The organism is Streptomyces sp. bgisy100, from assembly GCF_057709105.1.
This window is the reverse complement of sequence record NZ_JBYITE010000042.1, coordinates 1-57,671: the sequence shown is the minus strand read 5'-3', so window position 1 is coordinate 57,671 and position 57,671 is coordinate 1. Positions and strand designations below refer to the sequence as shown.

At 71.7% G+C, this 57,671-nt stretch carries 45 protein-coding genes and 8 tRNA genes; 29 read left to right on the top strand and 24 right to left on the bottom strand.

Annotated features, from left to right (window positions below):
- The first annotated feature begins 285 nt into the window (after positions 1-285).
- The 3 genes from AC3EQ1_RS24260 to AC3EQ1_RS24250 all read left to right on the top strand — a co-directional run bounded on the left by AC3EQ1_RS24260 (position 286) and on the right by AC3EQ1_RS24250 (position 4,237).
- Positions 286-1,245 carry a dolichyl-phosphate beta-glucosyltransferase gene (locus tag AC3EQ1_RS24260; protein ID WP_432096444.1) on the top strand — a complete coding sequence of 320 codons (960 nt, stop codon included), beginning with the start codon at positions 286-288 and terminating at the stop codon, positions 1,243-1,245.
- Positions 1,242-3,485 (top strand): glycosyltransferase family 2 protein, encoded by a 2,244-nt coding sequence (locus AC3EQ1_RS24255; RefSeq protein ID WP_488187173.1) that lies wholly within the window; start codon positions 1,242-1,244, stop codon positions 3,483-3,485. Before AC3EQ1_RS24260 ends, AC3EQ1_RS24255 begins: the two co-directional genes overlap by 4 nt.
- Positions 3,486-3,586: 101 nt before the next feature.
- Positions 3,587-4,237 (top strand): hypothetical protein, encoded by a 651-nt coding sequence (locus AC3EQ1_RS24250; RefSeq protein WP_432096442.1) that lies wholly within the window; start codon positions 3,587-3,589, stop codon positions 4,235-4,237.
- Between the two features lie 236 nt (positions 4,238-4,473).
- Here AC3EQ1_RS24250 and AC3EQ1_RS24245 read toward each other — a convergent pair whose 3' ends face one another.
- The gene (locus AC3EQ1_RS24245) at positions 4,474-5,229 is read right to left on the bottom strand and encodes an SLATT domain-containing protein (protein WP_432096441.1); all 756 of its coding nucleotides are present in this window, start codon (positions 5,227-5,229) and stop codon (positions 4,474-4,476) included.
- 783 nt (positions 5,230-6,012) lie between these two features.
- Here AC3EQ1_RS24245 and purD point away from each other — a divergent pair.
- The 4 genes from purD to AC3EQ1_RS24225 all read left to right on the top strand — a co-directional run bounded on the left by purD (position 6,013) and on the right by AC3EQ1_RS24225 (position 13,335).
- Positions 6,013-7,302 carry a phosphoribosylamine--glycine ligase gene (gene purD / locus AC3EQ1_RS24240; protein WP_432096440.1) on the top strand — a complete coding sequence of 430 codons (1,290 nt, stop codon included), beginning with the start codon at positions 6,013-6,015 and terminating at the stop codon, positions 7,300-7,302.
- Between the two features lie 907 nt (positions 7,303-8,209).
- Positions 8,210-9,976: a hypothetical protein gene (locus AC3EQ1_RS24235; protein ID WP_432096439.1), complete on the top strand. Its 1,767-nt coding sequence runs from the start codon at positions 8,210-8,212 to the stop codon at positions 9,974-9,976.
- 522 nt (positions 9,977-10,498) lie between these two features.
- A complete protein-coding gene (locus AC3EQ1_RS24230) occupies positions 10,499-11,992 on the top strand; it encodes a N,N-dimethylformamidase beta subunit family domain-containing protein (protein ID WP_432096438.1) in 1,494 nt (497 codons plus the stop codon).
- A gap of 440 nt (positions 11,993-12,432) precedes the next feature.
- Positions 12,433-13,335, top strand: coding sequence for a phosphoribosylaminoimidazolesuccinocarboxamide synthase (locus tag AC3EQ1_RS24225; protein WP_432096437.1), 903 nt, complete (start codon positions 12,433-12,435; stop codon positions 13,333-13,335).
- A gap of 313 nt (positions 13,336-13,648) precedes the next feature.
- Here AC3EQ1_RS24225 and AC3EQ1_RS24220 read toward each other — a convergent pair.
- From AC3EQ1_RS24220 to AC3EQ1_RS24195, 6 genes are all read right to left on the bottom strand, one after another.
- Positions 13,649-13,721, bottom strand: a tRNA-Gly gene (locus AC3EQ1_RS24220).
- Positions 13,722-13,762: 41 nt separating this feature from the next.
- Positions 13,763-14,446, bottom strand: a complete 684-nt coding sequence (locus AC3EQ1_RS24215) for a response regulator (RefSeq protein ID WP_432096436.1) — start codon at positions 14,444-14,446, stop codon at positions 13,763-13,765.
- A 98-nt stretch (positions 14,447-14,544) separates the two neighbouring features.
- On the bottom strand, positions 14,545-16,143 hold the full coding sequence (locus AC3EQ1_RS24210; RefSeq protein WP_432096435.1) for a sensor histidine kinase: 1,599 nt from the start codon (positions 16,141-16,143) through the stop codon (positions 14,545-14,547).
- Positions 16,144-16,453: 310 nt separating this feature from the next.
- Positions 16,454-16,526 (bottom strand) — tRNA-Gly (locus AC3EQ1_RS24205).
- Between the two features lie 92 nt (positions 16,527-16,618).
- Positions 16,619-16,690, bottom strand: a tRNA-Gly gene (locus AC3EQ1_RS24200).
- Between the two features lie 87 nt (positions 16,691-16,777).
- Entirely contained in the window at positions 16,778-17,095 is a 318-nt protein-coding gene (locus tag AC3EQ1_RS24195; protein ID WP_351514235.1) for a histone-like nucleoid-structuring protein Lsr2, read from the bottom strand.
- Between the two features lie 298 nt (positions 17,096-17,393).
- Between AC3EQ1_RS24195 and purS the strand changes: the two genes are divergently transcribed.
- The 3 genes from purS to purL all read left to right on the top strand — a co-directional run bounded on the left by purS (position 17,394) and on the right by purL (position 20,651).
- Complete coding sequence (purS, locus tag AC3EQ1_RS24190) at positions 17,394-17,639, top strand: phosphoribosylformylglycinamidine synthase subunit PurS (RefSeq protein WP_351514237.1); 246 nt, start codon at positions 17,394-17,396, stop codon at positions 17,637-17,639.
- A complete protein-coding gene (gene purQ / locus AC3EQ1_RS24185) occupies positions 17,636-18,316 on the top strand; it encodes a phosphoribosylformylglycinamidine synthase subunit PurQ (RefSeq protein WP_432096434.1) in 681 nt (226 codons plus the stop codon). Before purS ends, purQ begins: the two co-directional genes overlap by 4 nt.
- Before the next feature lie 85 nt (positions 18,317-18,401).
- Positions 18,402-20,651 carry a phosphoribosylformylglycinamidine synthase subunit PurL gene (gene purL / locus AC3EQ1_RS24180; protein ID WP_432096433.1) on the top strand — a complete coding sequence of 750 codons (2,250 nt, stop codon included), beginning with the start codon at positions 18,402-18,404 and terminating at the stop codon, positions 20,649-20,651.
- Between the two features lie 183 nt (positions 20,652-20,834).
- On the opposite strand, the gene AC3EQ1_RS24175 is transcribed toward purL, so the two are convergent.
- Positions 20,835-21,230 carry a nuclear transport factor 2 family protein gene (locus tag AC3EQ1_RS24175; protein WP_432096432.1) on the bottom strand — a complete coding sequence of 132 codons (396 nt, stop codon included), beginning with the start codon at positions 21,228-21,230 and terminating at the stop codon, positions 20,835-20,837.
- A 118-nt stretch (positions 21,231-21,348) separates the two neighbouring features.
- Here AC3EQ1_RS24175 and AC3EQ1_RS24170 point away from each other — a divergent pair, with 118 nt between their 5' ends.
- The 3 genes from AC3EQ1_RS24170 (at position 21,349) to purM (ending at position 25,289) form a co-directional block, all read left to right on the top strand.
- Positions 21,349-22,146: a maleylpyruvate isomerase family mycothiol-dependent enzyme gene (locus AC3EQ1_RS24170; protein WP_432096431.1), complete on the top strand. Its 798-nt coding sequence runs from the start codon at positions 21,349-21,351 to the stop codon at positions 22,144-22,146.
- A gap of 465 nt (positions 22,147-22,611) precedes the next feature.
- Positions 22,612-24,186, top strand: coding sequence for an amidophosphoribosyltransferase (gene purF, locus AC3EQ1_RS24165; protein WP_432096430.1), 1,575 nt, complete (start codon positions 22,612-22,614; stop codon positions 24,184-24,186).
- Between the two features lie 35 nt (positions 24,187-24,221).
- Positions 24,222-25,289, top strand: coding sequence for a phosphoribosylformylglycinamidine cyclo-ligase (gene purM / locus AC3EQ1_RS24160; protein WP_432096429.1), 1,068 nt, complete (start codon positions 24,222-24,224; stop codon positions 25,287-25,289).
- A 255-nt stretch (positions 25,290-25,544) separates the two neighbouring features.
- Here purM and AC3EQ1_RS24155 read toward each other — a convergent pair whose 3' ends face one another.
- Together AC3EQ1_RS24155 and AC3EQ1_RS24150 are read right to left on the bottom strand one after the other, a co-directional pair.
- Positions 25,545-25,799 carry a DUF3073 domain-containing protein gene (locus AC3EQ1_RS24155; RefSeq protein ID WP_351514250.1) on the bottom strand — a complete coding sequence of 85 codons (255 nt, stop codon included), beginning with the start codon at positions 25,797-25,799 and terminating at the stop codon, positions 25,545-25,547.
- 400 nt (positions 25,800-26,199) lie between these two features.
- A complete protein-coding gene (locus AC3EQ1_RS24150; protein ID WP_432096428.1) occupies positions 26,200-27,303 on the bottom strand; it encodes a Leu/Phe/Val dehydrogenase in 1,104 nt (367 codons plus the stop codon).
- Between the two features lie 242 nt (positions 27,304-27,545).
- Between AC3EQ1_RS24150 and AC3EQ1_RS24145 the strand changes: the two genes are divergently transcribed.
- Both AC3EQ1_RS24145 and bldC read left to right on the top strand, forming a co-directional pair.
- Entirely contained in the window at positions 27,546-28,382 is an 837-nt protein-coding gene (locus AC3EQ1_RS24145) for a DUF8083 family protein (RefSeq protein ID WP_432096427.1), read from the top strand.
- A gap of 489 nt (positions 28,383-28,871) precedes the next feature.
- Entirely contained in the window at positions 28,872-29,078 is a 207-nt protein-coding gene (bldC, locus tag AC3EQ1_RS24140; protein ID WP_003949541.1) for a developmental transcriptional regulator BldC, read from the top strand.
- Positions 29,079-29,571: 493 nt separating this feature from the next.
- Here the strand turns inward: bldC and AC3EQ1_RS24135 are convergent, their stop codons facing one another.
- The 3 genes from AC3EQ1_RS24135 to hrpA all read right to left on the bottom strand — a co-directional run bounded on the left by AC3EQ1_RS24135 (position 29,572) and on the right by hrpA (position 34,417).
- Positions 29,572-30,126, bottom strand: coding sequence for a DUF6274 family protein (locus AC3EQ1_RS24135; protein WP_432096426.1), 555 nt, complete (start codon positions 30,124-30,126; stop codon positions 29,572-29,574).
- Between the two features lie 127 nt (positions 30,127-30,253).
- Positions 30,254-30,328, bottom strand: a tRNA-Asp gene (locus tag AC3EQ1_RS24130).
- A gap of 135 nt (positions 30,329-30,463) precedes the next feature.
- Entirely contained in the window at positions 30,464-34,417 is a 3,954-nt protein-coding gene (hrpA, locus tag AC3EQ1_RS24125) for an ATP-dependent RNA helicase HrpA (protein ID WP_432096425.1), read from the bottom strand.
- Between the two features lie 208 nt (positions 34,418-34,625).
- On the opposite strand from hrpA, the gene AC3EQ1_RS24120 reads away from it, so the two are divergent.
- Positions 34,626-34,880, top strand: coding sequence for a hypothetical protein (locus AC3EQ1_RS24120; protein ID WP_432096424.1), 255 nt, complete (start codon positions 34,626-34,628; stop codon positions 34,878-34,880).
- A gap of 226 nt (positions 34,881-35,106) precedes the next feature.
- On the opposite strand, the gene AC3EQ1_RS24115 is transcribed toward AC3EQ1_RS24120, so the two are convergent.
- Positions 35,107-36,705, bottom strand: a complete 1,599-nt coding sequence (locus AC3EQ1_RS24115; protein ID WP_432096423.1) for a hypothetical protein — start codon at positions 36,703-36,705, stop codon at positions 35,107-35,109.
- A gap of 414 nt (positions 36,706-37,119) precedes the next feature.
- Positions 37,120-38,097, bottom strand: a complete 978-nt coding sequence (bla, locus tag AC3EQ1_RS24110) for a class A beta-lactamase (RefSeq protein WP_432096422.1) — start codon at positions 38,095-38,097, stop codon at positions 37,120-37,122.
- 513 nt (positions 38,098-38,610) lie between these two features.
- On the opposite strand from bla, the gene AC3EQ1_RS24105 reads away from it, so the two are divergent.
- On the top strand, positions 38,611-39,003 hold the full coding sequence (locus tag AC3EQ1_RS24105; RefSeq protein WP_432096421.1) for a hypothetical protein: 393 nt from the start codon (positions 38,611-38,613) through the stop codon (positions 39,001-39,003).
- Positions 39,004-39,258: 255 nt separating this feature from the next.
- Here AC3EQ1_RS24105 and AC3EQ1_RS24100 read toward each other — a convergent pair whose 3' ends face one another.
- The 6 genes from AC3EQ1_RS24100 to AC3EQ1_RS24075 form a co-directional block, all read right to left on the bottom strand.
- The gene (locus AC3EQ1_RS24100; protein WP_432096420.1) at positions 39,259-39,474 is read right to left on the bottom strand and encodes a hypothetical protein; all 216 of its coding nucleotides are present in this window, start codon (positions 39,472-39,474) and stop codon (positions 39,259-39,261) included.
- Positions 39,453-39,911: a hypothetical protein gene (locus AC3EQ1_RS24095; protein WP_432096419.1), complete on the bottom strand. Its 459-nt coding sequence runs from the start codon at positions 39,909-39,911 to the stop codon at positions 39,453-39,455. Before AC3EQ1_RS24095 ends, AC3EQ1_RS24100 begins: the two co-directional genes overlap by 22 nt.
- A 352-nt stretch (positions 39,912-40,263) precedes the next feature.
- Positions 40,264-40,337 (bottom strand) — tRNA-Phe (locus tag AC3EQ1_RS24090).
- Positions 40,338-40,341: 4 nt separating this feature from the next.
- Positions 40,342-40,416 (bottom strand) — tRNA-Asp (locus tag AC3EQ1_RS24085).
- A 38-nt stretch (positions 40,417-40,454) separates the two neighbouring features.
- A tRNA-Glu gene (locus AC3EQ1_RS24080) sits at positions 40,455-40,527 on the bottom strand.
- An 80-nt stretch (positions 40,528-40,607) separates the two neighbouring features.
- Entirely contained in the window at positions 40,608-42,158 is a 1,551-nt protein-coding gene (locus AC3EQ1_RS24075; protein WP_432096418.1) for a metallophosphoesterase family protein, read from the bottom strand.
- 341 nt (positions 42,159-42,499) lie between these two features.
- Between AC3EQ1_RS24075 and AC3EQ1_RS24070 the strand changes: the two genes are divergently transcribed.
- From AC3EQ1_RS24070 to AC3EQ1_RS24040, 7 genes are all read left to right on the top strand, one after another.
- Complete coding sequence (locus tag AC3EQ1_RS24070) at positions 42,500-42,850, top strand: metallopeptidase family protein (protein ID WP_351515456.1); 351 nt, start codon at positions 42,500-42,502, stop codon at positions 42,848-42,850.
- A gap of 332 nt (positions 42,851-43,182) precedes the next feature.
- Positions 43,183-43,671 (top strand): fluoride efflux transporter CrcB, encoded by a 489-nt coding sequence (crcB, locus tag AC3EQ1_RS24065; RefSeq protein WP_432096451.1) that lies wholly within the window; start codon positions 43,183-43,185, stop codon positions 43,669-43,671.
- Positions 43,668-44,042 carry a fluoride efflux transporter CrcB gene (crcB, locus tag AC3EQ1_RS24060; protein WP_432096417.1) on the top strand — a complete coding sequence of 125 codons (375 nt, stop codon included), beginning with the start codon at positions 43,668-43,670 and terminating at the stop codon, positions 44,040-44,042. The genes crcB (AC3EQ1_RS24065) and crcB (AC3EQ1_RS24060) overlap by 4 nt, the downstream gene beginning before the upstream one ends.
- A gap of 83 nt (positions 44,043-44,125) precedes the next feature.
- Positions 44,126-44,779 (top strand): hypothetical protein, encoded by a 654-nt coding sequence (locus AC3EQ1_RS24055; RefSeq protein ID WP_432096416.1) that lies wholly within the window; start codon positions 44,126-44,128, stop codon positions 44,777-44,779.
- Positions 44,780-45,391: 612 nt separating this feature from the next.
- Complete coding sequence (locus AC3EQ1_RS24050; RefSeq protein WP_432096415.1) at positions 45,392-47,632, top strand: DEAD/DEAH box helicase; 2,241 nt, start codon at positions 45,392-45,394, stop codon at positions 47,630-47,632.
- Positions 47,633-48,082: 450 nt separating this feature from the next.
- Positions 48,083-48,155, top strand: a tRNA-Lys gene (locus tag AC3EQ1_RS24045).
- Between the two features lie 309 nt (positions 48,156-48,464).
- On the top strand, positions 48,465-50,399 hold the full coding sequence (locus AC3EQ1_RS24040) for an ATP-dependent nuclease (RefSeq protein WP_488187172.1): 1,935 nt from the start codon (positions 48,465-48,467) through the stop codon (positions 50,397-50,399).
- 227 nt (positions 50,400-50,626) lie between these two features.
- Here the strand turns inward: AC3EQ1_RS24040 and AC3EQ1_RS24035 are convergent, their stop codons facing one another.
- The 3 genes from AC3EQ1_RS24035 to AC3EQ1_RS24025 form a co-directional block, all read right to left on the bottom strand.
- Entirely contained in the window at positions 50,627-51,121 is a 495-nt protein-coding gene (locus tag AC3EQ1_RS24035; protein ID WP_432096413.1) for a hypothetical protein, read from the bottom strand.
- 100 nt (positions 51,122-51,221) lie between these two features.
- Positions 51,222-52,745, bottom strand: a complete 1,524-nt coding sequence (locus tag AC3EQ1_RS24030; protein ID WP_432096412.1) for a site-specific integrase — start codon at positions 52,743-52,745, stop codon at positions 51,222-51,224.
- Positions 52,742-53,422 (bottom strand): helix-turn-helix domain-containing protein, encoded by a 681-nt coding sequence (locus tag AC3EQ1_RS24025; RefSeq protein ID WP_432096411.1) that lies wholly within the window; start codon positions 53,420-53,422, stop codon positions 52,742-52,744. Before AC3EQ1_RS24025 ends, AC3EQ1_RS24030 begins: the two co-directional genes overlap by 4 nt.
- Positions 53,423-53,518: 96 nt before the next feature.
- Here AC3EQ1_RS24025 and AC3EQ1_RS24020 point away from each other — a divergent pair, with 96 nt between their 5' ends.
- The 5 genes from AC3EQ1_RS24020 to AC3EQ1_RS24000 form a co-directional block, all read left to right on the top strand.
- Positions 53,519-53,749: a hypothetical protein gene (locus tag AC3EQ1_RS24020; RefSeq protein ID WP_432096410.1), complete on the top strand. Its 231-nt coding sequence runs from the start codon at positions 53,519-53,521 to the stop codon at positions 53,747-53,749.
- A 357-nt stretch (positions 53,750-54,106) separates the two neighbouring features.
- Positions 54,107-55,273, top strand: coding sequence for a DUF3631 domain-containing protein (locus AC3EQ1_RS24015; RefSeq protein WP_432096409.1), 1,167 nt, complete (start codon positions 54,107-54,109; stop codon positions 55,271-55,273).
- 264 nt (positions 55,274-55,537) lie between these two features.
- Positions 55,538-56,266 (top strand): DUF2637 domain-containing protein, encoded by a 729-nt coding sequence (locus tag AC3EQ1_RS24010; protein WP_432096450.1) that lies wholly within the window; start codon positions 55,538-55,540, stop codon positions 56,264-56,266.
- 227 nt (positions 56,267-56,493) lie between these two features.
- Positions 56,494-57,009: a plasmid mobilization relaxosome protein MobC gene (mobC, locus tag AC3EQ1_RS24005; RefSeq protein ID WP_432096408.1), complete on the top strand. Its 516-nt coding sequence runs from the start codon at positions 56,494-56,496 to the stop codon at positions 57,007-57,009.
- On the top strand, positions 57,006-57,671 hold a 666-nt coding region (locus AC3EQ1_RS24000; RefSeq protein ID WP_432096407.1), incomplete at its 3' end, for a relaxase/mobilization nuclease domain-containing protein. The genes mobC and AC3EQ1_RS24000, both read left to right, overlap by 4 nt.

The following is a 57,671-nucleotide window of genomic DNA, read 5'->3' as shown; positions in this document are numbered from 1 at the left end:
CGGCCGACGCCAGGAGCCGGGTGATTCGCGGAGACCCGTCGGACCCTGCCGGTGGGTGTGCGGCCACCCGGTCACGGAGGCCGACGGTCAGGCGGACGGGTGGAACGGCTGTCACGCGGACGGGTGGGCCCGCGGGTGCGCGGGCAGGCGTGCGGAGACCGGCGGCGTGACGGGTGTGACGGACGTGACGGCCCCCGCACGTACGCCCCTTGACCCGCCCGGCGGGTTACGGGCCGGTACCGTACACACGGTCGACCACGGCACGGGGAGCAGGGGGGAACAGCTATGGACGCCGTACACCGGGCCGCGCTGCCCGGACCCCGGTCCCGGCACCCCGCCGAAGCGGTCCCCGTCCTCGACATCTCGGTGGTCATCCCGGCCTACAACGAGGAACACCGGCTGCTCCCCGGCGTCGACGAGGTCTGCCGCTATCTGCGGGCGGCCGGCGTCCGCTGGGAGGTCATCGTCGTCGACGACGGCTCCGCGGACGCCACCGCGGCCGTCGCCGCCGCGGCGGCCGCCGAGGAGCCCCGCATCCGGCTGCTGCGCGCCCCCGTCAACCGCGGCAAGGGCCACGCGGTACGGATCGGGATCGCCGCCTCCCGCGGCCGCCGCGTCCTGTTCTGCGACGCGGACGCCGCGACCCCCATCGGCGAACTCGCCCTGCTGCACGAGCAGCTGGACCAGGGCTACGCCGCCGCGATCGGCTCCCGCGCCCGCCCCGGAGCGCGCATCGGGACCCGTCAGCACCCGCTGCGCGAACTGCTGGGCAAGGCGGGGAACCGGCTGATCCAGGCGATGGCGGTGCCCGGCATCCGGGACACCCAGTGCGGATTCAAGCTCTTCGACGGCGACAAGGCGCGCACGGCCTTCGCCCGCGCCCGTACGGACGGCTGGGGCTTCGACGTCGAGATCCTGCGGATCTTCCACGCCAACGGCTGGCCGATAGCCGAGGTGCCGGTGCGCTGGTCGCACCGGCCCGGCTCCAAGGTCGGCCCGCTGGACTACGCCAAGGTGCTGGCCGAGGTCGTACGGGTCCGGCTCCAGGGGGCCGGGCCGCGCGTCGTCGACGAGCGCGGTGACGGCGACCCCGGCAGCGACGGGCCGGCCAACGGGCCGGCCGGCGAGCGCAACGGTCGCGAGTACGGCGACGGGGAGCCGGGCGCGGAAGGCCCCGACGCCGGTCCGCGCGGCAGCGACGGGCACGACGCCGGCCGGCGCGACAGCGAATCGAGGACGCGGTGACGGACAACCGGTCGACGACGGCCCCGGAACCGGACGGCGTCGGCACCTGGCACGGCACCGATATCCGGGAGGGCCGGCTGATGAATCCGGGCCCAGTCGTGAATCCGGGTCAGGATGTGAATCCGGGTCAGGATGTGGATCCGGAGCGGGACGTGGAGCCGGAGCGGGACGTGGAGCCGGGCGAGAGGCCATCGGACGGCGAGCCTCCGCGGCTCCCGTGGCCGCGGATTCGCTCCACCGAGCGGATACGCCCCTCCGCGCGGCTGCGCTCCGCCCTGCGGTTGCGCCCCGCCGCGCTCGCCGTGCCGGTCGGATATCTGCTGGCGTCGCTCCTGCTCTACGTCCACCTCTGGGCCGACCTCGACCGGCGTTACCTGGCCGACAGCATGCGCGACCAGAACCAGTGGGAGTGGTTCTTCGCCGTCACGGCACACAACGTACTGAACCTGGACAACCCGCTCTTCACGGTTCAGCAGAACTTCCCGCTCGGTGTGAACCTCATGGCCAACACTGTGATGCTCGGGCTGTCCGTGCCCCTGGCCCCCGTCACCGCGCTGTTCGGCCCGACCGTGACCTGGGCACTCGTCCTGACGGGCGGAATCGCGGGCACGGCCACCGCCTGGTACTGGCTCATCCGCAAGTACCTCACCCGCGACCGCGCGGCGGCGGTCCTCGGCGGTGCGTTCAGCGCCTTCGCGCCGCCGATGATCTCGCACGCCAACGCGCACCCCAACCTGGTGGTGCTGTTCGCGATTCCGCTGATCATCGACCGGCTGCTACGGCTCTGCGGCACTCCGCCCATCACCGCCTCGCCCCCCTCCGTTTCGCCCATCGAGGCTTTGCCCATCGAGGCTTCGGCCACCGGGCGCGGAACGCAGAAGGCCGAGCCGGAGAAGGCGGAGTCGGAGAAGGCGGGGTCGGAGAAGGCCGAGCCGGAGGAGGCCGAACCCGAGAAGGGCTCCCCCAAGAGCCCCGAAAGGAGCGAGGCGCACAGAAGCGAGCCCCGGCTCCGCCCCCGCCCGCTGCGCGACGGGATCGTGCTCGGGCTGCTGCTCGCCTGGCAGATCTTCCTCGGCGAGGAATCGCTGCTGCTCGCCGCCACCGGCATGCTGGTCTTCGCGGTCGCGCACGCCTGCATGCGCCGCACGTTCGCCCGCGAGGCCGTGGGACCGCTGCTGCGCGGTGTCGGCATCGCCACCGTCGTCTGCCTGCCCCTCGTCGCATACCCGCTGTACTGGCAGTTCTCCGGCGACCAGAGCTACAGCAGCATCCTCCACGGCCCCACCGGCAACCCGCCGCTCGCGCTCTTCGAGTTCTCCGCCCGCGCGCTCGCCGGCGACGTGCAGCGCGCCGCCGCCCTGTCCATGAACCCGACCGAGCAGAACGCCTTCTACGGCTGGCCGCTGGCCTCCCTGCTGCTCGGCATCGTCCTGCTGCTCTGGGACCGGGTGGCGGTGCGCGCCCTGACCTGGACGGTGGTCGTGGCCGCCGTGCTGTCCCTCGGGGTGAGCATCCCGCTGGCGTTCACCGACACGGCGACTCCCGGCCCCTGGTGGGTCCTCGACAAGCTGCCGCTCTTCGAGTCGGTCATCGAGTCCCGCTACGCGATGGTGTGCGCCCCGGCCATCGGCATGCTGCTGGCCGTGGCGTGGACGGCGGTCGCGGAGTCCGCGCGGGCCGCCGCGGCCGGGGAGGGGACGGAGCGGGAACGCCGCAACCGGGCGCGCGTCATGCGCCTCGCCGCGGGCGTCGCCCTCACCGCCGGTCTGCTGCCGATCGTCCCCCGGCCCCTGGAGACCGTCGACCGGCCGGCCGTCCCGCAGGTCGTCGCGGACGGAACCTGGCGCGGTTACGTCCGGCCCGGGCAGTCCCTCGTTCCCGTGCCGCTCCCGTCGCCGGGCGAGGCGAGCGCGCTGAAGTGGCAGATCGACGCCGACTTCGGCTTCCCACTGCCCGGCGGCTACTTCAACGGCCCGTCCGGCCCCGACCGCGTCGGGATCTACGGCGCCGTGCCGCGTCCCACCAACGACCTGCTGCGTGATGTCCGCTACACCGGCCGCATCCCGCGGATCGGCCCCGACCAGCAGCGAGCCGCCCGCGAGGACCTGCGGTTCTGGCGCGCGGGTGCGCTCGTCCTCACCTCGCAGCCGAACGACGAGGCGCTGCGCATCACCGTGCAGCGGCTGCTGGGCGCGGAAGGGCGCCGCGTCGGGGACGCCTGGGTGTGGGACGTGGGCTGACGCAGGGTGCCCGGGGCACTACGCTGTCCCGACCGACCAACGAGCAGCTGTGCCGACCGACCAACGAGTAGAAGTCCGCCCCCGGAAGAGAGCGAGCCCCCGTGGCGTGTGACCTGTGGCTGGTCCCCCTCGTCGACGTACTGTGCCAGAGCCCCGACAATCCGTTCGCCGAAGAGCTCGCGACCTTCGACAAGGCCCTGAACGACGCCGGCCTGCCGCCCGTCCCCGTCTTCGGCTACATGCCGGGCCTGTCCGGGGCCGTCGCCCCGGTCGCCGGCTTCGACTACGACGCGCTCCACTTCCTGCGCCGCGCCTACCTGTTGCAGGTCTGCCGGCTGCCGGTGACACCGGTGGACGAACTGGGCGGCGACTACGAGCAGCTGCTGGAGATGTTCGAGTCCACGGCCCAGCAGTCGCACCTGGTCTGGCACTACGACCACGCGGGTGCCTATGTGCCGGTGGACTTCCCGCAGCCGCTGACCAACGAGGAACTCCTCGCCGGCGGCGGCCCCCTGGGGTCGAGCAACGGTCTGCTCCGCGAACTGGAGGCGGTGGCACCGGCGATCGGCATCGACCCGGCCAACCCGCCCGCCGCACCGGCCGCGCCGGGCCGCCCCACCGAACTCGAGGAGCCGGCCGCGACGGCCCCCTACGACGACAGTCCGTACGCCCGCGAGCGGCACGTCTGGCTGGGCCTGCACGCGGCGGCGACCCGGAGCCTGGGCCAGGGCTCCATGATCGTCTTCAGCTGACCTGCTGACCTGCTGTCCTGCTGACCTGCTGTCCCGCTGACCTGCCTGCCCGCTGACCTACTGTCCCTGCTGACTTTGCCGGCCCGCCGACTCCCCTGCCCGGTTGCCCGGCTGCCCGGCCGGCCCGCTGTTCCCGCTGTCCTGCGGGTGAGCGGCATCCGTCCCCGGGGCACGGTGCGCCCGGCCCGTCGGCGGCCCCGGAGACATCCGGCCAGGCGGGACTTTCGAAACACGCCCTAGGGCCGCGGGCCCTCCGGCGGCCGCTGGCGCGGCATGTTCGGGCGGGCGCCGGGCGGCAGCGAGAAGCGGCCGGCCGGCTGCCCGAGCTGTTCCGGCCGCGGCCTCCACGGCACCAGCGACTGGGTGCGCAGTGGGGCGGCGCCGGCCCGGAACTCCACCATCCAGTCCGCCGTCTCGGACCGCACGAGGTCGGCGACCCCCTCGGAGAAGCGGCGCAGCACCGTCAGACAGCGCTCCGCGGCCTCGCTCGCGGTGCCCTCGGTCGGCCCCAGCACCTCGCGCACACTCTCCGACGCCCAGTCGAACTGCAGCGCCTCCAGCCGGCGTTGCACGGCCTGGGCCGTGGCGACATCGCGCATCCAGCCGGACGTCAGCCCGAAGAACCGGTCCGCGCCCAGGCACACCACGGCCGTCGCCAGAGCGAGACAGCCCCACCCCGCCCCGTCGCCCAGCACCTCCGTCAGGTCCAGCAGCGGCAGCGTGACCCCGACGGTGGCCGTGACGGCCGCGGCCAGCCGCAGGGCCCTGGCGCCCTGCCGCTTCCAGAGCCGCCCCGCGAGATACCAGTCGACGGTGTCCAGCGCCCGGCCCTCCACCCACCGGTACAGGTCCTCCAGCCGGTCCGCGGGCTCGCCCCAGTCGCCGGAGGGGAGGGGGCGGCCGTGCAGATCGCCGGGGCTCCGCCCGCCCTCCTCGCGCGCCTTGCCGCCCTCGCGCGGAAGCTTCTCGGGCTGCATCTCCGGCTTGCTCACCGTGCGCTCCCTCTGCGATGGCGATGCGGTGCTGTGCGCTGCGCGGCAGGGGTGCCGTGCCGTGCGTACGGACGTGCGGTCGGCGCGGCGCTGTTCGCCGCGGGTGCGGTGCCGCGGTTCCCCGCGGTGCGCGCGGACCGCGTCAACGGCCCTCGCGCGGCCCCCTTCCTACCGCCGAAAGGCTGGCCGCGCGGGCACGAACGCGGGAATTCCGCTCGGAAGGGGTGCGTGATCAGGTAGAGGGCCCGGTACCGCTCACTCGAAAGAGTGGGGCGCCGTGGCCCGCGGAGCGAGGGCCACCGATCCACGCTGCTTCGCGCACCACCGCGCTTCCCCTGCCGGCCGTGGGCACGCCCTGCCGCACCGCCCTGCCGCACCGCCCTGCCGCACCGCCCTGCCGCGCCGCCCCGTCCACCTGCCGCACCGCGTCCCCTGCCCCCCGGCCGTCCCCTGCGCCCGGGCCCTCTCCCGCCTCCCGGCCCGTTCTCCGGGTCCCGACCGGGCTCCCGCCTCCCGACCGGGCACCCGCCTCCCGGCCCGTTCTCCGGGTCCCGACCGGGCTCCCGCCTCCCGACCGGGCACCCGCCTCCCGACCGGGCACCCGCCTCCCCGCCGGGCATCTGCTTCCCGCCGGACACCCGGTCCACCGGCCGTGGCAGCCCCACAAGGAGAGCCCGCCCCGCCCCCTCCCCCGTACCCACCACGACCCCACCGCGCCCCCTCACGACCCCGCCGGAGGGGCGGCACGCCGCCCCCGGGGTGCGGCCGACTACTCTGAAGCGCGTGAAGGTCCTCGTCATCGGCGGCGGCGCCCGCGAACACGCCCTGTGCCGCTCTCTCTCCCTCGACCCCGACGTCACCGCGCTGCACTGCGCCCCCGGCAATGCAGGGATCGCCGAGGTCGCCGAGCTGCACCGGGTCGACGCCCTGGACGGCCCGGCCGTGGCCGACCTGGCCCAGCGGCTCGCGGCGGACCTGGTGGTCGTCGGCCCCGAGGCCCCGCTGGTCGCCGGGGTGGCGGACGCCGTCCGCGACCGGGGCATCCCGGTCTTCGGCCCGTCCGCCGAGGCGGCGCGGCTGGAGGGCTCCAAGGCCTTCGCCAAGGACGTCATGGCCGCCGCGAACGTCCCCACCGCCCGCGCCTACCTCTGCACCGACGAGCGCGAGGTCGACGAGGCGCTGGACGCCTTCGGCCCGCCGTACGTCGTCAAGGACGACGGCCTGGCCGCCGGCAAGGGCGTCGTGGTCACCGAGGACCTGCCGACCGCCCGCGCCCACGCGCTGGCCTGTGTCGGCACCCCCGGCGGCCCCGCGGGCGCCACCGGCCGCGTGGTCATCGAGGAGTTCCTGGACGGCCCCGAGGTCTCCCTCTTCGCCGTCACCGACGGCGAGACGGTCCTGCCGCTCCAGCCCGCCCAGGACTTCAAGCGCGCCCTCGACGCCGACGAGGGGCCCAACACCGGCGGCATGGGGGCCTACTCCCCGCTGCCCTGGGCGGACCCGAAGCTGGTCGACGAGGTCCTGGCGACCGTCCTCCAGCCCACCGTGGACGAGCTCCACCGCCGGGGCACCCCGTTCTCCGGCCTGCTCTACGCGGGGCTGGCGATCACCTCCCGCGGCGTGCGGGTCATCGAGTTCAACGCCCGTTTCGGCGACCCGGAGACCCAGGTCGTGCTGGCCCGGCTGAAGACGCCGCTGGCCGGGCTGCTGCACGCTTCGGCGACCGGTACGCTCGCCGCCTTCCCGCCGCTGCGATGGAGCGACGGCGCGGCGGTCACCGTCGTCATCGCCTCGCACAACTACCCGGGAACGCCCCGCACGGGCGACCCGATCGAGGGCCTGGCGGACGTCGCGGAAGGGGACGAGCACGCCTACGTGCTGCACGCGGGGACCAAGCTCGGCGAGTCCGGCGAGGTGCTGAGCGCCGGCGGCCGGGTGCTGTCGGTCACGGCGACCGGCCCGGACCTCTCCGCCGCCCGGGACCGTGCGTACCGGGGAGTGGCGCGGATCCGGCTGGACGGGGCGCACCACCGCACCGACATCGCGGCCAAGGCGGCATCGGCCGAGAGCTGAGCCGCCCGCCGCTCCGCGCGGTTCCGGGCGGCCTCGCACCGTCGGCACGACGGCGTACCGCGTTTCGGCGTCGGCACGGTGCCGGGTCCGCCGGCGCGGGCTCCGTCGGCGTGGGCTCCTCCGGCACGGGCTCCGCCGGCCGCACCGGAAATCCGCGTCCCCACCTCCGGTTCATGGTCCCCGCCCGCGCGCCCGCCTCAGGGCTCACGCGGCGCCCGCATCCGCATCCTTGCGCGCTGCCGCCGGCCCGGCGCCTGCGCCCGGCCCGGGTCCGGCTGCCGTACGCGCGGCCGCCGGCCCCGCTCGCGGCGGCGCTGCCCGGCCGTACGATGCCCGCCTCATCCTGCTTCGGGGTGATCCCGTGCGGCCTGCGGGTGTCAGCCGTTCCGCATCCCCCGGCGAACCGCTCCCGTTCACGCCGGAGCCCGCCGGGGGCACGGACAACCATGGTCATCGGAGCCTGCCGGGGGGCCATGGGCAGCCACGGACGCCATCGGAGCCCGCCGGAGGCATCGGCGCCCGCCCCGGAACTCGCCGCACGGCCGACGGCGCCCGCAGGAAGGCCGTCGTAGGCCACCGCAGGCCACCGCAGGCCACCGAAGGCCACCGAAGGCCACCGCAGGCCACCGAAGGCCACCGAACGCCGTCCGAACGCCGTCCGAACCCAACCCCAAGGCCGAGCGCAGCGGAACCGGCTTTGCCCAAAGCCATTCCATCGAGTGACCGGTTCGTCATACCGCTGACGCATGCGCACCCCCCAACTAGGGTTCCGCGCAGGCGCGCCCCGGGGCATCCGAGGGGCGTCCGGCAAGTGGCTCACCGGCATTGCGGTGCCGGGGCCCGGTGCCACAGTGGGGGAGTGGGCAAGCCGCAACAGGCAGCAGCCAGCAGGGGGTGACCTTCGACCGTGTCCGAACCGTCCGGTGCGGAGCCAGGCTCGCACTTCGCGCGCTCCAGGGCGCTGGCGGTGCTGCGGGTCCGCAGCACGGCGCTGGCCGTCGCCCTGCTGCCCGCCGCCGTCGCGGTCGTGCTGTCCGTCGCAGCCGCCACGGACCGGATCGGCGGCCCGGGCTGGGACGCGGTCCGCTGGGCCTGCACCGCCCTCGGCGTGCTCACCCTGCTGCTCGCGGCCGCCGTGGCCGCCGTCGTCGCACGGGCCAGGCCCGCGGTCAGCCCCACCGTGCCGATCGCCGAGGAGACGGCCCCGGACCTCTACCGCCTCGTCCGTGACCTCGCGGACCGGCTCGACGTACCGGCCCCGTCGGCCATGGCGCTCACCCCCGACTGCGACAGCTGGCTGGAGGACCGTGCGCACCTCGCGGGCCGGGCCGGCCGCCGCGGCTCCACACCGCCGGTGCTGGTCATCGGCTCACCGTTCCTGTGGTGGATGCGGGTGGCCGAACTGCGGGCGCTGCTCGCGCCGGTGGTCGCCGGGACGGGCCCCTCGGCGCATCCCGACATAGCGGCCGCCCGCCGGTTCGTCCGCGGACTGGACGCGGCCGTGGCCGTCTCCGCACGCCGTCCGGCCCTGTGCTTCGTCGGCCCGCCCGCGCGCCTGCTGCTGCGCCGCTGCCGCGACCGGGCGGCCGAGATGGAGCGGGGCGTGGCCGCCGCCGCGTCCGCCCGGGCGCAGGCCGTGGACTACGGGCTGCGGATCGTCGCCCAGGAGCAGGTCGGACTCGCCTACGCGGGCTGGGACCGGCTGCTGACCAGGGTGGCGCTGCCGGCCTGGCGGATGGGCCGCTGGCCGTCCCGGCTCGACGCGGGGGTGGTCTCGGCGCTCACCGAACTCTCCCGCCGCGACCGGCTCGCCGAAGGGTTCGCCGCCCGTCTCGGGGAGCGGCCCGCCTGCGACCTCCTGGAGGAGCCGGGCGCGGTCGACGAGGCCGCGTCGCTGCTGGCCGCCCGGCTGTTCCACGGCGGCCCCCCGGTGCCGGGCCCCGACTGGTCCCCCATCGACTGGTCCGCCTATCCGGAGGAAGTCGTCGACCGCAAGTGGCGGGCGGAGGCCGCCCGGCTGCACCGCGTCCTGGACGAACTCACCCCGCCCGGCACAGGAACACCGTCCCGCCCCGGCGCCGGCGCGAGGTCCGGCACGGGCCTCCGCACCCCGGGCGGCGAGCCGCGCCACTCCGCGGCCCTGACGTCCACCGACACCGCCGGCCCGACCCTCGCCCGGGTGGTGGACCGGCTCGCCGCCCCGGGCGGGATCGAGCTGGGGGAGCGGCTGGCCGAGCGGCTCGCCGCGGAGGTGGCCCGTGAGGAGGAAGCCGGCCGGCAGGCGGCCCGCGCGGCCGCCCGGCAGGCGGGCGCTGCGGGTGGTGCGGACGGCGCGGGCCCGGGGGCCGGCGCCGGGGCACCTCCCGGGCCGGAGCTGCCCGCGCTGTGGGGAGACGGGGTCACTCCGCTCTTCCCGATACAGAGTCCTCGTACGGGGCGGGAGTTGCTCGCCGACCACATCGTCGCGATGGTCTGCTGTGCCGCGGTGGACACCGCGGGCGCCGCTCCCGGCCTCGACTGGCTGGACGGCCCGGTCCTGCTGCACGCCGGAAAACGCGGACCGGATCTGGGAGTTCCGGTGTTGACCCTCGTCGAGGATGGCGATCCGGAGCCGCTCCGTGGTTGGCTGATCGCCGCGGGAGTCCGACCGGAAAAGCCCGTGCGTCTGGTCTAAGGTCTGTTCCTCGGGTCGGGCCCGGGTGGGATGCGGGCCTGTTGGGGGCACCTGCCGGCCGGCGGCAGGACGGTCGGACAGGGCGGGGAACTCCCCGCCGGGGCGGTGGAGGAACCTTCCGGCCGAAGGCCGGAGCGGAAGCGTCTCCCCGGCGAGGGGCCGGGGCGGAGCACTCTCCCGGCGCCGGCCGTGGGGGGACCTCCCGGCGGAACGCCGGGAGGACGGAGAAGGCGGAGGAGGGGGAGTCCATGCGGACCGTCGGCGACCGACGCCTGTGCCGCGGGGCATATGTGCCCGGCACGAACCGGAGCCGACCCCTGGGCTCAGCCCCGTTACAGGCCCGAGAATGGACGTCTCATCGGAGTCGTCCTTCTCATCCGAAGAGTCATCCCATTTGCACCACTTGAACACCTGTCGACACGAGTCGGCACACACTGAATAGCCACGAACAGTTACGAACAAAGTGCTGAGTGTGATCTGCTGGAGCCGATCAGGGGACAGCAGCTCCGGGAGGGATCGTTCGTGAGCACGGACAAGATCCGCCGCTGGGAGTCGGGGGCGCTCGCGCACGCCGTCTCCGACCCCTTCGGCCAGGGCCCGCTGCCCTGGCTGCGCGGCAGCGAGAACTATTTCGACGACACCGGTCACGTCGTGCCCTGGTATGTCGACCCCGCCGTCGCCGCCACCGAGCCCGGCATCCCCGCCCCGCGGCGCGCCGACTCCCGCCCGGGCCCCCGCACGGCCGACGACGTCCGCCGCCAGATCAAAGGATTCGCCTCCAGCTCGGCGGTCGCGCCCGGCGAGGCCATCGACTTCCGCATCACGGTCGATCCGCCCCAGCAGTTCTCCGTGGACATCTACCGCATCGGCCACTACGGGGGCGACGGCGCCTCGAAGATCACCACCAGCCCCCGGCTGTCCGGGATCGTCCAGCCCGCCCCGCTCACCGCCGACCGGACCGTCTCCTGCCACCACTGGTGGCTGTCCTGGCGCCTCCAGGTCCCGACGTACTGGAACACCGGCGCCTATGTCGCCGTGCTCACCACCGCCGACGGCTACCGCAGCCACATCCCGTTCACCGTCCGCGACTTCCACCCCGCCGACCTGCTGCTCCTGCTGCCCGACGTGACCTGGCAGGCGTACAACCTCTACCCGGAGGACGGTCACACCGGCGCCAGCCTCTACCACGCGTGGGACGAGGAGGGCAGGCTGCTCGGCGAGGAGGACGCCGCCGTCACGGTGTCGTTCGACCGGCCGTACGCGGGCGCGGGCCTGCCCCTGCACGTCGGCCACGCCTACGACTTCATCCGCTGGGCCGAGCGCTACGGCTACGACGTGGCCTACGCCGACACGCGGGACCTGCACTCCGGCCGGATCGACCCGACGCGCTACCGGGGGCTCGTCTTCCCCGGCCACGACGAGTACTGGTCGGTCCCGATGCGCCGCACCGCCGAACGCGCCCGTGACGGCGGCACCTCCCTGGTCTTCCTCTCCGCCAACACCATGTACTGGCAGGTGGAGCTGGCCCCGTCCGCCTCCGGCACCCCCGACCGCCTGCTCAGCTGCCGCAAGCGCCGGGGCCCGGGCCGGCCCGCCCTTTGGCGCGACCTCTCCCAGCCCGAGCAGCAGTTGCTGGGCATCCAGTACGCCGGGCGGGTGCCCGAGCCGTACCCGCTGGTGGTCCGCAACGCCGACCACTGGCTGTGGGACGCGACCGGCGCCGGCGAGGGCGAGGAACTGTCCGGCATGGTCGCCGGCGAGGCCGACCGCTACTTCCCGCGCACCTCCCTGCCCGAGCACAGCCACCGGATCCTGCTCGCCCACTCGCCCTACGAGGACGCCGAGGGCGCCGGGCGGCACCAGGAGACCTCGCTCTACCGCGCCCCCAGCGGCGCCCTGGTCTTCGCCTCCGGCACCTTCGCCTGGTCCCCTGCCCTGGACCGGCCGGGCCATGTCGACACCCGGATCCAGCGCGCCACGGCCAACCTCCTCGACCGCATCTGCAAGCGGGACTGACGACCGGGGCGCCGACGGGGCGGAGCGGTAGGGGCCGGAACCTTGCGACGGTTCCGGCCCGTCGGCGCCGTCCCGTCTGCCTCGTCCCACTGGCGCCGTCCCGTCGGCGCCGCACCGGCCCGGCCCGGCCCGGCCCATCCCGTCCTGTTCTGTCGTTGATCCTGTCCCGTTGATCCGGCCCTGTTGACCCCGTCTGCCGCCTTCGGCGAGCCGCTTCCTCCCACCCCCGGCACGCCCGTCTCCCCGCGGGCGTGCCTCTGCCTGCGCGTACGTGCTCATTCCCCGTGGAAGGGCCTCGGACCCCACCCTCCGGGACGCGGCGCGCCCCGAGGTGGAACGGAACGGAGCCATCCACCCGGGAGGGCATCCACCCCTGAAGGGACGCCGCCGAGCGGATGCGGGAGAATCGGGACTCCTGGATCAACCTACGCGGAGGCAGCGTGTCCGGTTTCGTCGAAAAGCCCGAGCCCGCACAGGTGCCGGGTCTGGAGCATCTGCACACCGGCAAGGTGCGCGACCTCTACCGGAACGCCGCGGGCGACCTCGTGATGGTCGCGAGCGACCGCCAGTCCGCGTACGACTGGGTGCTGCCCACCGAGATCCCGGACAAGGGCCGGATCCTCACCCAGCTGTCGCTGTGGTGGTTCGACCAGCTCGCCGACCTCGTCCCGCACCATGTGCTCAGCACCGACCTGCCCGAGGGCGCGCCCGAGGACTGGGCCGGCCGCACCCTGGTCTGCAAGTCCCTGCGGATGGTGCCCGTCGAGTGCGTGGCCCGCGGCTATCTCACCGGTTCGGGCCTCGCCGAGTACCGGCAGACCCGCACGGTGTGCGGGCTCGCCCTCCCCGAGGGCCTGGTCGACGGCTCCGAACTCCCCGCGCCGATCTTCACCCCGGCCACCAAGGCGGCCGTCGGCGATCACGACGAGAACGTGGCGTACGAGGAGGTCGCCCGACAGGTCGGTCCGGAGACCGCCGCCGAGCTGCGCCAGCTCACCCTCGCCGTCTACAGCCGGGGCCGGGACATCGCCCGTGAACGCGGCATCATCCTGGCGGACACCAAGTTCGAGTTCGGCTTCGACGGCGACGAACTGGTGCTCGCGGACGAGGTGCTCACACCGGACTCCTCGCGCTTCTGGCCCGCCGACGAGTGGGAACCCGGTCACGCCCAGCCGTCCTTCGACAAGCAGTTCGTCCGCGACTGGCTGACCTCGCCCGCCGCGGGCTGGGACCGCCACGGCGAGCAGCCGCCGCCGGAACTGCCCACCGAGGTGGTCGACCGCACCCGGTCCAAGTACGTGGAGGCGTACGAGCGCCTCACCGGGGTCCCCTGGGCCTCCTAAGCGTACCGACTCGGAGCGTCGTCCCTGTCCCCACGGATTGCCCCGAGGGCGGTCTGCGCGGCCCGAGAACCCGGGCGGCGGCGTTACGGAAGTCGGCCCGGTGACCCCGCACCCGCGGGGTCACCGGCCACCTCCTCGATCCGGTAGGCCCCCGCACGGGGAACCTTCGGAACCCGGCCGCCGGACACAGAAGTCCGGACGAAGAAGCGCCCGGCCCGGGTGGAGAAGCTGCCCGGCCCGGACGAAGAAACCAACCCGACGAAGACCGCACGAAGAAGGCCCCGGTCGTGATGACCGGGGCCTTCTTCTTCTGAGCGGACGACGAGATTCGAACTCGCGACCCTCACCTTGGCAAGGTGATGCTCTACCAACTGAGCCACGTCCGCAGGTGTCGCTCCGGTGCCTTTCGGCGCCGCAGCGAGACCCACTATAGCCAACCTCGCTCGCGTGCGATGCGCACGGCCGTATGACGGTTCTCCGCGGACAGCTTCGCCGCTGCCGAGGAGAGGTAGTTCCGGACGGTCCCCGGGGAGAGCGCGGCCCGCCGCGCGACCTCCGCGACGGGCGCCCCGTCGGCCGCCAGCTCCAGAACCTCGGCCTCCCTGGAGGTGAGCGGCGAGTCCCCGGCGCTGATCGCTGCCGCCGCCAACTCGGGGTCCACATAGCGGTTTCCGCCGTGCACGGTGCGGATGATCTCGGCGAGCCGCTGTGCCGACACCGTCTTCGGCACGAAACCCCGCACCCCCGCCGCCAGAGCCCGCTTCAACGGTCCCGGCCCGCCATGACTCGTCACGATCATGGTCCGGCAGCCGGGCAGTTCGGTCCGCAGAGATGTGGCGACCGCCACACCGTCCGCTCCCGGCATCTGCAGGTCCAGGACCGCCACATCGGGCCGGTGCGCCCGCGCCATCGCCAGTGCCTCCGGCCCGGACGCCGCCTCGGCGACGACGGAGAGATCGTCCTCCAGCGCGAGGAGCGCGGCCAGCGCACCACGGATCAGGTGCTCGTCATCGGCGAGCAGCACCCGCACCCGTACCGGCGCCGGCTCGCCGCTCCCCGCCGTGCCGCTCCCCGCCGTGCCGCTGTCCGCCGTGCCGCTGTCCGTCGGCATGCTTGCCGCTCCTGCCCCCGCTCCTGCTCCTGCCTCTGCCCCTGCCCTGGTGTCCTCCGTCCGATACCGCGGTCGGGGCCCGTCGTCCGCCTCCGGCGTCATACCGACTCCTCCCGCACCGTGGGGCGGCCGGTCCGCGACGCGCTGCCGTGACGCCCCGCCGCGCCGTCGGCGTTGCATGAGCTGTCCGCCCTGTCCGCCCTGTCCGCCCTGTCCGCGCCGGTCCTCCCGTCCGCCGCGCCCCGCGGTGAGCCGCCGCCGTCCCGGGCCGACGGGATCCGGGCGGTGAGACGGAAGACGCCGCCCGGCCGGGACTGTGTGGTGAGGGCGCCGTCCAAGGACGACAGGCGCTCCCGCAGACCGGAGAGTCCGGACCCGCCGGACCCGCCGGTGCGCTCCGCGCCGCCCGCCCCGCGCCCCGCCAGGCGCCTCGCCGAACGGCACGGCGCCCCGCCCCCGGACACAACCCCGTCCCCGGACACCGCCCCGCCTCGGGAATCCGTCGCCCCGGAACCCGCCCCGACTCCGGAACCCGCCCCCGCCCCGGCCCCCTCCACCCGCACCTGCCCCGGAACGGGAAAGCCGTCGCTCACCGGCAGGCCCTCGCTCACCGGCAGCCCGTCGTTCACCGGCACGCCGTCGTTCTCGATCACCAGCACCGCCGTCGCGTCCCCGGCGATCCGCAGCCGGATGCTGCACGTCCCGGCGTCGCTGTGCCGGAGCACATTCGTCGCCGCCTCCCGGACCACCCAGCCCAGCGCCGACTGGACCCCGGGGGCCAGCGCCGAGCCGTCGTCCCCCTCGACCCGGCAGGTGATCCCCGCCGCCCGGAGCACCGAACGGGCCCCGGCCAGCTCCACGTCGAGGTCGGCCTCCCGGTAACCCCGTACGACGTCCTGCACCTCGCGCTGGGACTCCTGCGCGATCCGCTGCACGTCCTGCATCTGCTCGACGGCCTCGGGCCGGCCGCGCTGGGCGAGCTGCACCGCCAGTTCGCTCTTGAGCGCGATCACCGACAGGTTCCGCCCCATCACATCGTGCAGATCCCGCCCGAACCGCAGCCGCTCCTCGGCGACCGCCAGCCGTGCCTGCAACTCCCGGGTGCTGGCCAGCTCCCACACCGCGCACAGCAGCCAGGAGGAGAAGCCGTAGGTGAAGGTCAGCACCGCGCCGACCATGAGCGACACGATCGCGAAACCGACCGCCTGCCGGCCGGGCAGGCCCACGGCCGCCGCTGCCCCGGCCATCGCGGCCGCGGTGCCCACCACCAGGTACAGCATGTGCCGCCGCTTGCGCATGACCAGCGACAACGACGCCATCCCGAAGCCGGTCAGCGCGCAGAAGGCGATGCTGGTGAGCTCCATCTCCGGCAGCGCGCCGCTGGAGCACAGCGCCAGCACGGCCACGGCCCCCGCGGCGGACACCGTGCCCACGGTCGCGGCCAGGCGGACGGGCCGCTCCCGCCGGTCGAGCGCCCAGTCCAGCCCTCGTGACGACAGCACCGCGCACACCACCGCATGCGCCGCGATGAGCAGGAACAGCCAGCCCCGTGCCTGCGACGAGCCCGCGGTGCCGGCCAGCTGTCCGCCGAGCCCCACGATCTCCATCAGCATGAAGAAGTGGAACGACCACCGGGTGTAGAGCTCGATCCGGGCAGCGTCGCTGCGCCGGTCCCACCACCTCGTCAGCTTCGACATCCGTACGAACCCCCCGCTCGTGCCGCCTCCGGCGCCGCGGTTCCCTCGGGAACCCCGCGCTACAGGAAAGCACGGTGGCGTCCGGTTCCCTCCGGTGCGGATTCGCGGGGCGCGCCCCGAACCGACGGCGGCAGGCTGCGGACCGAACGAGACGTAAAGACCGGACAGTCCGAAACCGGAGTAAATAAACCTGAACACCCTGAATGGGATGCTCGGAAGTCCCCGAGCGGGAAGAGGCCCCCGGGAACACGAAGAACGCCCTGAACGTGAAGAAGGCCCCGGTCGTGATGACCGGGGCCTTCTTCTTCTGAGCGGACGACGAGATTCGAACTCGCGACCCTCACCTTGGCAAGGTGATGCTCTACCAACTGAGCCACGTCCGCATGCCTCCGAACTTCAGCCCTTCGAAAAGGAGCTGCCGTCCGGCGCGACCACTACTGTACCCGATCCACCGGAGTGGTCGGAAAGTGATCAGAGCGGGTGACAGGGATCGCACACTGCGCCTCCCCCTTGGAAAGGGGGCGCTCTACTACTGAGCTACACCCGCGTGACTCCGTGAGGTCCGGCCCTGCGGCCTCGCCCCTCGGCGTGCTCCAGACTTTAGCTGATCACCCCGGGTGTCATGCAAGTCGGTTCAACGGGCGGCGTTGAACGCCTCGTAGACCTTCTTGGGGATGCGGCCGCGCGGCGGGACCTCCATGCCGTGGGACCGGGCCCACGCACGGACCGCCGACGGGTCGGGGGCGACGGAGGTGCGGTGGTACGCCTTGCCGGACTTGGCACGCTTTCGACCCGCCTCCACGTAGGGAGCGAGGGCGCCGCGCAGTTTCTCCGCATTGGCCTCGGTGAGGTCGATCTCGTACGACTTCCCGTCGAGTCCGAAGTTGACCGTCTCCGCCGCTTCCCCGCCGTCGATGTCGTCGGAGAGTGTGACCACTACGCGCTGAGCCACGGATATCGGTCCTTTCGTCCGACACCACCGCAATGACGTGCACGGATGCGGAGTGCCGAGATGTCTGTTGTCGGTTCTTTTTCATTTGTACAGCCGCAGGCATTGTATTGCGAAGCCCAGTTAATTCCGTCCGCGTGTCTCCCGGCAATCGGGGCTGCACGTTTTTCCCCGGATTTTCCTCGGCGGTTGCGGCGGTCGATACATGAACGTGACCGGGGCCAGCATATCTACTCGCGTAGATTTTCGAACGGGGTACGCTGAGGTCACCGCCTTACGCACCACACCATCGGGAGTGCCAGTGGCACGCGTCGTAGTCGACGTCATGCTCAAGCCGGAGATCCTCGACCCCCAGGGCCAGGCGGTGCAGCGTGCACTGCCCCGCCTCGGCTTCGACGGAATCGCGGACGTCCGCCAGGGAAAGCGTTTTGAACTCGAGGTCGAGGGGCCGGTCGACGACGCCGCACTCGCCCGTATCCACGAGATGGCCGGGACGTTCCTGGCCAACACCGTGATCGAGGACTTCACCGTGAAGGTGGAATCGTGACCGCCCGCATCGGTGTCGTCACCTTTCCCGGCAGCCTCGACGACCGGGACACCCGGCGTGCGGTGACCCGGGCCGGCGCCGAGCCGGTGGCCCTCTGGCACCGCGACACCGACCTGCACCAGGTCGACGCCGTCGTCCTCCCCGGCGGCTTCAGTTACGGGGACTATTTGCGGGCGGGCGCCATCTCCCGCTTCTCGCCGGTGATGGAGACCGTCATCGAGCAGGCCCGGGCCGGACTTCCGGTCCTCGGTATCTGCAACGGATTCCAGGTGCTCACCGAGGCCCATCTGCTGCCCGGCGCGATGCTCGGCAACGACCACCTCCACTTCATCTGCCGCGAGCAGAAACTCCGGGTGGAGAACGCGGAGACGGCCTGGACCGCCGACTACGCCGCGGGCCAGGAGATCCACATCCCGCTGAAGAACATGGACGGCCGCTACGTCGCCGACGAGCGCACCCTGGACATGCTGGAGGCGGAGGGCCGGGTGGCGTTCCGCTACCTCGACGGCAACCCCAACGGCTCGCTCCGCGACATCGCCGGCATCACCAATGAGGCGGGCAACGTCGTCGGTCTGATGCCCCACCCCGAGCACGCCGTCGAGCCGTTGGTCGGCACCGGTGGCACCGACGGTCTCGGGTTCTTCACCTCGATCCTCAAGAAGCTGGTCAACGCATGAGGCCGGCCGCCGGAACCGCCGCGGGAGCCCTCGGGCGCCCCGGCACGCGACGCATGTACCACTCCGCGCGAAGGAGCGACCGAGCGTGACCCTCGACACCGTCAAGCACGCGGCCGAGAGCCCGGACACCGACCAGCCCTGGGCCGAACTGGGGCTCAAGCCGGACGAGTACGAGCGCATCCGCGAGATCCTGGGCCGCCGCCCGACCGGCGCCGAACTCGCGATGTACTCGGTGATGTGGTCCGAGCACTGCTCGTACAAGTCGAGCAAGGTCCATCTGAAGCAGTTCGGCGAGAAGGCCCCGGAGAACGACGCGCTGCTCGTCGGTATCGGGGAGAACGCGGGCGTCGTCGACGTCGGCCAGGGCTACGCCGTCACCTTCAAGGTCGAGTCGCACAACCACCCCTCGTACATCGAGCCCTACCAGGGCGCGGCCACCGGCATCGGCGGCATCGTGCGCGACATCCTGGCCATGGGCGCGCGCCCGGTCGCGGTGATGGACCCGCTGCGGTTCGGCGCGGCCGACCACCCGGACACCCGGCGCGTGCTGCCCGGCGTCGTCGCGGGCATCGGCGGCTACGGCAACTGCCTGGGGCTGCCGAACATCGGCGGCGAGGTCGTCTTCGACCCCTGCTACCAGGGCAACCCGCTGGTCAACGCCCTGTGCGTGGGCGTGATGAAGCACGAGGACATCCACCTCGCCAAGGCCAGCGGCCGGGGCAACAAGGTCATCCTCTACGGCGCCCGCACCGGCGGCGACGGCATCGGCGGCGTCTCGGTGCTCGCCTCCGAGACCTTCGACTCCACCGGCCCGGCCAAGCGCCCGGCCGTCCAGGTCGGCGACCCGTTCCAGGAGAAGCTGCTCATCGAGTGCACCCTGGAGATCTTCAAGGAGGACCTGGTCACCGGCATCCAGGACCTCGGCGGCGCGGGCCTGTCCTGCGCCACCAGCGAGCTGGCGTCGGCCGGCTCCGGCAGTATGCGCGTCGAGCTCGACACCGTGCCGCTGCGTGACTCCTCCCTCTCGCCCGAGGAGATCCTCATGAGCGAGTCGCAGGAGCGCATGTGCGCGATCGTCGAGCCGGGCAAGGTCGACCGCTTCCTGGAGATCTGCGAGAAGTGGGACGTCATCGCCACCGTCATCGGTGAGGTGACCGACGGCGAGCGGCTGGAGATCTTCTGGCACGGCGAGCAGATCGTGGACGTGCCGCCGCGGACCGTCGCCCACGAAGGCCCGGTCTACCAGCGGCCGTTCGCCCGCCCGGAGTGGCAGGACGCCCTCCAGGCGGACCACGCGAACGCGCTGGCCCGGCCCGGAGACGGCGCGGAGCTGCGCAAGCAGGTCCTGAAGCTGGTGGCCTCGCCGAACCAGGCGTCCAAGTCCTGGGTCACCGACCAGTACGACCGCTTCGTGCAGGGCAACACGGTGCTGGCGCAGCCGGAGGACTCCGGCATGGTCCGCGTCGACGAGGAGACCGGTCTCGGTGTCGCCGTCGCCACGGACGGCAACGGCCGCTACGCCAAGCTCGACCCGTACACCGGCGCCCAGCTGGCGCTGGCCGAGTCGTACCGGAACGTGGCCGCGTCCGGCGCGAAGCCGCTCGCCATCTCCAATTGCCTGAACTTCGGCTCGCCCGAGGACCCGGCGGTGATGTGGCAGTTCGCCGAGGCCACCCGCGGCCTGGCGGACGGCTGCCTGACGCTGGGCACCCCGGTGACCGGCGGCAACGTCTCCCTCTACAACCAGACCGGCGAGAGCGCCATCCACCCGACCCCGGTGGTCGCGGTGCTCGGCGTCATCGACGACGTCAACCGCCGCACGCCGATCGGTTTCGCGGAGGAGGGGCAGCTGCTGTACCTCCTCGGTGACACCAAGGAGGAGCTGGGCGGTTCGGCCTGGTCCCAGGTGATCCACGACCACCTCGGCGGCCTCCCGCCGGCCGTGGACCTGGGCCGGGAGCAGCTGCTCGCCGAGATCCTGATCTCCGGTTCCCGGGACGGGATGATCGACGCCGCGCACGACCTGTCCGACGGCGGTCTGGTGCAGGCGCTCGTCGAGTCCTGTCTGCGCGGCGGCAACGGCGCCCGGATCGTCGTCCCGGAGGAGCTGGACCCGTTCGTCCTGCTCTTCTCCGAGTCGGCGGGCCGCGCGGTCGTCGCCGTCCCGCGCAGCGAGGAGCTCCGGTTCACCGACATGTGCGGTGCCCGCGGCCTTCCGGCCACCCGTATCGGTGTGGTGGACGGGGACGCGCTCGACGTCCAGGGCCAGTTCAGCATCCCGCTGGCCGAACTCCGGGAGTCGCACGAGGCGACCATTCCGGGGCTCCTGGTCTGACGTTCCGCACGTCGGGCATTTCGCACGTCCGGCGTTCCGCGCCGTGGCCCCCGCCCGCATCCGGGCGGGGGCCACGCGCGTTCCGTACGGTGCCCGAGCACGTTCCGCTTCACCTGCGGGCCTCCGGGCACCTGCGGGCCGCCGGACGCCGTCCGCGCCCGTCCGCCGGACGGATCCCGCCGCTCAGCGCCAGAAGTCGTTCTCGACGTCGATGTCCTCGACACACTCGTCGAGGTCGGTGATCTTCCCGCCGACGATGGTGAAGACGAGTCCGCCGGGCATCTCGACGCCGCGGTCCTTGCGGTCCGCGTAGCTCCGGTGCACGGACATGACGTGTCCGCGCCCGTCGGCGAAGAGGTGCTCGAGCTCGACCCGGAACGTGCCGTTGGTCTCCTCGGCTATGCGGCGGTACATCTGCAGAACGGCCTCGCGGCCCTTGTGGTGGCCCGAGAGCATGTGGTCACCCGGCACGTGGTGGGTGACGTCCGATGTCATCAGCGAGGACAGCGTGTCCATGTCGCCGTTGCTGAAGGCTTCGTAGCCCCGGCGCACCAGGGCACAGTCCGGGTGCTCAGCCATGACGATTCACACCTTTCTTTCCCGATATTGCCGTCTTTCCATCATCGGCCCGGCCCGGAAGGGTGTCCACGTAGGACCTGGGGGCGGCCCTGCCCGGGCACCGCATAGGCTCGCCGTCATGCCGCCCCGTACGCGCCGCCCCCGGACCCGGACCTACGACTCCGCGAAGGTGAGAGCGGCCGTCACCGCGCAGCTGCGGCAGGTGCGGGACGCCGCCGCGGGGCTCACCGACGAACAGCTCGCACGCCCCACCCGGCTCGGCGACTGGACCGTGCGCCACCTGCTCGTCCACCTGGCCCGGGCCGTGGACGGCGTCGGGACCCTGCTGGACCTGCCCGCGCCGCCCGACCGGGAAGTGACGCTCACCGACTGGCCGTTCGTGACCGCCGGGTTCGCCGGGCACGTCGACCGGAGCACCCGCGCGGCGGCCCCGGCCGACTGGCCGGCGGAGCTGCTGACGGCCGCCGCGGACCGGCTGGAACGCCTCCTCCCGGGAGCCCCCGACGACCGGCTGCTCGCCGTCCCCTCCGGCGCGATGCTGCTGGGCGACTACCTGGTCACCCGGTGTGTGGAACTCGTGGTGCACGGCGACGACCTGGCGGACGCGCTCGGCACGGAGATCCCGACGGACCGCCAGGCGCTCGCCGCCGCGACGCGGCTGCTCGCCGACGCGCTGGCCGCCCGGGCGCCCGGCGGCGCGGTGGAGGTGCGGATCCCGCCGTTCGCGGTGGTGCAGTGCGTCGAGGGCCCGCGGCACACCCGCGGCACCCCGCCGAACGTCGTGGAGACCGATCCGCTGACCTGGATCCGGCTGGCGACCGGCCGGACCGGGTGGGACGCGGCGGTGGAGGCGGGCGCGGTCACCGCAGGCGGGGAGCGTGCGGACCTGAGCGATCACCTGCCGCTCATGGGGTGACAGCCGCGCGCCGGCAGCGGAATCCGGGTCTCGAAGCCCCCGCACAACCGAAGCCGCACAACCGAAGCCGCACAGCCGAAGCCGCGGACCCGAAGCCACGGACCCGAAGCCACGGACCCGAAGCCACGGGCCCGAAGCCGGAATCCCGGGGGAAGGCATGGAGGAAGTCCCGCGGCGGACGGAAGGCCCCCGGTGCCCCTCCCCGCCCCTCCGCTTCCGGCCACCGGAACGCCACCGTCCGCCCTCCTCCCGGCTGTCCGGAGCCGCCGCCCGAAGCGCCGCCGGCAAGTGTGACGTAGACGTCATCGGGCACCGCCCCCGCCGCCCCGCACCCCCTTCCGGCCAGGCAGGACGCCGGAGTTCCGGCACCCGGACCGCCCCGCGGACGGCCGGATGATCTTCCGGGAGGGCTTCACCGGTGTACGTGGTTCGGATGAATCCGCGACCTGGCCTAGACTCGGTGTCGTGCCACGTGGTGACGGACGACTCAACCACGATCTCCTCCCCGGCGAGAAGGGCCCTCAGGACGCTTGCGGCGTCTTCGGGGTCTGGGCTCCGGGAGAAGAGGTCGCCAAGCTCACCTATTTCGGGCTGTATGCGCTGCAGCACCGGGGACAGGAGTCCGCGGGCATCGCGGTGAGCAACGGCTCCCAGATCCTCGTCTTCAAGGACATGGGTCTGGTCTCCCAGGTCTTCGACGAAACCTCCCTGGGCTCCCTCCAGGGCCACATCGCGGTGGGCCATGCCCGGTACTCCACCACCGGTGCCTCGGTCTGGGAGAACGCGCAGCCGACCTTCCGCGCGACCGCGCACGGCTCGATCGCCCTCGGTCACAACGGCAACCTGGTCAACACCGCCGAACTCGCCGAGATGGTCGCCGCCCTGCCGCGCGAGAACGGCCGCGCCACCCAGGTCGCCGCGACCAACGACACCGACCTGGTGACCGCCCTCCTCGCGGGCCAGGTCGACGAGGACGGCAAGCCGCTGACCGTCGAGCAGGCCGCCTCGCTGGTGCTGCCGCACGTCCAGGGCGCCTTCTCCCTCGTCTTCATGGACGACCACACCCTGTACGCCGCCCGTGACCCGCAGGGCATCCGCCCGCTCGTCCTGGGCCGGCTGGAGCGCGGCTGGGTCGTGGCGAGCGAGACCGCCGCCCTCGACATCGTCGGCGCCTCCTTCATCCGGGAGATCGAGCCCGGCGAGATGGTCGCCATCGACGAGGACGGGCTGCGCGCCAGCCGGTTCGCCGAGGCCCGCCCCAAGGGCTGCGTCTTCGAATACGTCTACCTGGCCCGCCCCGACACCGACATCGCGGGCCGCAACGTCTACCTCTCCCGCGTCGAGATGGGCCGCAAGCTGGCCGCCGAGGCGCCCGCCGACGCCGACCTGGTCATAGCGACCCCGGAGTCCGGCACCCCGGCCGCCGTCGGGTACGCCGAGGCCAGCGGCATCCCCTACGGCTCGGGCCTGGTCAAGAACTCCTACGTGGGCCGGACGTTCATCCAGCCGAGCCAGACCATCCGCCAGCTCGGCATCAGGCTCAAGCTCAACCCGCTCAAGGAAGTCATCCGCGGCAAGCGCCTGGTGGTCGTCGACGACTCGATCGTCCGCGGCAACACCCAGCGTGCGCTGGTGCGGATGCTCCGCGAGGCCGGGGCCGCCGAGGTCCACATCCGGATCTCCTCGCCCCCGATCAAGTGGCCGTGCTTCTTCGGTATCGACTTCGCCACCCGGGCCGAGCTGATCGCCAACGGGCTGTCGGTCGAGGAGATCGGCAAGTCCCTGGGCGCGGACTCGCTGGCGTACATCTCCATCGACGGCATGACCGAGGCGACCACCATCGCCAAGCCGAACCTCTGCCGCGCCTGCTTCGACGGCGAGTACCCGATGGACCTGCCCGACCCGGAGCTGCTGGGCAAGCACCTCCTCGAGGCATCCGCCACCGAGCCGGCGAAGCCCGCCGCGCCGCGCAGCGATGTGGACGGGGTCGGGACCCTGACGGCCGGTATCGGCGCCGCCGACGCGCTGCGCCGCCCGTAGAGCCCGCCATCAACGACACGAAAGATCTCAAGGCCATGTCTGAGACCACTGGTGCCAGCTACGCAGCCGCGGGCGTGGACATCGACGCGGGCGACCGCGCCGTCGAGCTCATGAAGGAGTGGGTGAAGAAGGCCACCCGCCCGGAGGCCCTCGGCGGCCTCGGCGGCTTCGCCGGCCTCTTCGACGCCTCCGCCCTCAAGCGCTACGAGCGTCCGCTGCTGGCGTCGGCGACCGACGGCGTCGGCACGAAGGTCGACATCGCCCGGCAGATGGGGGTCTACGACAGCATCGGCCACGACCTGGTCGGCATGGTCGTCGACGACCTGGTCGTCTGCGGCGCCGAGCCGCTGTTCATGACCGACTACATCTGCGTCGGCAAGGTCTACCCGGAGCGGGTGGCCCAGATCGTCAAGGGCATCGCCGAGGGCTGTGTGCTGGCCGGCTGCGCGCTGGTCGGCGGCGAGACCGCCGAGCACCCCGGCCTGCTGGGCCCGGACGAGTTCGACGTCGCAGGCGCCGGCACCGGTGTGGTCGAGGCCGACCGGCTGCTCGGTGCGGAGCGCATCCGCAGCGGCGACGCGGTGATCGCCATGGCGTCCTCCGGTCTTCACTCGAACGGGTACTCGCTGGTCCGGCACGTGGTCTTCGACCGGGCCGGCTGGCCCCTGGACCGGGAGGTCGCGGAGTTCGGCCGCAGCCTCGGCGAGGAACTGCTGGAGCCCACCAAGATCTACTCGCTGGACTGCCTGGCGCTCACCCGCACGGCCGAGGTGCACGCGTTCTCGCACATCACCGGCGGCGGGCTCGCCAACAACCTGGCCCGGGTCGTCCCCGACCACCTGCACGCCACGGTCGACCGCTCCACCTGGACCCCCGCCCCCGTCTTCGACGTGGTCGGCGCGGCCGGACAGGTGGCGCGGCCCGAGCTGGAGAAGACGCTCAACATGGGCGTCGGAATGATCGCCGTCGTTCCGCAGGAGTCGGTCGACGTTGCGCTGGCCACGCTGGCGGACCGCGGTGTGGACGCCTGGGTCGCCGGCCGGGTCACCGAGCGCGCGGACGGGGCCGAGGCCGTGTCCCTGACCGGCGACTACGCCGGCTGAGGAGCCGGGCCGTGCACAGGGCCGGGGACCGCGGAGCGCCCCGACAGGCCGGACTCCGGCCGCGGGGCCTGCGCGGAGCGCCGCCCCGGCCCACGAACCGGGACGGTGCGCACTCCCGGCCCGGTCACCTGACCCGGCACCGCGTCCGGACACGACAATGGGCCGGCCCGGTGATGTGCCCCGGACCGGCTCAGCGGTCGTGCAGTGGACGGCCTCGCTGCGTACGCGCCGCGGCGGGAACCGCGGCAGGCAGCGTCAAGCGCGCCGACGATAGGCGGACTGGTCGGACGACTGCTCGTCGTCCTCGTCCTCGTCGTTGTAGCGCTCCGCGTACTGTGCGTACGGGTCGTCGTCCAGCTCATCGTCCTCGAACGGCTCGCCATTCGGCGGCTGGCTCGAATTCGATGCGCCCAGCTCCTGAGCCAGGCGTGAGAGATCAGTCCCACCGCTGTTGTACTTCAGCTGGCGGGCGACCTTCGTCTGCTTGGCCTTGGCCCGGCCGCGCCCCATGGCTCGACCCCCTCAACGACGGGGCTCGACGGCCCCAGAGTCTTGACACGCGTTCATGATTCGGAGCGGACTCCCCTGGGAGAGACCGGTCCGTAGGACTTCAACGGTACCTGCTTCCGTGGCCATACGGTACGTCGTCCGCAGGACGCGCCACGCCGCAGGACCCGCGGGGAGCCCCGTCCCCGCTGGTCAGTCGCGATTTTACCGGCCGCCCGGGATCGACCCGCCGAGGTGAGGTGAGTTCCGTCTCGTCAGCGGCGGAGCGGGCGGCCGAAGGCCTCTGCCGGGCGTTCGCCGGCCCCGCCGCGGGCCGACCCGTCCGCCCGGAGGCGGGGGAGCGGCCCACAGCGGGGTGAACGGCGCGTGAACGGCGCCCGGGGACGTCCCCGGGCGCCGGGCGTCAGCGCGCGCTGCGGGCGCGCGATTCGGCCATGCGCTGCTCGGCGATGCGGTCCGCGGCGGCGGCCGGCGGGATGCCGTCGGCCTTGGCCCGGTCGAAGATCGCCAGAGTGGTGTCGAAGATCTTCGTCGCCTTGGCCTTGGCCCGGTCGAAGTCGAAGCCGTGCAGCTCGTCGGCGACCTGGATCACGCCGCCGGCGTTCACGACGTAGTCCGGGGCGTAGAGGATGCCGCGGTCGGAGAGGTCCTTCTCCACGCCCGGGTGGGCCAGCTGGTTGTTGGCCGCGCCGCAGACGATCCTCGCGGTGAGCACCGGGACGCTCTCGTCGCTGAGCGCGCCGCCGAGCGCGCACGGAGCGTACACGTCCAGGACGTCCCGGATCAGCGCGTCGGTGTCCTGCACCGCGACGACCTCGGGGTGCTTGGCCCGGATGCGGTCCACGGACTCGGCGCGCACATCGGTCACCACGACCTGGGCGCCGTCCTCCAGCAGGTGCTCGACGAGGTGGTGGCCGACCTTGCCGACGCCCGCGATGCCGACCCGGCGGCCGCGCAGCGTCGGGTCGCCCCACAGGTGCTGGGCGCTGGCGCGCATGCCCTGGAAGACACCGAAGGCGGTCAGCACGGAGGAGTCGCCGGCGCCGCCGTTGGCCGGGGAGCGGCCGGTGGTCCACTGGCACGTGCGGGCGACGACGTCCATGTCCGCGACATAGGTGCCGACGTCACAGGCGGTGACGTACCGGCCGCCGAGCGAGGCCACGAAGCGCCCGTAGGCGAGCAGCAGCTCCTCGCTCTTCAGGGTGTCCGGGTCACCGATGATCACGGCCTTGCCGCCGCCGTGGTCCAGCCCTGCCAGGGCGTTCTTGTACGACATGCCACGGGCGAGATTGAGGGCGTCCATGACGGCCTCGGCGTCGGAGGCGTAGGCATGGAAGCGGGTGCCGCCGAGGGCCGGGCCCAGGGCGGTCGAGTGGAGGGCGATGACGGCCCGGAGGCCGGTCTCGCGGTCCTGGCAGAGGACGACCTGCTCGTGTCCGCCCTGCTCGGAGCGGAAGAGGGTGGACAGCACGCCGAGATCGTCGGCTGGCGGGGGAACGTCGGTCACGGTGGTGACTCCCGAAGCGTGATGGGACGCCCTCCTGTGGGTGGGGAGGGCCGGCTGGGGTCAGGGTAGATCCTGTGCGGCCTCCGGGGCACCGAGGTGCCCCGATCGGGGGTCCGGGGCTCCGGCATTCGGCGGTCGGCGCCGGTGCACCGGGCCGCCCCGGAGCGCCCCGGGGGCGCCCGCACGTGGGACGATCAGGACTGTCAGGTGGCAACTCGCGGCGGCAGCGGAGGAGTAGGCGCGTGAGTCCGGCGTCATCGGTGGTCGTTCCGTACGCGGCGTATCTGCGGGTGTACGAGCCGCTGGCCGCCTTCCCCGAACCCGAGCGCTCGCACTGGTACCGCTATGCGGCCCGGGAGGAGCTGCCCACGGCGCAGGACGAACTCCGACGCTCCCTGGCGGATTTGCTGCCGGTGCCGCCGGTGCCCGTCCCGGTGCACGAGAGCAGCGACGCCTTCGTGGCGGTCGTGGACGGTGTGACCTGCGTCTGCCCCTGGCGCACCCGGCTGCGCGGCTGGCTGGCCCTGGAGGAGCTGGCGGAGACCCTGCCGACGCCGGTGCTGGACGCCGTGCTGCCGCCGGTGGTGCGCCGGCAGGCCGAGGCGGACTACGAGCGCTGGCTGGAGCGCAATCCCGACGCCCGCCCGTGGATCCGTTCGGCGACCTGGCATGTCCCGGTCCGGTGGTTCGTGCTCTTCGCGGACAAGGAGCGCGAGTACCTCAAGGGCGGGGAGGGTCCCGTGCTGCGCTACCGCACCCCGATGGTCCAGGCCCGTCGGCGGGTGGCCCGCGGGCTGAAGGTGCTGCGCGACGCCCTGGACGAGGGAACGCTGATCGACGGCCTGGAGGACGTCGGGAAGTGGCTCGAGGAGTTCCATCCGCGGTCGCTCGTGGAGCTCGACTACGGAGGGCTGGTGCATGCTCTTCCCGAGGACCTGCTCACCGAGGACCATTCGGCCGCCGATGTGGCCGAGGGGCTGAAGGCGCTGCGTGACGGAGACGGCGCGCGGGCCGGCGAGGCGTACGAGCGGCTCACGGACCGGTGGCGCGGAGTGCGGGAGCGCCAGTTCGCGAGCTGAGGGAGCGTCTCCGCGGGCGGCATGCGGAGGGTTGGACCGAGGCAAGGGACTTAAGTCCCGATCCGGGCCAACGTGGCAAGGGTGATGGACGGCACTAAGCCGGGCCTTGCCCTCAACCACTACCCTCGTGTCAAAATAGGACAAGGAGTCCAGGAAGGGCTCCTTCCGTCCAACTAAGGGCGGAAAGATCGGTATTGCACTGCTTGGTGGGTCTCGTGGCCTCTGGTCACGCTGTGACTGATCGTCACGACGGCGTGACTGTCCGCTATGGCATGGTCCATCGGCATCCGCCGAGGTTGAACACCTCAGAGGGCAATTCCATCGGTTTGGCCGACCCGGCTGGACGGATGGTGTAGTTGTAGTGCCGAGGACAAGCCGTTCGTCCTATAACCGACTCGGCCTGCGTGCGCCATTTCGGGCAACGCGGGTCAAGGTGCAGAATTTAGAGGAAAGAACCGTGATGGTTCGGTTCTCCCGAGGAGGCCGCTCATGACCGCTCGCACCCCTGATGCCGAGCCGCTGCTGACCCCGGCTGAGGTTGCCACGATGTTCCGCGTGGACCCGAAGACGGTCACGCGCTGGGCCAAGGCTGGCAAGCTCACGTCCATCCGTACGCTCGGTGGACACCGGCGCTACCGCGAAGCGGAGGTCCGGGCGCTGCTCGCGGGCATTCCGCAGCAGCGCAGCGAAGCCTGAACAACCGCATAACCGGGCAATTCGGGGCCCCCAACCCGGCTGTTGCCCACCTCAGCTCCACACGACGGGCGCCTGCCCCAACAGGCTCCTTCCCTCGGCATCGAGGGCACGTCGTCGATCGCGCTGGACTCCGCCGGGTCCAGCGCGATCTTTTTTGTGTCCGCACCCGCCCGGTGGCCCAACACCCCCTGGGTGGCGGGTTCCTGGCCGACGGGTCGCCTCCGGGGCCGGACGGGCGGGTGGCCGGCGCGGAGCGGACGGCTCCGGGTGAGCTCCCCGGTGGCCGTCCGGGGGATGCCGGCAGGGCGCCGCTCCCGAGAGTGCAATTGCACATATTAAATTGAGCTGTTGTAGGGAGGGGTTAAGTTCCCCCCTTTTTCAAACTTCATCGGTGACTCCCGTCACAGGGCCCCAAGCTTGTACTGCTGGGTAACCCTGCGGTAGTGGACACGCCGGAGGCGTCGCGTCCGATCGCCGCTCAGGGGCGGGCCGGTCAAGCGGTGGGAGTACTTCCGGATTCATCGCGGCCCGGGGCGCCCTGCGGGGTGATGTGGCCGCAGGTGGCGTTCTGAGGGGTCGGCGCGGCCTCGGGGCCCTGATCGGCGCGGGAGTTGCGGCGAGGCCGCGAGGCGGCGCCCTGAGAGGTTTGCGCCGTCGCGGTGTCGGGAGGGGTGCCGGGAGCGGCGGTGGTGCCGTCGTGCGGGCCGGTGCCGGCGGGCACGTCGGACGTGCCGGACTCGGCACGCGTTCCGGACGGGCCCGACTCCGCGGGTGTTTCGGACGGGACGGGCGTGGGCTCCGGTCCGGCCGTCCGGCCCGGGGGGCGCCGGCTCTCCGTCGGTTCCGTGCCCGGTGCCTCACGCGGTCCCTCCCGGTCCCGCGGTGCCCGAGGGCTCCCCGTGTCCGTGCTCCGCTCCGCCGGCTCCATCGCCAGCCGCAGCAGCCGGTGGCAGATCGGGCAGTGCCGGGTCAGATGGCGGTAGCCGGAAGCGGCGGCCAGGTGCGCCCGCAGCAGCGCCTTCGTCTCATGTCGGACCGGTGTCCTCATGTGCGGCACCTCCCGGGCTCCGGCTCCCCGTTCCCCTACTTGCCTGGGTACTCGGGGTCCGGGCCGCAGTCAAGGAGGCGGGAACACGAAGAAGGCCCGGATCCTGGGGATCCGGGCCTTATTGCTGCGGTCCTGACGGGATTTGAACCCGCGGCCTCCACCTTGACAGGGTGGCGAGCACTCCAAACTGCTCCACAGGACCAGGTGTCGCAGCGGCGATCTCTCTTCGCTGCGATACGAGACTCTACAGCAGGTCAGGGGGTGCGGTCGAACTCGCGCCCGCGCGGGGTGCCAGGAGCCGGGAAGCACCGCCCACGGCGCCGCTCCCGCCCGGCTCTCAGGCCCCCGGAACCGCCGCGTCGACCGCCTTCACGATCCGCTTGTCCGACACCGGGTACGCCGTGCCCAGCGCGTGCGCGAAGTAGCTGACCCGCAGCTCCTCGATCATCCAGCGGATCTCCCGGGCCTGCCGCGGCACCGGCTTCCCCGCGGGGAACTGCTCCAGCAGCCAGGCGTACTCGTCCTGCATCTCCTTCACCTTCGCCATCCGGGTGCGGTCCCGCTCGGCGTTGGTGGGGAGCTGCTGGAGGCGCCGGTCGGCGGCGACCAGATAGCGCAGCAGGTCGGGCAGGCGGCGGGCGCCGTGATCGGTCACGAAGCCCGGCTTGATGAGCCCCGCCAGCTGCTCCTTGACGTCGGTGAGCGACGGCAGGAGCACCGGGGACTTCGTGGCCTTCAGCCGGCCCTCGCAGGAGTGCCAGGCCGCCAGCACCTCCTGGACCCCGCGGACGGTGTCCAGCGTGGCGTCCACCAGGTCGGCGCGCACCGCGTCGAAGAGCTTGCGGAAGCCCTCCTCGTCCCAGGCCGGGCCCCCGCGGGCCGCGATCAGCCGGTCGGCCGCCGCGGTCGCGCAGTCGTCGAAGAGCGCCTGCACGCTGCCGTGCGGCGAGCGGGAGAGCGCCAGCTTCGCCTGGTTGCTCAGCTTGCCCTGGGCGAACTTGGCCGGGTTGGACGGGATGTTGAGCAGGATCAGGCGCCGGGTGCCGCGCCACATCGCCTCGGCCTGCTCCGCCTCGGTGTCGAAGAGCCGCACCGCGACCGTCGACCCTTCGTCGACCAGCGCCGGGTACGCCTTCACCGGATGGCCGGCCCGACGGGTCTCGAAGGTCCGCGGCAGGGCGCCGATCGTCCACCGGGTCAGGCCGGTGCGCTGCTCCGGGCCCGCGCTGCCCGGGGAGGCGTCCGCGGCCTTCTCGAAGGCCTTGGTGATCGCGGCCCGGGTCCGGGGCTTCAGCTTCAGCTGCAGCCCCTGAAGGTCCTTGTCCTCGGCGAGCTTGCGGCGGCGCTCGTCGATCACCCGGAAGGTGATCTTCAGATGGTCGGGGACCCTGCCGGGGTCGAAGTCGTCCGCCGTGACCGGCACCCCGACCATGCGCTGGAGCTCGCGGGCGAGCGTGAGCGGCAGCGGCTCCTGGCGCGGCACCGCCGAGTCGAGGAACCGGCGGGCGAAGTCGGGCGCCGGGACGTAGTTGCGCCGGATCGGCTTCGGCAGCGACCGGATCAGCTCGGTCACCAGGTCCACGCGCAGCCCGGGGATCTGCCAGTCGAAGCCCTCCGCGGTGACCTGGTTGAGCACCTGGAGCGGAATGTGCACGGTCACGCCGTCCGCGTCCGTGCCCGGCTCGAACTGGTAGGTCACCCGGAACTTCAGCTTCCCCTGCCGCCAGGAGTCCGGGTAGTCGTCCTTGGTGACGGCTTCCGCGTTCTCGTTGATCAGCATCGACTGCTCGAAGTTGAGCAGCTCCGGTTCGTCCCGGCGCTTGTGCTTCCACCAGGAGTCGAAGTGGGCGCCGGAGACGACGTGCTCGGGGAGCTTCCGGTCGTAGAAGTCGAAGAGCGTCTCGTCGTCGACCAGGATGTCGCGGCGGCGGGCGCGGTGCTCCAGCTCCTCGACCTCGCCGAGCAGCTTGCGGTTGTCGTGGAAGAACTGGTGGTGGGTCCGCCAGTCGCCCTCCACCAGGGCGTTCCGGATGAACAGCTCGCGGCTGGTCTCCGGGTCGATGCGCCCGTAGTTGACCTTGCGCTGGGCAACGATCGGCACGCCGTACAGCGTCACCCGCTCGTACGCCATCACCGCCGCCTGGTCCTTCTCCCAGTGCGGCTCGCTGTAGTTCCGCTTGACCAGGTGCTGGGCGAGCGGCTCGATCCACTCGGGCTCGACCCGGGCGTTCACCCGCGCCCACAGCCGGGAGGTCTCGACCAGCTCCGCCGACATGATCCACCGCGGCGGCTTCTTGAACAGCGCCGATCCCGGGAAGACGGCGAACTTGGCGCTGCGCGCGCCCAGGTACTCGTTCTTGTCGGTGTCCTTCAGCCCGAGGTGCGAGAGCAGACCGGCGAGCAGGGAGGTGTGCACCCGCTCCGGCGCCGCGTCCTCGTCGTTCAGGTGGACACCCATCGACTTCGCGACCTGGCGCAGCTGGGTGTAGATGTCCTGCCACTCCCGTATCCGGAGGTAGTTCAGGAACTCGTTGCGGCACATCCGGCGGAACGCCGACGAGGACAGCTCCTTCTGCTGCTCCCGGATGTAGCGCCACAGGTTGAGGAAGGCGAGGAAGTCGCTGGTCTCGTCCTTGAAGCGGGCGTGCTGCTGGTCGGCCTGCTGCTGCTTGTCCGACGGCCGCTCGCGGGGGTCCTGGATGGACAGCGCCGCGGTGATCACCATGACCTCGCGGACACAGCCGTTGCGGTCGGCCTCCAGCACCATCCGGGCCAGCCGCGGGTCGACCGGCAGCTGCGACAGCTTGCGCCCGGTGTCGGTGAGGCGCTTCTTCGGGTCCTTCTGCTGCGGGTCGAGCGCGCCGAGCTCCTCGAGGAGCTGGACGCCGTCCTTGATGTTGCGGCGGTCCGGCGGGTCGATGAAGGGGAACTTCTCGATGTCGCCGAGGCCCGCCGCGGTCATCTGGAGGATGACGGAGGCCAAATTGGTGCGGAGGATCTCGGCGTCCGTGAACTCCGGCCGGGAGAGGAAGTCCTCCTCGGAGTAGAGCCGGACGCACACGCCGTCGCTGGTCCGCCCGCAGCGGCCCTTGCGCTGGTTGGCGCTGGCCTGCGAGATCCGCTCGATGGGCAGCCGCTGCACCTTGGTGCGGTGGCTGTAGCGGGAGATCCGGGCGGCGCCCGGGTCGATGACGTAGCGGATGCCGGGGACGGTCAGCGAGGTCTCGGCGACGTTGGTCGCCAGGACGATCCGGCGGCCCGTGTGGCGCTGGAAGACCCGGTGCTGCTCGGCGTGGGACAGCCGGGCGTAGAGCGGCAGCACCTCGGTGTGCCGGAGGTTCTTCTTGTTGAGCGCGTCGGCGGTGTCGCGGATCTCCCGCTCGCCGGAGAGGAAGACCAGGATGTCGCCCGGGCCTTCGGACTGCAGCTCGTCCACCGCGTCGCAGATGGCGGTGACCTGGTCGCGGTCGCCCTCCTCGCCGCCCTCCTCCAGCAGCGGCCGGTACCGCACCTCGACCGGGTACGTCCGCCCGCTGACCTCGACGATCGGTGCGTCGCCGAAGTGCCGGGAGAAGCGCTCCGGGTCGATCGTCGCCGAGGTGATCACGACCTTGAGGTCGGGGCGGCGGGGGAGCAGCTGGGCGAGGTAGCCCAGGATGAAGTCGATGTTGAGGCTGCGCTCGTGGGCCTCGTCGATGATGATCGTGTCGTACTGGCGCAGCTCGCGGTCGGTCTGGATCTCGGCGAGCAGGATGCCGTCCGTCATCAGCTTGACGAGGGTGTCGCCGCCGACCTGGTCGGTGAAACGGACCTTCCAGCCCACGGCCTCCCCGAGCGGGGTCCGCAGCTCCTCCGCGACCCGCTCGGCGACCGTACGGGCCGCGATCCGGCGGGGCTGGGTGTGGCCGATGAGGCCCCGGACGCCGCGGCCGAGCTCCAGACAGATCTTGGGGATCTGGGTGGTCTTGCCGGAGCCGGTCTCGCCCGCGACGATCACGACCTGGTGGTCGCGGATCGCCTCCAGGATGTCGTCCTTCTTCTGGCTGACCGGGAGCTGTTCCGGATAGTCGACCGCCGGGACGGCGGCGCGGCGCCGGTCGACGCGGTGCGCGGCCTGGTCGACCTCGGCGGCGATCTCGTCGAGGACGGCCTGCCGGGCCTCCGGTTTGCGGATGCGGCGCGCGCCGTCGAGACGGCGGCCGAGCCGCCGCTCGTCGCGGAGGGTCAGCTCGGACAGCCGCTCCTGCAGAGCGGCGAACGCGGGGGAGGCGGAAGGCGAGGATGTAGGCATACCTGGTCAAGGATCTCACCCCGCCGAAACTGTCGGCCAACCATTTCCGTAACGACCGGGCGGGGCCGGTATCGGAGGGCCGCCGCGGTGCCGGGCCCGGCCGGGCGTCGGGGGTCCGGGCGGGGTGGTACGCGGGGCCGGCCGGGGAGGCGCGCCGGAGGCCGGAAAGGCTTGGCGGGGCGGGGATCCCGGGTGGAACGATGAGCCCATGCAGAGTGGATTACGCCGGATCGGCGGAGTGATGACGGTGCTGGCGGGGATCGCCGTTGCGTCCTGGCTGGTGTTCGGCCCTCCTCATGACTGGGAGGGGACCATGCGGTGGGCGCGCTGGGCCCTCGGGGCCGCGAGCCTGGGGATCATCCGGGGAGGGGTGCACCTGATCTTCCCCGAGAAGCCCAAGGGGCATGCCCAGGAGGGCGAGGCGGCGGAGCCCGCGCCCGCCGGGCCCGGCCGCAGCGGCTGACGCGGCCCCGTCCGGCCCGTCGGTGGCCCGGCTCCCGACGCGAGAGCCCCGCTCCTCGGACGAGGAGCGGGGCTCTTTGCTGTTCGGGTGGCGCGGAGCTGCTGTACGGATGCTTCCGAGCTGCCGTGCTGGCGCGGAGCTGCTGTACGGATGTTCCCGAGCTGCCGTGCTGGCGCGGAGCTGCCGTGGGTGGTGCCGAGCCGCCGTGCGGGTGGAGCCGAGCGGGTCACTTCACGTCGACGTAGTCCTCGTGGCCGCCGGCGACGAAGTGGCCGCTGTCGGCGTCGAGGAAGACCGGCGCCCAGGTGCCGTCCCGCCGTGCGGTGAACCTTTTGCTGAAGCTGCCGTCGGACTTCGTGGTCGTCGTCCCCATCAGCGACCACTCCTGCAGGCCCTTGGGCCGGAACAGGATCTGCACCTTCTGCGCGCCGTAGCCCTTCCAGCCCGGCTTCCGCTCCTGCAGGGTGCCCCGCACCGTGAGCTTGCGGCCCTTGCGCACGGGCTCCGGCGAGGCGCCCGCGCCCTTGATCCGCGTCAGGGTGCGGCCCGCGTGGACGGCGGTACTCGTGGTGCCCTTGATGTCCGCGGTTCCGGCGTACTGCAGCCGCCAGTGGCCGTCGGTGTGGCCGGGCAGCTGCTCGGTGAACCGGGAGCCGAAGGAGACGTCGGTCGTCCTGCGGGTCGTCCACCCCGTGCGGCCGTCCGGCGAGTACTGGATCCGGACCGGAACCCGCCCGGACGGCTCGCCCCGGCCCGTGATCTTCAGACGTCCGGCGATCTCGAGGCCGACGTTCTTGTCGAGCGAGGCCGAGAAGTCCTCGAACTCCGTCCGCGCCACGACGTCGACCGTCACCGCCGCGGTGGTGGTGCGGTCGATCCAGGGGTTGCGCCCGGCGGGGAAGCCGACCTGCCAGGTGGCGCGCTCCGTCGCGTACTTGGTGAAGGTGAAGCGGCCCGACGGGTCGCTCGTCGCCTCGACCGGGTCGCAGGCGGTGCAGTCCTTCCGGTCCAGCGCCAGCTTGACGCCCGGCAGCGGCTTCCACGCCGAACCGCTCCGGTACTGCAGCAGCCCGGAGACGTCCACCTGCTGCCCGAGGTCGACCCGGTGCGAGCTCTTGTCCAGCACGATCCGGGTCGGCGCGGCCTTCGGGGTGACGGCGATCCAGTCCGCGTGGGCGTACCCGAGGCCGCCCCGGTACGTCGCCGAGGCCCAGCCTCCCTGCTCCAGTTCGTGGGAGACGGAGAAGTGCCCGGCGGCGTCGGTGGTGGCGGTCGCCTCGCCGTTCCGGTCGAGGGAGACCTCGACCGGGGCGTCGGCCAGCGCGGTGGTGTCGCGGGTGACCGGGTCGCGGACCACGAGGTCGCCGCTCGCGGTGACCGTCCGGTCCTCCAGCGTCGGTGCGGTGGGTGTGACGCGGAAGGACGAGAAGACCGGCTGCTTCGCGTAGTGCAGCGTGCCGGCGTCCTTCTTCGTCGTGGTCGCTCCGGAGGCGTCGGTGACCTCCACGTCGATCGCGTAGTCGCCCAGTTCCTTCAGGCGGAGGGGCGCGGAGCTCCAGACCCCCTCGTCCGGGGCGACCCGGTCGCTCTCGGTGAAGCCCTTGACGGTGGCGACCTCGGTGTCGCTGCCCTGGGGCCGCACATGGGCGGTGACGTCGGTGATCGGTCCGCTGTGGTGCAGCCGGACGTCGATGACGGACCAGTCCTTCAGGGAACTGCCGACGTCCTCGATGGCCGGGCCTGCAGCGTACGCCGTGCCGGGCACGACAAGAGCGCTGACGAGCGCGGCCACAGCGGTGGCGGCGCCCATGGTGATGCGTTTCAAGAACCCCCCCGGGTCCACATGCTCACTCGCGCAGTTGCGCGGAGCAGTTGATCGTATCGGGATGTGCGCCGCAAGGCGGGCCCGACCCCGACAAAGCAGCAGAAGATCCGACCCGACGACGTCGTGGAAGACCTGACGCCGACGATGCGGTGGAAGAGCGGGGCGGCCGGAACGGAAGGCCGTAACGCCCGGGACCGCCGGAATGGAATGGGGCGGCCGGAGCGGAAGGGTGCGGCCTGGCAGGAACGGACGGGACAGCCGGTGGGGATCCGGGGCGGCCGGAACGGACGGGACAGCCGGTGGGGATCCGGGGCGGCCGGAGGGAACGGGGCGGCTGGAAGGCGCGATCCGTGCGCGGCCGTGCCCGGCTGTCCCAAGGTGTGCGGCGGCCCGCGGACCGCCGCACACCCGGTGCTACGACAGCTTGTCGGCGACCACCTCGGCCGCCTGCGCGATCAGGGCGTTGTCGTAGTCGGCGTCCTTCGCGTGGCGGTTCGAGGTGATCGCCACGACGATGGGCGCGCCATCGGGGCGCCACACCACGGCGATGTCGTTGCGGGCGCCGTAGGTGCTGCCGGCGCCGGTCTTGTCGCCGACCACCCAGCCCTCGGGCATCCCGGCGCGGATGAGCTCGCCCCCGGTGGTGTTGGTCCGCAGCCACTTCGTGAGCTGCGCGCGGTCGCTCTTGTCCAGGAGGTCACCGAGCACGTACGCGCGCAGGTCCTGGGCCAGTGCCCGTGGCGTGCTCGTGTCACGGGTGTCACCGGGCGTCCAGTCGTTCAGCTCCGTCTCGCGGCGCTCCATGCGCGTGACGTCGTCGCCCGCCTTCCGGAGCGCGGCCTGCAGCCCCTTGGGGCCGCCGACCGCGTCGAACAGCAGGTTTCCCGCGGTGTTGTCGCTGTAGCGGACGGCGGCGTCGCACAGCTCCGTCAGGGTCATCCCGGTTCCGACGTGCTTCTCGGTCACCGGGGAGTAGTCGACCAGGTCGTCCTTGGAGTACTTGACCACCCGGTCCATCCCGCTCGGTGAGTACTTCCGCAGCACGGCACCGGCGGCGAGCGCCTTGAAGGTGGAGGCGTACGCGAACCGCTCGCCGTCCCGGTGGGTCACCTCGCGCCCGGTGCCGGTGTCGACGGCGTAGACCCCCAGCCGTGCGTCGAACTTCCGCTCCAGCTTCTTGAACTCGGCGGCGGACGCCTTCGCGCCGGCCGCCGACCGCACGGCCGCACCGGTCTCCGCGGCAGGTGCGACGGCCGGCTTCGCGGTCGCGTCGTTCGGCCGCGCGTCTCCCGCGGCCCGGACGCCCCCACCGGACCCGCAGGCCGACAGCGGGACGAGCGCGAGCGTGGCGAGCGCGCCGAGAGCGGCGCGGCGGGCACGGGTGTACTGCATGTTCCAAACCTCCGGGTCGGTCCCCATCGCGCAGGGTGCCTCGTTCTTCGAGGACAGTGATTGCGCGGCGTCGGTTGCGTGCGGGGCGGGAGATTTCGTCCGTTCATGAGAACGTCCCGTGGTGTTGGCCGTGGCGCCGGGGGCCTTCGGGTCGCGGCACGGCAAGCCTTGAGGGGCGCGGCACCGCAAGCCTTGAGGTCGCTGCCGGCGGCGACTCCTCTGCTCAGCCGGCGAGCGGTTGCTCTTGCTGCGGGCGGCTGCTCCCGCCGCGTCCCCGGCCAGGGCGGGTGGGCCGGATTCCCCCGGGCGCGGTCACCGGAGGGCCGAGACGAGCGGCTTTCTGATGGCGCGGGCCTTCTCGTGGCACCGGCCTTCTCGTGGCACCCGTAGGCTCCTCCTCTTTCCGCCATTTGCAGGACTTACCTATTCCTGCGACGTACTTTCCGCTTCGTCCGGTCACTCATGTCACGGTGCCGGTCCCGTCCAGGGGCCCGCGACGAAAGGAAGACACACATGCGTGGAAGGCTCGTCATCGCCGCCGGCGCACTGGCCATGGCTCTGACGCCGGGCACCGGGTGGGCAGCGCAGGACAGCGACGTCCAGGCGACCGGTTCGCACCGCGCCGATGCGCCCGTTTCCCGCGATGACTCCCGCGTCGGTCCGGGAGTGCCCGGGTACGAGCTGGTCAGGCTCCCCAACGCCAATGTCCCGAACTTCCAGCGGCGCACGGTGTACTGCCCCGCGGGCAAGAAGGCCCTCGGCGGCGGCGCCGAGGCGCGGGGCAACAGCGCCATCCTCGTCGGCAGCTTCCCCACCGATGACGGAAGGGGCTGGATCGGACTGGGTCGGCAGACCACCACGGACACCGTGGGCATCAGCGTCTTCGTCATCTGCGCCAACGTCTGATCGACACGGCGTCATGGCCCGGCGCACCTGTCCGGGCCGGGCCGTCACGGCGCCGGACGCGTGACAAGCCGTACGCGTGACAGGCCGTAGGCGTGACAAAAGGCCCCGACGGCCGAACCCGTCGGGGCCTTTCGCTGTTCAGAGACGCTCAAGTGCCTGTGGGCACGACGCTGTTCGCGGACGGCGCGGACGGCGCGGACGGCGCGGACGGCGCGGACGGCGCGGACGGCGCGGTCAGGGGCGGCCGAGAAGACCTCACGACGCTTCCCCGCGGGTGCGCACGTAGCGCCACCCGAAGTAGAGCGCCCCCAGCGCTCCCCCGACTGCACCGGCTCCGCACATGACCCTCGCCCAGAGGGCCATGTCCTGTGTGATCCACAGCAGGCTCACCACGACCAGCGCCAGGGAGAACAGGAATTGCTCTCCATGGCGCGGGTTGCGGGGACTGGTCAGTCCCGTGTGTTGGTGCACGTGTAGGTAACGCCCTTCATACGGATGTCCCGCCACCCGATGAGGGGAGCGATGTCGGTGCCGCCGCCACCGCCGCCATCCTTTTTACGGCAGTAGTAACCGAGCGCGTCGAGCTTTCCGAGGTCGCTCTTTGCTTGGTAGTTCCTGTACGACCTCATCATGGCCGCTCGCTTTTCCGCGGGCGTGGCGTTCTTCGCCTTTGTGTAGGCGTAGCACCCGACGCTGGCGCCGATGCCTACCCACGACGCGCCCTTGGCCAGGGCCTTGGACAGGCCTGCCGCGCCACTGCCGATCCCGAGAACCGCACAGATTTCATCGGCTCCGGCAGCGTTGATCTGCGCCTGAGTTGCCGCCCGCGAGACGGCCGCATCCCCGTCGCGCTCCGCCGGAGCCGCATTCGCGGTCTGCGCGCCAATGCCGAACATGGTGCCGGTCATGGCGAAAGCGATAAGCGTGGATATCCCTCTGCTTCGTACGGTCACGAAGTCAACCCCCGAATTCCCCGTCTTGATCATTACGAGAAGGACGCTACCAGCGCCGCTATATGCATGCAATGGCTATTTACTTTTTCTGACGGCTCCTTGACGGGGCGGCATCGGGAATCGGAATAATCCTGCAAAATTCCATATGTCGGGTCCTCGGTCCCCACCTGAACCTCGGGGCCTGTGAACCTCAGGGCCTGTGAACCGCTGCGCCGCTGAGCGGCCGGTGCCGCCGCGTGCTGTCACGGGCATGAAAATGCCCCCTCCGAAGATCTTCGGAGGGGGCATCTGCCCGGATGGGCTGCGGTGGCTGGGGCCGGGGTCGAACCGGCGACCTTCCGCTTTTCAGGCGGACGCTCGTACCAACTGAGCTACCCAGCCGCAGCGGTCCTGACGGGATTTGAACCCGCGGCCTCCACCTTGACAGGGTGGCGAGCACTCCAAACTGCTCCACAGGACCAAGCTCGTGCGAGCACTAGTCTCGCACAGGGTGTTGCGTGCCCCCAACGGGATTCGAACCCGTGCTACCGCCTTGAAAGGGCGGCGTCCTGGGCCACTAGACGATGAGGGCTGATGGCCCACCTGGGCGCTTCTCAGCGCGTCGGGGACGTGAGAAGCATATGGGATGGGAGGAGCGATCGCCAAAACGGTTTACGAAGCCGAGGGCGACGGGGTGGCTCCGGGGGAGTTCTCGGCCGGGAGATGGCGGCTGACCTCGGCCGTCGACAGCCCCAGACCGCCCAGCGTGATCTCGTCCCACGCCTGGAGCCGGCGGGTGTCCCGGTCCAGGTAGAGGACCGAGGCCTGCACCGGGTCCGGTTCCGCGTCGTCCACCGCGCGCAGCCCGCTGCCGCCGGTGGTGCCCTGGATCATCAGCCGGGTGCCGTGCCGCAGCACCTCGTTGCCGCGCCGGTGGATGTGCCCGGCCAGCGCCAGCGGCACCGTGCCGTCCGTCTCCGCCGCGGCGACGGGGTTGTGGGCGACGGCGATGTCCACCGGCCGTCCGACGGCCTTCTGCAGCCGCAGGGCCGACGCCAGCTCCCGGCCGACCCGCTTCTCGGCCGGGTCCCCGGCGGCGACGACCGACCGGTCGGGGGTGAACTGCGGGTCGCCGACGCCCGCGATCAGCAGCCCGGCGACCCGGACCGGCCTGCTGTCGTCCAGGACACGCACACCCTTGCGCCCCGCCATCGACTTCTGGGTGGCGGCGGAATCGTGGTTGCCGCGCACCCAGACGTACGGGGCGCCGAGGCCGGAGACGGGGTCGAGGAAACCGTTCTCCGCCGCGCTGCCGTGGTCCATCGTGTCCCCGGAGTCGATGATCACGTCGATCTCGTACTGGTCGACCAGCGACTCGATGATGTGCCAGGCCGCCGGGTTGAGGTGGATGTCGGAGACGTGCAGCACGCGCACCGTCGTCGGGTCCGGCCGGTAGACGGGGAGGGTCGAGGTGACGTCGTAGAGCTTGGTCACATTGGTCACCAGCCGGGCCAACTCCCGCTGGTAGACGTCGAAGTCGCTGACGATGCTGCGGGCGTTGCCGACCACGTTGGGGGCGCTGGACAGCAGGCCGGAGAACTTCGGCTCCAGCACCGCCTGCGGGTTCCAGGTCGCGTACGCCGCGCCGCCGGACGCCGCGAGCAGGCCCAGCGCGAGCCCGCCCGCGGCCAGCGCCCGCCGCGGGCGCCGGTAGACGGCCAGGCCGAGGGCGGTCGCGCCGGAGACGACCGCGACGCAGGAGCGCAGGGCCAGGTCGGAGGTGCCGGCGGTGACATCGCGCGTGACCTCGTCCTGGAGGCCGGAGATCCGCTCGGGGTGGTCGACGAGGGCCTGGGAGCGGGCCGGGTCGAGCCGGTCGACGTCGACGTCGAGCCGTATCGGGGCGACGTGGCTGCGGAGTTCGAGCGAACCGAGCGGCGAGACGTTCACCTTGGTGCCGCCGGTGAAGGACGGGCGCAGTGTCATCCGGGTGTCCATCGGGCCCACGGGGGTGCGGACGCTTCCGACGATCAGCAGCCCCAGCCACGCGCCGAGGAGGACCACCGCGGTCAGGCCGGCCGCCCGGGCGAGCGGGGACGGCCGAGGGGTGAGGGAGCCGGCGGGGAGTTCGCGGCCGGGCCCGGCGAGCCGGCGCCAGTGGCTCGCCACGCTCGTGCCCAGGGCGCGCAGGGGATGGGGCGACCGTACGGGTTCGCGATCCATTGGGGCCGTATGCCCGTGCGCCACGGCCGGTATGCGGGGGGGCGCGGGAGCGCCGGGAGCGCGGCGGCAGTGCCCCGGTGGCGCGGCCCGCACCGGTCGGCCCGGCCGTGCCGTCGCTCCGGCGCGGGGCCGGGGCGGGGCCGTGGCGGGGGAGGGGGACAGGGGCCGGACGATGGGCCGACGGTGGTGCGAGGCCGGTGCCGGCGCGGGTGGATCCCCGCCGGCGGGGCCGTGCCGGGGCGGTTCCGGACGCCCGGTCCGCGGGGCCGTGACGGCGGCTCGCCGGGCCGGGGCACTCCGGACCGCCTCGGTCCGGGGCTTCGTGGCGGAGAATGAGCAGCGTGCTGGAGATGACGCGCGAGGAGTTCGAGGAACTGGTCGCCGAGGCGCTGGACCGGATTCCGCCGGAGCTGACGCGGCTGATGGACAACGTCGCGGTGTTCGTGGAGGACGAACCGCCGGCGGACGACCCGGAGCTGCTCGGGCTGTACGAGGGGACGCCGCTCACCGACCGCGGGGAGTGGTACGCCGGCGTGCTGCCGGACCGGATCACGATCTACCGGGGGCCCACCCTGCGGATGTGCACCAGCCGTGAGGAGGTCGTCTCGGAGACCGAGGTGACGGTGGTGCACGAGATCGCCCACCACTTCGGCATCGACGACGAGCGGCTGCACGCCCTGGGCTACGGGTGAGCGCGGAGGGGGCCGGGGAGGGGGCCGGGGAGCGCCGGGGGCATGGCGAACCGGCTGACGGCGGTGACGGGGGCGGCAACGGCGGCCGGTACCGCAACGATGACCGGTACGGCATCGGCGGGGCGGCTGACGGCGGTGACCGGTACGGCGTCGGCGGGCTGGCTGACGGCGGTGACCGGGCCCACACCGGCGAACCGTCCGACGGCGGTGACCGGGCCGGCGCCGGCGCGGCACCGGAGGCGTCGGGCGAAGTGCCGGAGGCGGCGCGCCGAAGCGGCCCGCGGCGTCGGCCGCCGGGCGCGACCGCCGTCTCCGGGCCGTTCCGGGAGCCGGTGGACCCCGATGTCGACCTGCACATTCCCGCGGACCGCGCCGAAGCCGTCGGGCACCACCTGTGGACGGTGATCGCGGTGGTCGCCGCGGGCGGCGTCATCGGGGCCTGCGCCCGGTACGGGGCGTCCCTGGTCTGGCCGGTGGCAGCAGGAACGTTCCCCTGGACGACGTTCGGGGTCAACGCCGTCGGCTGTGCGCTGATCGGTGTCCTGATGGTGCTCGTGGTGGAGACCCGGGAGGCCCATCCGCTGGTCAGGCCCTTCCTCGGCACGGGGGTGCTGGGCGGCTTCACCACATTCTCGACCTATGCCGTGGACCTCGTGGAACTGCTCGACCGCGGACGCGCCGGAACGGCGGCCGGGTACGCGGCCGGAACGCTGGGCGCGGCGCTCGGCGGCGTAGCGGCGGCCGCGGCCCTGACGCGGGCGGCCGTCCGGCGGCGCACGGCCCCCGGCGTCCCCGCCGGCAACGGAGGCGGGAGCCGGTGAACTGGCTGCTCGTGGCCGTAGGCGCGGCCGTCGGCGCACCGCTGCGCTACCTCGTGGACCGGGCGGTGCAGGCCCGGCACGACTCCGTGTTCCCGTGGGGCACGTACGTCGTCAACATGGCCGGTTCGCTGGTCCTGGGTGTGGTGACGGGCGTGGTGGCCGCCGGTGCCGCCTCGTCACGGGTGCAGCTGCTGCTGGGGACGGGGCTGTGCGGCGCGCTGACGACGTACTCGACGTTCTCCTACGAGTCGCTGCGGCTCGGCGAGCGGGGGCATGCGCTCGCGGCCGTGGCGAACATCGTCGGGTCGGTGGTGGTGGGGCTGGGCGCCGCTGCTCTGGGGCGGGCGCTCGCGGAGGGGCTACTGGGCTGAGCGGCAGGGGCGCGTGTCCTGGGCCGGGGAAGGGGAGTTGAACAGAGCGTCCCTGCCACGCCGCACCCCGGAGGTGCCCGCGCATGCGCCTGTTCACCGCCCGTCTCCCGGACCGCCCGCTGCCCGCCGTCCCGCCACCCCTCAGGCGGGCGGCAGCCGCCGTGCTGACCGTCGCGGCGGCCGCCGGCGGGGCCACCGGCTGCATGAACGTGAGCGACCCGGAGGAGCCGGAGCCGACCCGGAAGGCGGCCGAGCGGGGCAGGGCGAACAGGCCCGACGGCGGAGTGGCCGCGACGACCGGCAGCTTCGGCGGCGGCCGGGTGGCCGGGCACGCGGAGCACGGTGCGGCGGACGGAAAGCGCCGGGCACCGGGCGGCGAACACCGCACAGGGCCGGGGGCCCGGCGGGACGCGGGGGCGCAGCGCGAACCGGTGCGCCCCGGCCGGTCCGACCGGCCGGGGCGGACGGAGCGGACGGAGCGGCCGGGCCCGGTCACCCGGCCGCCGAAGCCGTCCCGGCCGCCGACCGGCTCCACGGCACCGGCGTCCCCCACGCCGACGCCGTCGCAGGGCTCCCCCACGCCGGAGCCCCAGCCCTCCACCCCGGCCCCCGAGCCGACGACCGCGCAGCCCAGCGGCTCCGGCACCCCGCTCCCGCCGGGCGCCCCGGACACGACGGCCCAGTGGGCACCGACGGGTTCGGCACCACAGACCGGGCCGTTCGCCCAGCGGTACTGATCCGTGGCGTCGAGGTCCTGACCTGCGGCGTGCTTCGCGGTCGGCCCGCGGTTGCGGGTGCCGACGGGTGATCCCCGTCCCGGTGCTCACCCGTCGCCGATCTCCAGCCCGCCGCAGGCCCTCCCGTGAGCCTTCCCGTGCACCTTGCCGGCTGTCCGGTGCCGCCTTCCGGATCCCGGTGCCTGAGACGACTCCGTCCGGTGCCGCCTTCCGGATCCCGGTGCCTGAGACGAGTCCGCCCGGTGCCGCATTCGGGAGCCCGGTGCCTGAGACGACTCCGCCCGGTGCCGCATTCCGGATACCGTGCCTCCGACCACTCCGTCCGGTCCTCCGACGGGTCGTGTCCGGGACCGTCGGCAGCCCCAAAGGGCGCCGGAACGAGCGCGATTCCCGCCCGCTGGCAGGCGATTTGCTTTGGGGGTCACCCGGTGCGTATGGTGGCAGATCGTTTGATCCCATTTGCCTGGCGCCACGATGACCTCTCGCCGAGAGGCCCAAGAGCGCCCCGTGGCGCGTTCCTGTTCCTGGCCGTGGCTGACCGCATCGAGGCGGTCGTATGCGATTCACGGAGTCTGGGCACGTGCCGAGACTTCGGAAGGTTTTGCATTTCGCATGTCCATTTCTGCTACTGACCAGGCCGTCATGCCCGCAAACGGCGAGATCGCAGACGACGAGATCGTCGAGGCGCCGGAGCAGGAAGCGGCCGAGCAGGCCGCCGAGGCTCCCACGGTCACCTTCGGGGACCTCGGTCTGCCCGAGCAGGTCGTCCGCAAGCTGGCCCAGAACGGCGTCACCACGCCGTTCCCGATCCAGGCGGCGACCATCCCGGACGCCCTGGCCGGTGAGGACATCCTCGGCCGCGGCCGCACCGGCTCCGGCAAGACCCTCTCCTTCGGCCTCCCGCTGCTGACGCAGCTCGCCGGCGGCACCACCGAGAAGAAGCGCCCCCGCGGCGTCATCCTCACCCCGACCCGTGAGCTCGCGATGCAGGTCGCCGACGCGCTCCAGCCGTACGGCGATGTGCTCGGGCTCAAGATCAAGGTCGTCTGCGGCGGCACCTCGATGGGCAATCAGATCTACGCCCTGGAGCGAGGGGTCGACATCCTCGTCGCCACCCCGGGCCGGCTGCGCGACCTGATCAACCGGGGCGCCGCCTCGCTCGACAAGGTCCAGATCGCCGTCCTCGACGAGGCCGACCAGATGGCCGACCTGGGCTTCCTGCCCGAGGTCACCGAGCTGCTCGACCTGGTGCCGACCGGTGGCCAGCGGATGCTGTTCTCCGCGACGCTGGAGAACGAGATCGACACCCTGGTCAAGCGCTACCTGTCCGACCCGGTCACCCACGAGGTCGACCCGTCGGCCGGCGCCGTGTCGACGATGACCCACCACGTCCTGGTCGTGAAGCCCAAGGACAAGGCCCCGGTCACCGCCGCCATCGCCGCCCGCAAGGGCCGGACCATCATCTTCGTCCGCACCCAGATGGGCGCCGACCGCGTCGCGGAGCAGCTCATCGACTCCGGTGTGCGGGCCGACGCCCTGCACGGCGGCATGACCCAGGGCGCGCGGACCCGGACGCTGGCCGACTTCAAGGACGGGTATGTCAACGTCCTCGTCGCCACCGACGTCGCCGCGCGCGGTATTCACGTCGACGGCATCGACCTGGTGCTGAACGTCGACCCGGCCGGCGACCACAAGGACTACCTGCACCGCTCCGGCCGTACGGCCCGTGCCGGCCAGTCCGGCACCGTGGTCTCCCTGGCCCTGCCGCACCAGCGCAAGCAGATCTTCCGGCTGATGGAGGACGCGGGCGTCGACGCCTCGCGCCACATCGTCGGCGGTTCGGGCGCCTTCGACGAGGACGTGGCCGCGATCACCGGGGCGCGCTCGCTCACCGAGGTGCAGGCCGAGTCGGCCTCGAACTCCGCCAAGCAGGCCGAGCGCGACGTGCAGGAGCTGACCCGCGAGCTGGAGAAGGTCCAGCGGCGCGCCGCGGAGCTGCGCGAGGAGGCCGACCGGCTGCTGGCGCGGGCGGCTCGGGAGCGCGGCGAGGACCCGCAGGCCGCGGTTGCCGCGGCGGCCGAGGCCGCCGCGGAGGAGCAGGCGCAGGAGGCCATGGAGACCGCGTTCGTGCCGGCCCAGGCCGAGCGCCCGGCCGAGCCGGCCCGCTCCGCGGAGCGCCGTGACGACCGCCGTGACGACCGACGGGACGAGCGGGGCAACTTCGACCGCCGTGACCGCCGTGACGAGCGTCCCTCCGGCGGCTTCCGCCGCGACGACCGCCGTGACGAGCGTCGTGACGACCGGTCGGGTGGCTACCGTTCGGGTGGTGACCGTCCGTTCAACCGCGACCGTCGTGACGACCGTTCCTCGGGCGGCTTCCGCCGTGACGACCGTCCGTCCGGTGGTTTCCGCCGTGACGAGCGTCGTGACGACCGGTCGGGTGGCTACCGTTCGGGTGGTGACCGTCCGTTCAACCGCGACCGTCGTGACGACCGTTCCTCCGGCGGCTTCCGCCGCGACGACCGTCGTGACGACCGGTCGGGTGGCCGTTCCTTCGAGCGCCGTGACGACCGGTCCGGCGGCTACCGTTCCGGTGGTGACCGTCCGTTCAACCGCGACCGTCGCGACGACCGCCCCTCGGGTGGCTTCCGCCGTGACGACCGGCCGTCCGGCGGCTACCGTTCCGGTGGTGGCGACCGTCCGTTCAACCGTGACCGCCGCGACGACCGCCCGTCCGCCGGCGGCCACCGCTCCGGTGACCGCCCGCACGGCCGTCGCAGCACCGGCACCGGCACGGGGACCGGTTCCTTCGGGCGCCGCGACGACAAGCCCCGCTGGAAGCGCAACGGCTGACACAGGGCCCTGATCGAGGCCGTTCCGGATGCTCCGCCAGGCGTCCGGGACGGCCTTTCTCGTCCGCGCGCCCGCCCTGCCTCGTATGGGGTGCGGCTCGGCACGTGCCCGCCCCGTCCCGCTTCGTGTGCGGCTCGGCGCATGCCCGCCGCATCGTGAACGGCTCGCCCGCGAACGCCTGGCCTCGTGAACGCCTCGCTCGGCCACACCCGGGCCGGCTGGAAGGGGGCCGCGCCGGCCGCCCTCGCGAACCGGTACTCAGGAGCTCCCCGGCGAGTCGGGTGCGCGCGGGTGAGCCGCGACAGCCGCCCGTACTGATGCCGTTCCGATGCCGCTCCGGCGCCCGTTCCGCCGCCCGCGACGGGCACCGGGCCGCCGGACGGAGGAGCGGAGCGGATACCCGATCGGCTGCGCCGTTCGGTGCAGCTATGCTCGGGGGAGCACGATCGCGGGCCGTTAGCTCAATTGGCAGAGCAGTGGACTTTTAATCCATTGGTTGTGGGTTCGAGTCCCACACGGCCTACCGACCGCGGGGCGAGGAAACCTCCTCTGACCTGCTACTGAGCGCCTCGACCGGCTTCGGCCGGTCGAGGCGCTTCGTCGTACCTGGACGCGTGCGTGAGCGATGCGTGAGCGGATGGCCTGGCAGAAGGCGCGACGGATGCGGCTTCGAGAGCTCTCGGTACCAGAGCAGCGGCGGTTGTGCTGCTGATCTCGGGCGGCAGGCTGGATTCCGGAAAGCCTCTCCTCTCTCATCGAGTTGGCTGCTAACGTGATGATCATCACCTAGGGGATCACCGGCCCCATCCGGAACCTCATGCTCAGGACGATCGTGAAGATCAAGCGCGCGCACATCGAGAACTTCTGCTGTCTGCACAGCGTGGATGTCTCCTTCGAAGAGATCACCTCCTTCATCGGGCCGACCGGCGTCGGTAAGTCCACCGTGCTACGCGCACTCGATTGGTTCTTCAACGGCGAAAAGTCGCTCGCGCTGAGTGACGACGATGTCCACTCGGCGGCGAAGGGTGGCCGCATCGTCGTCGAGGTGGAGTTCGATGGGCTAACTGCCCACGACCGGGAGGTCCTCGGGCGATACGCACCCGACGGGGCCGAGAGCGTGAGCGTTTGGCGGACCTGGCAGAACGGCGAGGACAAAATCACGGGCAAGGCGCTCGCGTACCGCCCGTTCGAGGAGGTGCGGAAGTTCGAGAAGGCGACCGACCTGCGCAGGGCGTATGACGAGCTGCGTGAGGGAGATAGCAGCCTGGATCTACCGAAGGTCGGGAGCAAAGACAAAGCGATCGAGGCCATGCGGACTTGGGAGCTGGCCCACCGTGAGCAGCTCACTGAGTCGGAGGTGGAGGACACCCACTTCTTCGGCTTCGCAGGGCAAAGCAAGCTGGGTCAGCTGATCGACTTCGTTTTCGTCTCCGCGGACCTTCGGGCCTACGAGGAGACGGACGATCAGAAGACCACAGCGCTCGGCCGAATTCTGGACCACGCAGTGGATCGGACAGAGGCAAACGAGCGGCTTGGCGAGATTGAGGAGAGTGCCCATCTAGCCCGGCAGAAGGTACACACGAAGGTGTACGGCCCAGTGCTGGATGACATCTCGGCCGCGCTGTCCTCGGAGGTTGCGAAGTTCACCACGGGACGTCAGGTGATGGTGACTCCCACCGTCCATGCACCGAAGCCAGCCCGGACCACTTTCCAGGTGAGCGTCAGAGACGGCGCAGCGGAGACCTCAGTCCATCGGCAGGGGCACGGCTTTCAGCGGGCTTTGATCATCGCCGCACTGAAGTACCTGGCTGATCGTCGACGACCTGAGGGCGATACCCGGACGTTGTGCTTGGCAATCGAGGAACCTGAGCTCTTCCAGCATCCGCCGCAGGCACGCACCTTCGCGAAGGTGCTTCGCGAGTTGGTATCCACTTCCCCTGCTGAGCGCACTCAAGTGATGTATGCCACTCACAGTCCCGTCTTCCTCGATCCGGCTGGGTATCACCAGATCCGCCGTTTGTGCCGTGCCGTTGGCGAGGCGCATCCCGTCACCGAGGTGCGTCAGGCATCTCAGGAGGACCTGTGCCGGGCTCTCGAGGGCCTGGTTGACGCAAGCACCGTTAAGCGCCGGACGGTCGGCAGGCTCGCTGGGGTATTCGCGGAGGGCTTCTTCGCCCACGCGGTGGTGCTGGTTGAGGGCAAGGGAGATGAGGGGGTGATCCTGGGGTGCGCGGAGCGGGCCGGGATCAATCTCGGAGCGGAGGGAATCAGCATCGTCGAGGTGACCGGCAAGGACAACCTCATGATTTCCGACGTGCTCTTCGGGACGCTGGGAGTGCCCTGTCATGTGGTTTTTGACGGGGATGCAGGTAAATCGGAAGGCAAGCGGCAGTCGACGAGTCACCTGATCCCGGAGCAGGAGCGGCGGGACAGAGACTTGGAGTGCGAGCGGGAGGCGCGGCGGACTCGAAAGAAGAATGCTGATCTTCTGCGATACCTCGGGACCACGCCCGCCTCGCAACCGGTGGACGAGACCACCGCCAGGTACACGGTTTTTGAGGAGAACCTGGAAGGCTACCTTGGGCAGCACTGGCCGGCTTGGGACTTGCGCAGGAGAGAGCTGGTGCGCTCGGGTGAGGGCTCTGATGGGAAGAACGCGGCGACCTATCTGGAGACGACGCGCACAGTGGCGACGGACCCGCCGTTCCTTCTCCACGCCATGCTAGAGAACGTCACGCGCCTCGGCAGGACTGCGGTGATGGTGTAGCCGCAAATCCCGGCAGCACGGCAGGGCTGTGTGTGCTGCACGTTGCGCAGATGTCCATCTGGCACATGCGCCGGGGCACTCCACCCGGGTGAGATGCACGACCATCCCCACTCCGTATCGCACCTGACTCTCCTATCGTCGCCTCTCACGCGGACAAGCGGAGTCGTTTAGGGCTGTGTTGGGTGAGCAGGTGGGCCGGATGGTTCCCGGTAAGGGGAGCAACTTGTTCAGGACGCCAAGTCGAACTGCTTGAGCCAGTCCGGATCGGCATCGCCGACCGTGGCAACCAGGCCGCCGCAGAGCAACACCATGTACAGAGTGAAGGCGATCGGGTCTCCGTAGTGCTCCACCGCTTCGTTGAGGGTCAAGCTGGGCGCATCCGGATGGCCGATGAAGCCCGCCGCTTGGAGAACGTCGTCGTGCTGGATCCCCAGGCTGTCGGAAACCCACTGCACGGCGTGCCGGGCCTGGGCCTCGGTGATCTGCTCCCTCGCTCCTACGAGCCAGGCCATCAGGATTGCCCAGACCATGGTGGGGTCTGAAGGGTGCTCCCCTTCGATGAAGGAGCCTCCTGGCCCCTTGGAAGGGTCCTTCATCCACGTGGCGATGTCCGCGCGCAGGCGCTTCTGGGCCCGGACACGAGACATCTCGGAGAGATCGGGCCTGACGTCATGTGCTGTCCGCGTGGCGCGTGCCCGACGGCGCTGGCTGTTTCGTCCCATGGACCCGAGCATGGCGCTCGGGTCCGCTTCGGGGAGGGAGAACAGCCAAAAGTGCCCGATCCATTGGCGTGAGGGCGTATCGCCGTTCGGGCTGCCGGTCTCAACCTGCAGTGCGTCGGTGTCCCCCTCGGCGAGGAATGAGCGCGGTGGCCGCCTCGGCCACTGCTCGGTCGACCTCAGGCAGCAGGCTCGTATACGTGTCCGAGGTCAGGGTGATCGTGGAGTGGCGGAGCGTCTCCTTGATCGTGTGGATGTCGCCGCCCGCTCCGTGGGTGAGCGTCGCCGCCACGTGGCGGAGGTCCCGCAGGGTGATGGGCGGGAGGTCGGTGGTGGCGAGGAGGCGGCGGAAGGTCTCCGAGACCGTTTCCGGGTGGAGCCAGGAGCCGTCCTCCTTGGTGAAGATCTTCCCGGTTTCCTGCCAGGCGGCACCTGCTGTCTTCCGCTCCTGCTTCTGGCGCTTCCTGTGGGCTCGCAGGACGGCCACGTTCACGCTGTCGAGGGCGATCGTGCCGGCGCTGCCGTCGGTCTTCGGCTCGGACTCGTACGGGTCCCAGCCGTCCACGACGATCTCCCGTGCTGGGGTGATGAGGCCGACGTCGAGATCGGTCTCGTGCCAGTCCTGGCCGACCGCCTCACCGCGCCGGAGGCCGCGGGTGCCCATGAGGTGGAAGAGGGCGTAGAGCCGGTCCTCCTCGGCGGCGTCGAGAAAGACGCCGAACTGCTGTGGGGTCCACACCATGACTGGACCAGGGGCCTCGCCGGTCTCTCGCCAGCGGCGGACGCGTTCGTCGGTCCAGAGGAGTGGCTTGGGGCGCTTGCCGGACTCCAGCTCGACGTGGGCGGCCGGGTTGAAGGTGATGAGCTGTTGGGCGATGGCGGAGTTCAAGGCTGCGCGGAGGGTACGGCGTACGGCCTGCCGGGTCGCCGGGCCGGTGATCTTCCGGAACGGCTTCATCTCTGCGAGCTTCGCCTGCTCGGTGGCGAGCCGGATCCGTTCGGCGGTGACCGGGCGTCCGGGCTTGCTCGGCTTGCAGCGGGCGACCTGCTCGCGGCGGTCCTGGTTCTCGGCGGCGATCACCTCGTTGTCGTCGGCGATTCCGTCGAACATCTCTACGAGGTGTCCGACGTTGAGCCGGTCCAGCCGTATGTGCCCGATCCGAGGCTTCAGGTGGATGCGGAGGTGCGAAGCGTAGCCGTTGAGGGTGGTCCTGCGGCGCTTCTTCGACGCGAACCAGGCGTCCAGCCACTCGGCGACCGTGAGGCTGCCCCGTAGCCCGAGCCCGGCCCTCAGACGCCGCCGTGTCTCCTCCACCTCGGGCAGCGGCGCCTTCTCGTCCCCGACTTCCTCCAAGAGCGTGACGAGGCGCTGGAGGCTGTCGGCATCGTCTGCGTCGGCCAGAGCGAGGAGCGCACGGACGTGGTCGAGGTCGGCCTGGGCGGCCTTGAGGGATTCGTAGCCAGCGCGGCTGAAGGATCGGCGAGTGCCGTCCTCGCGGGGCGGGAGTTCCTGGCGGATGGAGTACGACCCGTGCTTGCGGCCGGTGAGCTTGGGGCACTTCTTGCCGAGCGGTTTGCCCGTGTGAGGGTCACGGCAGTAGCAGCGGCGGTGTGTGGAGCCTTTCAAAGGCGTTCCTCCGGGGCGGGGTTGGTTTCGAGTTCGGACGGGTCGACGTCGCCCAGTGCGGGGGGCAGGTCGGGTGGGGTGGCGCCTTCTTCGCGGAGTTCGCGGCGGAGCTGGCGGAGGGTGTACTTGGCGGAGATGGCCTGGTCGGCATACTGGGTCCGCTTGCGCTCCGCCTCTTCCCGCTGAGCGCGGCTGGCGGCCGTCTTGGCTGTGAACCCGGCCCGTTCCTCCTCTTCGAGGGCAGCGAGCGCGGTACGGACGAGGCTGGCGTGGTGTTCGAAGTCGGGGACGAGGCCGGCGTCGTGTCCAGGTACCTCTTCTTCGCCGGTGAAGCGCCGCAGGGCGTCCCAGGTGGGGACGAGATGCTGGAAGGGCAGTTCCTGGGTTCGCTCCACGTAGCCGACAGGGAAGATCAGGTGGGCTGGGTAGGTCTCCAAGGCGGCGGCCAGGACGATGACATCCGCCAGGGGTAGGACGGCGCGGCGGCCGGACTCCATGTTGGCGATCACGTTGCGCGGGATGGAGTGCCCCAGCTGCTCGCACTGGTCCGCCAGGTCCTGCGCGCTCCACCCCATCTCCTTCCTTCTCCTCCGGACTTCGCCGGCCACGTTGGCCTTGACCCGGTCCACCCACTCGGGGAAGTCGTCCTCATCAGCATCCACATCGCGTTGTGTCATGTAGACACTTTAGCTTGAGGATCCTGGTTGGTAGACGCCTGGAGCCGGACGCGATGGACGCGTTCGTCGAAGGCTGTGCCGAGAGGGGTCCTCTGCATGCGAGAAGAAGCGAAGCCCGGGCGCTCGAAGGGGATGAGCAGGGAGGAGCTGCTCGCCCTTCCCGTATCGGTTGACCTGGACACAGGTAACCGTGCCCTTGGTTTGGGGCGGAGCAAGGGGTACGAGCTGGCGAAGCGGGGGGCCTACCCGTGCAAGGTGCTGCGACTCGGCAACGCCTACCGCGTCGTGACCTCCGACCTGCTGGAGCTGCTCGGGCTGGCGGCGTGAAAGGGCGGGAGCGTAGCAATCCGTTCTGCGCTGAGCTGACACAGAAGCGTTGGACTGTTGCCGGGGGTGGACGTACGGTTCGTGGTCCCTCGCGGTGGCCTGATGCCCGCGAGAAGGGGACGGGCCCCCGGCGGTGCGACGCCGGAGGCCCCGAGCAACCCCGAACGGCCCTGGAAGAACCAACTCGGCGGCAAGGGCGTGCGAGCCCGCCGCGAGACGAGGAGCTGCCCTGTGCAACACCCCGAACCCCAGACCCATTCCGACCTCGACGAGCTGGTGTGGCCGCCGGTCGCTGTCCCCGGCAAGCCTGGTCGGCATACAGGCGAGGACTGTGCCGCTGATGGCGTCCAGGGTGCCTTGACGGACGAGCCCGCAGTGGAGGCGGCGCCGGATCCCGAGCCGACCGTTGGAGCGGAGGTACTGGACGAACTGCGTGGCCAGCTGGCGAAGTTCGTGATCCTGCCTTCGCCTGAGGCTCTGGACGCCGTCACGCTGTGGGTGGCGGCTACGCACCTGCAGACGGCGTGGCAGCATGCGCCTCGTCTCGCGGTCGTCGGACCGGCCAAGCGTTGCGGCAAGTCACGGCTGCTGGACGTGTTGACCGAAACCGTGCACGACCCACTGATCACGGTCAACGCGTCAGCAGCCGCGGTGTTCCGGTCGATCACCGACGTCCCTCCGACCCTGCTGGTCGACGAGGCCGACACTCTCTTCGGGTCGGCGAAGGTGGCGGAGAAGAACGAGGAGATGCGCGGCCTGCTCAATGCCGGTCACCAGCGCAACCGGCCAACCCTGCGAGTCTCCGGCCCGAACCACGAGGTGGCGAAGTTCCCGACGTTCGCCATGGCCGCCCTCGCCGGCATCGGCGACCTGCCCGACACGATCATGGACCGGTCAGTCGTGATCCGGATGCGCCGCCGCGGGCCGGGCGAGAAGGTCGCGGAGTTCCGCACCGTCCGCGACACCCCCGCGCTGCATGCCCTGCGTGACCGGCTCGCCGCCTGGCTCACTCCGCTCCACGCCACCGCCATGGACCTGACCCCGCCCATGCCGGTCGAGGACCGTGCCGCCGACACCTGGGAGCCGCTGATCGCCATCGCCGACCTCGCCGGCGGCACCTGGCCTGCCGCTGCCCGCGCCGCCTGCCTGGCCATGACCAGGCATGAGGTCGAGCAGGACCAGGACAACAGCGCCCTGAATCTCCGGCTCCTCGCCGACATCCGCCGCGCCTTCGCCGCCGAAGGAAACCCGGCCCTGCTCCGTACCGGCCGCCTGCTCGGCATCCTCAACGAGGACACCGAGTCGCCCTGGCCCGAGTACAAGGACAAGGGCCTGTCCGCACGGGGCGTGCAGCTTCTGCTGAAGGGCTACGGCATCAGCCCGTCCAGCCACCGCTTCCCCGACGGCTTCCAGGCCAGGGGATTCGCCCGCGAGCAGTTCGCCGACGCCTGGGCCCGCTACTGCCCCGAGCCCGCACCGGCCGCCGAGCCGCCACTCCTGCCGGGTCCCACGACCGGCGCCTGACCCGCTACGACCCGTCCCCACCCGTCCCCTCGCAGGTCAGGGACGAGACGGGTCACCTGCCCGTGACGGGTCGACCCGATGTCACTACCTCGACCTGTACCTGCCCTGACCAGGCACGCGACGGGTCGCGACGGGTCCCCACCCTCCACGGCCGAACCCTCAATCTCATGGAGCGCCCTCCCATTGCTTTCCCCCAGCACCACCGTCTCGCCCTTCACCACACCGGCAGCTCTTCCCGCATTGATCCGGACGGGCGTTGCCTCGCTGGCTGTGGCTGCCTTCGCGCTCTCCTATGACGCCCTGCGCCAGATGGCCGCCGCCAGCCACATCTACTGGCTGCTCACCTACGCCTTCCCCCTCGTGATCGACGGCTTCATCGCCATCGGCATCGGCGCACTTCTCGTCCTGCGCACCGCCTCCGTGAGGCCGCGCCTCTACGTGGCGGCGCTGGTCGGGATCGCTACCGCCACGAGCATCTGGGCCAACGTCCTGCACGCCATCCGCCTCAACCAGCAGACCGGCTCGGGCGGACTCGCGCTCGACGACATCACCGTCGGCGTCATCTCCGCCATCGCCCCGCTCGCCCTCGCCGGCGCCGTTCACCTCTACCTCCTCGTCCAGCGGTGCCCCACGCCCACGGACCTACCAGAAAACCTCCGCCACATCACGGTGGACACCGCTGCGCGAGGTGGCGCAGTAGCCACAAGCGAACCGACGCCCGCCAAGGACGTGGCGCACGCCCCTGTCGAGCAAGTGGCTCGGCCCATGAAGCCGACTGCCGCAGGGTGCGGCCGGAAGCCGATCGCCACCTTCGAGGAGGCGGTCGAGATCGGACGCACTGCCCCCGCAGGACGTAAGGGCCAGGCATCCCGCCGGAGCATCGAAAAGGCCATCCGCGACAAGGGCCTCGGCATCGGCCGCGAGCGCCTGGAGAAGGTCAAGGACTTCCTCCAGGCCGAACTCGACCAAGACCGCGACACCACTTCGGCGTAACTCGGCCCTCGCAACCTCTGGCGCTCGCCCCAGGACCGCCCTGGGGCGAGCAGCCCTTCCTCCCCATCGCAGCCGCACGATCAGAGAGCCCGCACATGCACGAACAGCCCCTCCCTGAGTCCCCTCACACTGCCCGGCACCCGGACTCGACGCCGGCATCGGGCGGAGCAAGGTATGCCGCTGGACCGTCCAAAGGCCGGCCCCGCGGGAGCTCCTCCGCCCCGGGGGTGGCGGAGGAGCTCGGGCACCAGGGGGTGCCCGAGCAGGAACAGCCCGACCACGCCGCCGTTCCGCTGCAGCGTGCCGCCGACGCCGCCGCGCTCCACCGAGTCGCCCACCGCCGCCAGCGTGAAGCCGTCCAGCGCAAGGAACGCGTCGATGTGCGCTACAGCGTTGACGAGAAGACCGCGATCCTCCGCGAGGCCCGGTCGTTGAACATCGCGGGTGCCCACTATGTCGGCGCCGTCGTCATGGCCCACGTGCACGGCGACCTCGCCCTGCCCGGACAGCGGACGCAGCTCGACGACTACATCGACGAGCTCAACGCCTTGCGTATCGATGTCGCCCGCATCGGCAACAACGTCAACCAGATCGCTCGACGCCTCAACACCGGAGGCGATCCACACCTTGTGGATACAACTCTCCTGGCCCGGGCCGAACAGACGCTGGGAACCGTCCGCGCCACCGTCGGTGACATCGCGCGGGCCATGAACAGCGCCGTTTCCACGAAGGCGACTTCATGATCGCAAAGATCAGTGGTGGCAAGAGCACCGCCGGCCTCATCAGGTACCTGTTCGACACGAAGAAGGCCAAGGACCACACCGATCCGCACCTGGTCGCCTCCTGGGACGGATTCGCCCCCGACCCCGGTCGCACCGAGGACTTCGACGCCACCAGGAAGCTCCTCGTGGCGGATCTCGACCTTCGGGTCAAGCAGGCAAGGCGCCTCGGCCACGCTCCCAAGCAGCACGTTTGGCACTGTTCCATCCGCGCCGCGCCGGAGGATCGTTTCCTCACCGATGCCGAGTGGGCGGACATCGCACGCCGCGTTGTGGCTGCGACCGGCATCGCGGCCGAAGGCGATCCGGACGGTTGCCGCTGGGTCGCCGTTCGCCACGCCGACGACCACATCCACATCGCCGCCACCAAGGTCCGGGGCGATCTCCGTCCAGCCCGCCACTGGAACGACTACCTCAAGGCCGACAAGGAACTCGCGGCCATCGAGAAGGCGTACGGGCTCCACCAAGTCCTGCGAGGGGACCGTACCGCCGCCCAACGCCCCACGCGCGCCGAGACTGAGAAGGCCCTCCGCGAAGGGCATCGGGCGACCGCCCGTGAGCAGTTGCGCTACGCCGTCCGCACCGCAGTCTCTGTCGCCGCGAGCACGGAAGAGTTCCTCGGCGTC

What these genes read in the sequence shown, in the direction of transcription:
- AC3EQ1_RS24260 (WP_432096444.1), top strand. Translation starts at nt 286, where the DNA reads ATGGACGCCGTACACCGGGCCGCGCTGCCCGGACCCCGGTCCCGGCAC.
- AC3EQ1_RS24215 (WP_432096436.1), bottom strand. Translation starts at nt 14,446, where the DNA reads ATGCCGACGGACAGCGGCACGGCGGACAGCGGCACGGCGGGGAGCGGC.
- AC3EQ1_RS24210 (WP_432096435.1), bottom strand. Translation starts at nt 16,143, where the DNA reads ATGTCGAAGCTGACGAGGTGGTGGGACCGGCGCAGCGACGCTGCCCGG.
- AC3EQ1_RS24175 (WP_432096432.1), bottom strand. Translation starts at nt 21,230, where the DNA reads ATGGCTGAGCACCCGGACTGTGCCCTGGTGCGCCGGGGCTACGAAGCC.
- AC3EQ1_RS24170 (WP_432096431.1), top strand. Translation starts at nt 21,349, where the DNA reads ATGCCGCCCCGTACGCGCCGCCCCCGGACCCGGACCTACGACTCCGCG.
- purM (WP_432096429.1), top strand. Translation starts at nt 24,222, where the DNA reads ATGTCTGAGACCACTGGTGCCAGCTACGCAGCCGCGGGCGTGGACATC.
- AC3EQ1_RS24155 (WP_351514250.1), bottom strand. Translation starts at nt 25,799, where the DNA reads ATGGGGCGCGGCCGGGCCAAGGCCAAGCAGACGAAGGTCGCCCGCCAG.
- bldC (WP_003949541.1), top strand. Translation starts at nt 28,872, where the DNA reads ATGACCGCTCGCACCCCTGATGCCGAGCCGCTGCTGACCCCGGCTGAG.
- AC3EQ1_RS24135 (WP_432096426.1), bottom strand. Translation starts at nt 30,126, where the DNA reads ATGAGGACACCGGTCCGACATGAGACGAAGGCGCTGCTGCGGGCGCAC.
- hrpA (WP_432096425.1), bottom strand. Translation starts at nt 34,417, where the DNA reads ATGCCTACATCCTCGCCTTCCGCCTCCCCCGCGTTCGCCGCTCTGCAG.
- AC3EQ1_RS24120 (WP_432096424.1), top strand. Translation starts at nt 34,626, where the DNA reads ATGCAGAGTGGATTACGCCGGATCGGCGGAGTGATGACGGTGCTGGCG.
- bla (WP_432096422.1), bottom strand. Translation starts at nt 38,097, where the DNA reads ATGCAGTACACCCGTGCCCGCCGCGCCGCTCTCGGCGCGCTCGCCACG.
- AC3EQ1_RS24105 (WP_432096421.1), top strand. Translation starts at nt 38,611, where the DNA reads ATGCGTGGAAGGCTCGTCATCGCCGCCGGCGCACTGGCCATGGCTCTG.
- AC3EQ1_RS24095 (WP_432096419.1), bottom strand. Translation starts at nt 39,911, where the DNA reads ATGACCGGCACCATGTTCGGCATTGGCGCGCAGACCGCGAATGCGGCT.
- AC3EQ1_RS24075 (WP_432096418.1), bottom strand. Translation starts at nt 42,158, where the DNA reads ATGGATCGCGAACCCGTACGGTCGCCCCATCCCCTGCGCGCCCTGGGC.
- AC3EQ1_RS24055 (WP_432096416.1), top strand. Translation starts at nt 44,126, where the DNA reads ATGCGCCTGTTCACCGCCCGTCTCCCGGACCGCCCGCTGCCCGCCGTC.
- AC3EQ1_RS24050 (WP_432096415.1), top strand. Translation starts at nt 45,392, where the DNA reads ATGTCCATTTCTGCTACTGACCAGGCCGTCATGCCCGCAAACGGCGAG.
- AC3EQ1_RS24035 (WP_432096413.1), bottom strand. Translation starts at nt 51,121, where the DNA reads ATGGGACGAAACAGCCAGCGCCGTCGGGCACGCGCCACGCGGACAGCA.
- AC3EQ1_RS24025 (WP_432096411.1), bottom strand. Translation starts at nt 53,422, where the DNA reads ATGACACAACGCGATGTGGATGCTGATGAGGACGACTTCCCCGAGTGG.
- AC3EQ1_RS24020 (WP_432096410.1), top strand. Translation starts at nt 53,519, where the DNA reads ATGCGAGAAGAAGCGAAGCCCGGGCGCTCGAAGGGGATGAGCAGGGAG.